The following is a 56,299-nucleotide window of genomic DNA, read 5'->3' on the forward strand; positions in this document are numbered from 1 at the left end:
GACCATAGCAAGTTGGTCCCACCCCTTCCCATCCCGAACAGGACCGTGAAACAACTTTGCGCCGATGATAGTGCTGCAACCAGTGTGAAAGTAGGTTATCGTCAGGCTTGTTATTCGAAAAAACCCCCATCGGTGATCCGGTGGGGGTTTTTTTACGTCCGCTGGTTTTAACTGCACCAGCGATTGCCGGATTTTTGAAAGGGATATCTTGTCTGCTGTGCATACACTGGAGCAATTACGCGCTGGCCAACTGGCCGGCCTGCGCCGCCTGAAGCTGTCCTGCGGCTTGACCGAATTCCCCCGAGAAATCTTCGACCTGGCCGACAGCCTGGAAATCCTCGACCTCTCGGGCAATGGACTTTCGTCCCTGCCCGATGATTTGCCGCGCCTGCACAAGCTGCGCATCATTTTTTGTTCGGATAACCTGTTTACTGCCTTGCCGGCCGTGCTCGGTTCCTGTCCTGCGCTGGAAATGATCGCTTTCAAGGCGAACCGGATCTGCCATGTACCGGCCGCCGCCTTGCCGCCCAGGCTGCGCTGGCTGACCCTGACCGACAATGCCATCGAGGCCTTGCCGGACGAATTGGGCAAGTGCAGTGCGTTGCAGAAGCTCATGCTGGCAGGAAATTGCCTCGACAGCTTGCCAGCTTCTCTGGCGAACTGCCACCGGCTGGAACTGGTGCGCATCGCCGCCAACCGTTTTACGGCGCTGCCTGACTGCCTGCTGTCCTTGCCACGCCTGAGCTGGCTCGCGTATGCGGGCAATCACTACACGCAAGCGCGGGAGCTGGCGGCCCTGGCTGCTACCGCTGCGGTGGGTGTGGCATGGCAGCGCCTGGTATTGGCGCAGCAGCTGGGCGAGGGCGCATCGGGCGTGATTTACCGTGCCCGCCTCGATGGCGTGGATGATGTCGCCGTCAAAGTGTTCAAGGGGGCGATGACCAGCGACGGCTTGCCGCGCAGCGAAATGGCTGCCTGCGTCAGCGCTGGCGCCCATCCGGGCCTGATTCCCATCCTCGGGACGCTCGATGCGCATCCGCAAGGGGCGCTGGGACTCGTCATGCCGCTCATCGACGTGGCCTTCCGCAACCTGGCGAGCCCGCCCAGCCTGGAATCGTGCACGCGCGACGTATATGCCGATGGCACGCGCTTTGACCCTCCGCAAGCGCTGGCCATTGCCCATGGCATCGCCTCGGCCGTATGCCAGTTGCATGCGCACGGCATCGTGCATGGCGACCTGTATGCGCACAATATCTTGCATGCGGACGCTGGCGCCTGCCTGCTGGGCGACTTTGGCGCCGCGTCGATGTTTGCACCCGGTTCGCCGCAAGGGCACTTGTTGCAGGGCATAGAGGCGCGCGCCTTTGGCGTGCTGCTGGGCGAGTTGATCGCGCATTGTGCGACGCCCTTGCCCAGCCTAAAGGGCCTGATGGATGCTTGCCTGCAGGAAGAGGTATTGCGGCGGCCGCAATTTGATGCCATGGAACTGGCATTGCGGCACATGCTCCCCGCATAAAAAAATGGCGCAGCCTACACAGGTTGCGCCATTTTCAGTTCAGGCTGAGAGAGTTCAGCCCTGGACTTCTTTTTCTGGCAGGGCGATCTGGTTGTCGACGCTGAACTGGTAGTCCTTGAAGACATGTTCAGCCGTCAGGATCTGGTATTCGCCGTTGTCGAGCTTATGCGTGGTGTCCTTCAGGCGATACGTGTAATGGCCGCAGGTCCAGCAGTTGAAGTTGCGCATGTGGGTGCACAGGCAAGTCTTGTCCATCACGACGACGGTTTTTTGTTCCGGATGGGCAGCTACTTCGCGGTTGTACGAGTTGATGTACGCGCAGTTGCCCGTCGCGTCGAGCAGGTAGCCATACGATTCGCAGCCTGGACGGATGCCGGCGCCGATGGCGGGCGTGTTCTTCAGCATGCGCATCGGGTAGCCCGTCGGCGAGACGCCATTGACGATGATGTCTTCTTCCGAGGCCTTGTAGTATTCCTGCTTGACCTTGTTTGGCAAGCCGCATTCCTCGGTGACGGTAAAGCGCGTCGCCACTTGCACGCCAGCCGCGCCCGCTTCCAGGAAGGAAACGGCGTCGCTGCCCGTGAAGATGCCGCCAGCGGCGATCAGCGGGATGTCCAACTGTTCGGTTTTCAGGTAAGCCAGCAGTTCCGCCGTGATCGTATGCAGGTCGTAATTGGCCCAGTCCATGCCGAAACCCAGGTGGCCTCCGGCCAATGGGCCCTCGACGATGATGAAGTCGGGCAAACGGTCCAGCTTGGCGTTCTTGCGCAGGAAGATCTGCAGGGCGCGCACGGACGAGACGATGATGCCCAGCTTGGCATCACGGAAACGCGGATGGTCGGCCATCAAGGCGAACGAGCCGAAGTGCAAACCGGCCGACAGGGTGATGCCGTCGATGCCGGCGTCCAGCGCCGCATTCAGGCGCACGCGCAAGGTTTCGCGCGGGCCGTTCATGGTCAGCTTTTCCATGCAATTGACGAAGATCAAACCATCGCCTTTTTTCGCTTCCATGGTGCGACCGATATGCAGGCGCTGCGCTTCCGCCAGGCGGCCAAGGTCGAACTGCACCACGGCCTTGTCGCTGTTATTGATGTTGAATTTGTACAGTTTCGTCTTGTCTTTGACGAAGGTGGTGTCGAAACGGCGATCCGACACGTCTTCCACCATGGCATCGGAGATATGCCCGATACCGTTCAGCCGGGCCGCTTCCAGGGCCAGCTCCGACGTGGAAATATCCACACCCATTCCGCCTATCATGATGGGCACATATTCTTTTTTGCCAAATCGCAGGCGGAAATCATCAACACGTTTCATTGCTATCCTTAGACTACCGTGGTTATCACTGAGCCAGATGTACGGTCAAGCCCGCCGCCGGTCAGGCGCGCGGGCGCATGTAGCTGTGCGCAGCTTCAATTCTACCCCAAGCGGGCAGGCGCCCCGAGGCAGCTTGCCGCCATGCCGGTGCAAGCGCAGGCCGGAGCGTGCGCATCATCGACATTAATCGCGGAAATTGTTAAATTCCAGCGGCATATCGGGCACGTCCTTGCGCAGCATGGCCATGGCCGCCTGCAGGTCGTCGCGCTTGGCGCCCGTGACGCGCACGGCTTCGCCCTGAATGCTCGCTTGCACCTTCATCTTGCTGTCCTTGATGACGCGCACGATTTTCTTCGCATCATCTGATTCGATGCCATTCTTGATCTTGATGATCTGCTTGACCTTGTCGCCGCCGATCTTCTTGATGTCGCCTTCGTCGAGGAAGCGCACATCGACCTTGCGTTTGGTCAATTTGTTGGTCAGCACGTCGCGTACCTGGCTGAGCTGGAATTCCGAGTCCGCAAACGCGGTCAATTCGTTTTCCTTGTGCTCGACGCGAGCGTCGCTGCCCTTGAAGTCGAAACGGGTCGTGATTTCCTTGTTGGATTGCTCGACTGCATTCTTGACTTCGATCATATCGGCTTCGGAGACTACATCAAATGACGGCATGGTCTGTTCCTTTCGTGTTAGAGCGAGCGCGCTGGTAGCGCGCCGGGCGCGCGCATTCTTTGCAAAATGGCACAGCCCCGTTAAAGATGCGACATTTTAACGGACAACGGACGGCCTGCCCTTGTCTTGCGCTGGTTTTTTGTCGGTTTCACTCTATAATCGAGCAAAATAATCGCTATCCCATGTCTGCAGAGCTCACCATCGAACACAATTACTCCCTCCAGCGCCTGAATACCTTCGGCATCACGGCCAACGCGGCCGCCTACGTACGCATCACTTCGCAGGCCGAATTGCATGCCGCGTTGCAAGATCCGGCCTTGTCTGCCATGCCGCGTTTGATACTGGGCGGCGGCAGCAACATCGTGCTCACAGGCGACTTTCCCGGCGCCGTGCTGCACATGGCCACGCGCGGCATGCGCCTGGCGCAGGCGGATTTCGAGACGATACTCGTCACGGCCGCGGCCGGCGAAAACTGGCACGACTTCGTGCAATGGACCCTGGCGCAAGGCGTGGGCGGGCTGGAAAACCTGTCCCTGATCCCAGGCACGGTGGGCGCGGCGCCTATCCAGAATATTGGCGCGTATGGTGTCGAAATCAAGGACTATCTGCATAGCGTGAGCGTCATGCACAGCGCCAGCGGCATCGTCTTCGACATGGACCGCGACGCTTGCCGCTTCGCCTACCGCGACAGCATCTTCAAGCAGGCGGATGGACGCGAACTGATCGTGCTGGAAGTGACGTTTGCCTTGCCCGCCGAGTGGCAGCCGAACTTGCGCTATGCGGAACTGGCGCAGGCCGTGGCCGAGCGCAATCTTGCCGAACCGACGCCGCAACAGGTGGCCGAGACGGTGATGGCGATCCGCCGGAGAAAATTGCCGGACCCTGCCGTGATCGGCAATGCGGGCAGCTTCTTCAAGAATCCGGTGGTGTCACGAGAGCAATGTCTTGCCTTGCTGGAACGTTTTCCTACCTTGGTGCACCATGCGCAGCCTGATGGCACGGAAAAGCTGGCAGCCGGCTGGCTGATCGATCAGTGTGGCTGGAAGGGGAAAAACCTGGGGCCCGCGGGAGTGTATCCCAAGCAGGCGCTGGTTCTGGTGAACAATGGCGGCGCTCGTGGCGCGGACATTACCCGGCTGGCGACAGCGATACAGGACGATGTCGAGGCGAAATATGGCGTGCGCCTGTCGCCCGAGCCTGTGTTTGTTTAATTAGCCGAAGTGGCAGACATAATCCAGTGTCTCGATGGTTTCAATGTCAAAATAGCTATTCCCCGGCACCTTGAATTGCGTCCCCGCAGCATAGCTGTTCCATTCTGTCGCGTCGGCCAGGCGTACCTTGCACAGGCCACTGACGATTTCCATCGTTTCCGGCGCGCCCGTGTTGAAGCGCAGGGATGACGGGAAAATCACGCCCACGCTTTTCTTCGTGCCATCGGCCAGGATGACGTTGTGCGAGACGCATTTGCCGTCAAAGTAAATATTCGATTTCTTGACGACGCTGACATTGTCCAGTTGTGTGCTCATGCTTCACTTTCCTTGCTGTTAAAAATCAGTCCTGGACGTCTTCGGCGCTCAGCACGCTGTTGCGTCCGCCTCGCTTGGCCGCGTACAGGGCCTGGTCGGCGTGGTTGATCAGTTGCTCAACCGTCGAGTCTGGCGACGGTACGATGGTGGCCACGCCGATCGAGATGGTGACGATGCCCGTGCTTGCCGCCGGGTTCTCGATCTGCAAGCCTTCCAGATGGCGCCGGCACGCTTCGGCGATCAGCAGTGCGCCGGCCGGGTTCGTTTCTGGCAGGATCAGGGCGAATTCTTCGCCGCCGTAGCGGGCGGCCAGGTCGGCCGGGCGTTTCAAATGTTCCGTCAGCACGGCGGCGACTTTTTTCAGGCACAGGTCGCCTGCCAAGTGGCCAAAGTGATCGTTATAGCTTTTGAAATGGTCGATATCGCAGAACAGCAAGCTCAGCGGTGTTTTGTCGCGCTGGCCCCGCTGCCACTCGAATTGCAGGGTTTCATCGAAGCGGCGGCGGTTGGCGATGCCCGTCAAGCCATCGAGGGCGGCCAGTTTCTGTAATTCGATATTCGCGTCGGCCAGGTTCTTTTGACTTTCTCGCAGGAAATGAAAAGCCTGGTCGCGCTGCAAGCGGCTGATGTGGGCCGCCGAGTGATAGCGTATGCGCGCCAGCAGCTCCAGGCGGTCCGGCAGTTTCACCACGTAATCGTTGGCGCCGACGGCAAAGCTGTGCGCCTTCAGCTTCGGGTCATCCTTGGCCGACATGACGATCACCGGCACATGCGCCAGCGCCGCGTTTTCGCGGTACAGCTGGATCAAGGCGAAGCCGTCGATGCCCGGCATTACCAGGTCTTGCAGGATGACGGTCGGTTGCAAACGCAGCGCCGTGTCCAGCGCCTGCGTGGCGTCGGTCACGTAATGAAATTCGATATCCTGCTGGTCGCTCAGCATGCGCCGCACGGCCTCGGCAATGATCAGCTGGTCGTCCACCAGCAGCACGCTGACCTTGAATTCCGTCAATGCGGGTTCTTGCTGGATGAGGCTGGAGGAAAATTCTGGCATTGCATTCTTTTCAGATGTTAGGGGAGGGCTCCCACCCATTGTTGAGTTTGGCACCCAGGCGGCTGCGCAGGCTGGCGCCTATTCTATCCAATGGCAAGATGTGCTGCGCCGCATCGAGTTCGGCCGCCGCGCGCGGCATGCCATACACGGCGCTGCTGGCCTGGTCTTGCGCGATGGTCGTCTTGCCGGCGCGGCGCATGGCCAGCAAGCCCTCGCCGCCGTCGCGCCCCATGCCTGTGAGCAACACGCCGATAGCGTCACCGCGCCAGTGCTGCGCCACGCAGTTGAAGAAGACATCGACGGACGGGCGGTAAACATACTCGCGCGGTGCTGCATCGTAACCCAAACGATAATTTTGATCTAGCAGCAGGTGATCATTGGTCTTGGCGATCAGTACCGTGCCAGGTACCAGTTCGTCGCCTTCGGCAATCACGCGCACGGGCATGCTGAGCTGGTCATCGAGCCATTTGGCGAAGTGCGAGGCGAAGGTTTCATCGATATGCTGCACTACCACGATGGCGCAGCCGGGCGGCGCCGTCCAGCCGGACAGCACCTTGGCCACCGCTGACGGTCCGCCTGTCGAGGCGCCGATGGCCACCAGGGTGCTGACCTGGCCGTCGCCCCGTTCGCCGCTGGCTTGTATCTGGCGCGGCGGCGATGGTTCGGTGCTGTGGCGTATCAGCTTGCCAATGGTCTTGATCTTGGCCAGCAATTCGCTGTCGCCACCCACTTCCCCTTGAAGCACGGGCGTGGCAGTGACGTCGAGCGCGCCGGCACCCAGCGCGCGGAAGACCTGGTTGACATTGTCTTGCGGGCGCCCCGTGACCACCAGGATGGCGCACGGGCTCTGCTCCATGATCAGGCGCGTCGCCTCCACGCCATCCATCTCCGGCATGTTCAGGTCCATCAGGATCAGGTCGGGACGGTTGCCCTCGCACATGCGCACCGCTTCGAGCCCGGTGCGGGCGATCCATAGCACCTGGTGTTCCTGCGTGCTGGCCACCACGCGGCGCAGGGCCTCGGCGGCCATGGCGACATCGTTGGCAATGGCAATTTTCATGAATGACAACTCATAAGCGGGCATCTCCTATCAGGTCGGCCACCGCGTCGAGCAAGGTCTCGTCGTGGAAGCTGCCTTTGGTCAGGTAATAGTCGGCGCCGGCGGACAGGCCGCGCGCGCGGTCTTCCGGGCGGTCCTTGTACGAGACGATCATCACCGGCAGCTTGTGCAGGTGCAGATCCTTCTTGATCAGTGCAACCAGTTCGATGCCATCCATGCGCGGCATGTCCACGTCGGTGATCACCAGGTCGTATTCGCCGCTGCGCACGACGTTCCAGCCGTCGATGCCGTCGATGGCCACATCGACTTCGAAGCCGCGCGCCAGCAGCAGCTTGCGCTCCATTTCGCGCACCGTCAGCGAATCGTCAACGACGAGGATGCGCTTGGCGCGGCGCTGCTGCGTGTGGCCAGCCTGCGCCAGCTGGTGCAGGCCACCCTCGTGCAGCAGCTTGTCGATCGACAGTAGCAGGTCGGGCACGTCGAGGATCAGCACCGGCTCGCCATCGTCCAGCAGGGCGGCGGCGGAAATGTCGCGCATCTTGCCGAAAATCGGATCGATGGCCTGCACCGCCAGGCTTTGCTCGCCGCGGATGGCGTCGACCACCAGCGCATAGCTTTGCTTGCCGCGCCCGATCACCACCACCGGCAAGTCCTCGGCATGGTTGGCCGCTTCGCCCAGCTCCAGCACCTGCGCCGCCGACACCAGGCCCAGATGCTCGCCCTTGAGTTCGAAGAACTGCTTGTTTTCCAGTGTATGGATGTCTGCTTGCGGCACGCGCACCACGCTTTCCACCTTGACGATGGGGATGGCGTAGGCTTCGCCATGCACGTCGATCACCAGCGCGCGCACGATCGATTGCGTCAGCGGCAGGGTGATCAGGGCGCGAAAGCCCCGGCCCGGCTCCGATTCCAGGCGCACCGTGCCGTTTTGCTGGCGTATCGTTTCGTGCACGATATCGAGGCCCACGCCGCGTCCGGACAATTGATTGGGCGTGGCTTTCAGGCTGAAGGCGGGCAGGAACAAGAACTCCAGCAGCTCGCCCGGCGACAGCGCGGCGGCCATGGCGGGGCTGGCCATCTTGCGCTCGATGACGGACTGGCGAATTTTTTCCAGGTCGACGCCGCGCCCGTCGTCGCTGATCTCGATGCTCAGCATGCCGGCGCGGTGGCGCGCTTCCATGCGTATCGTGCCCAGCGCCTCCTTGCCGGCGTCGATGCGCTCGTACGCGCCTTCCATGCCATGGTCGATGGCGTTCCTCAGCATGTGGTTCAGCGGGCTTTCGATCTTCGCCAGGATGTCGCGGTCGACCAGGGTGTCTTCGCCTTCGATCTCCAGCTGTACTTCCTTGCCCAGGCTGCGCGCCAGGTCGCGCACCATGCGGGGAAACGCGTGGATGCCGTCGCGGAAGGGGCGCATGCGCAGGGCCAGCACTTCGTCGACCATGCCTTGCGAGACGGCCAGCAAGCGCCGTTCATAGGTTTCGATGTCGGCGATGTGCTCGAGCATGAACTGCTTCAGGGGCTGCGTCTTTTGCAGCGCCAGCAGGGATTTTTCCATCAGGCCTGCGTCGCCCGAACGGGCGATGGCGACGTGCAGGTGCTCGATGGCGGAAAACAGGCTGCTCTGGTTGCGCTTGAAGCGCTGCAGCGCGCCGATGAATGGGTGCATCTGGTGCGCATTGATGCGCGATTCGCTGGCCAGCGACAGCAGTTTGTCGAAATTTTGCGCCTGGGCCTTGGCGGGTGCCCCGGCACGTGGCGCGGGCGCGGCTGCCGACTCCAGCTCCTCGTCCGCTGCCGGCGTTGGCAAGGGCACGGGCGCAGGCGCTGATGGGAGGGCGGGCAATTCGGGCAGCTCGGCGATGCCAGCGATGGCGTTCAGGGTCTGCTCGATCTGCGCCGCATTCGCGGCCAGCCACGCTTCGGCGCCCGCGTCGTCCAGGCGCGACAGCTGCACGATCAGGTCTACGCCCGACAGCAGCACGTCGACCCGCTCGGGCGTGAGTTTCAAGCGGCCGTGCTGGGCGGCGACAAAGCTGTCTTCCATGCCGTGCGCAAGCTGCACCACCACTTGCAGGCCGACGATGGCGGCGGCGCCCTTGATCGAGTGCGCCGCGCGCATCATCGCTTCGACGGCAGCCGCGTCGCCCGCATGGCGCTCCATGGCCAGCAAGCCATCGGTGAGAATCTGGGTCTGACTGTCCGCCTCCATGCGGAACAGGTCCAGCATGGAAAAGGCACTCAGATCGCCGTGCTGGTCCTGGCTCATCGTAATAGTCTCGCAAGTTGAAAGCCGATCAGCGCCGTGTCGAGGCAGCCGATGCGCATGTCGCCCTCGGTGATCACGCCCGACAGAAAGCGCGACAGGCCCTTGTTGATGGTGGCCGCCGGCGTTTGCACGGCGCCCGCCGCATAGCGCACGATGCCGTGCAGGTCGGCCACAGGCAGGGCGTAGGCCTGCTCTTCCCAGCGCATCAGCAGCAGGCGCGCGAACGTGTGGCGGCCCTTGGCCGGCGGCGCGCCCTGTTCGTCGATGCCCAGCAAACTGGCCAGCGACATGCACGGATACAGCTTGCCGCCGATATTGACGATGCCAGCCAGGCCGCGCCCGCTGCGATGCGGCAGCACGTGTGGCTTGGCCTGCGGCGCCACGGAGTCGAACACGCGCGTGGGCAGCGCCAGCCATTCGCGGCCGATGCGAAACACCAGCACCGAGCTGTCGCGCACTTCGCCGCCCGCATCGATCTGGCGGAAGTGGCTGGCCCAGTCGCGCTGGTAGTGTTCATCCACGGGCCGCTGCAGGTTGCGCTGGGCGGCGCCCGCATACACGTCGCAATTGCGGCAATGCACGTTGGCAGGCAGCTTGGGGCAGCTCTGGTCGCCGATCACGCCGATATGGTTCCAGCAGTCGTCGATGCTGGAGGGGGACTCGGTGGCGATGAGGTTTGTCATGCTTGCCCCTTAGTTGGACGCCTGGCGGCGCTGGTAAATGCGCGCCGCGCGCGCCTTCAGCGTGGCGGCGGCCGTGTGGTTGCCATTGCGTTCGGCCAGCAGGGACAGGTGGCACAGCGCTTCGTAATGGTCCGGCTGCAGGTAGATGCAGCGGCGCCAGTAATCGTCGGCCAGGTCCATCTTGCCGGCCAGTTCATTGATGATGCCGAGTATGAAATATGCTTCCGCCGCCTCGGGTACTCTGGCCAGGTGGGCGTGGCATTTGTCGCCGGCTTCGCGCAGCTGGCCACGGTCGGCCAGCAGACGCGCCTCGGCCAGCAAATCGGCTTGCGCGGCTTGGGCGGCCGGTGCCGGCGGCGACGATGGTACGGACACGGGGCGCGTGCGCAAGGCCGCCGGCGCGACGGAAGCTGCGGAAGAGGTGGCTGCCACAGCAGCGCGCCTTGGCGCGGGCGGCACGCTGCGCAAGGTGCGCAAGGCCGGCAGCGGCGCCACCTGCACTGGGGTGACTGGCGCCGCCGTTGCTTTTTTCAGGGCGAAGGCCTGGCGGAACTGCAGCGTCGTAAAGCCGTTCTGGCAGAACGATGGCACTTCCGCATAGCCGGCCAGCAGCATGCCGTCGTCGGCCAGCAGTGCCGACAGATTCTGGATGGCCGTGCGCGTGGTCGGCTTGTCAAAATAGATCAGCAGGTTGCGGCAAAAGATGACGTCGTAATGGCGGCTGTAGGTGGCCGTATCGAACTGCAGCAGATTGCCCTGCCTGAAGGTCACCTGTTCGCGCAAGGCGTCGATGATGCGGTAGGCGTCGTTGGCCACATGCGTGAAATAGCGCTCGCGGAAGGCCACGTCCTGCGCGCGGAAGGCATTGCGGCCATACACGCCGGCCTGCGCCCGCTCGATGCAGCCGGGACTCAGGTCATACGCGTCGATGCTGAACGCCTGTTTCGGCACGCCGCCATCGCGCAGCGCCATGGCCATCGAATACGGTTCCTCGCCGCCCGCGCACGGGATCGACAGGATGCGCGTGGCGCGCCCCCGTGCCCAGCGTTCCTGTACCAGTTCGACGGTGGCGTAGAACGCCTGCGGGTCGCGGAACAACCACGATTCGGGCACCACTACCAGTTCGATCAACTGCGTCATTTCGGCCGGCGTGAGCGCCTGCAGATAGGCTGCACTATCGCTAAAGCCCGTTTGCTCCATGCGCTGGCCGACGGCCCGTTCGGCCACGGATTTGGAGACGGACAAGCCGGTCGCGCGGCGCAACAGGGTTTGGGCCGTCATGCCGCGCCCGCATCTTGAAACAGCAGCGCGCGCACGTCTGGCGGCAGCAGCTGCTCCAGTTCGACCAGTTGCACGATGCCGTCGGCGTCGCTGGCCACCTGGCCCAGGAAGGGCGCCGTCGCCACGCCACTATCCTCGAGCTTGTGCGGATCGATGTCGGCGATGCCGCGCACCTGCGAGGCCAGCAAGCCCAGCGCATGCGTGGCGCCGCCGGGTGCGCGGTAGTCGACGATGACGATGCGCGTGTCGAACTGCGCGGCGGCGGCCGGCAGCCCGGCCAGGCGCGACAGGTCGATCACGGGCACGGACGCGCCGTGCAAGTCCATCAGCCCGGCCACATAGTCTGGCGTGAGCGGCAACTGTTTCAGCTCCAGCAGCGGCAAGACGCGCACGATGCCGGCCAGGGGCAGGCCATAGCGGTCGCGTCCGATGTGAAAGAGCAGCACTTTCATGGGATCAGATGGTGACGGCGAAGGTCGACACGCTCGACTGCAGGTCGCCTGCCGCATATTGCAGCTGGTGCACCGCCTCGCTGGTGGCTTTCAGCGACTCCACCGTCTGCTGCGTAGCATCGTTGAGCTGCATCATGGTGTCCGAAATCTGTGACGCGCCGATAGCCTGCGACTGCATGCCTTGCAGCACGGCATCGAATTGCGGCGTAAGTTTCTGTACCTGGTCCATCACGGACGACAGCTGCTCGGCCACTTGCCGCACTTCGCCCACGCTGCGGCGAATTTCCTCAGAGAATTTATCCATGCCCATCACGCTGGCGGACACGGCCGATTGCATTTCCTTGAGCATTTGCTCGATATCCCAGGTGGAAACAGACGTCTGGTCGGCCAGGCGGCGGATTTCCGTCGCCACCACGGAGAAGCCGCGGCCCGCCTCGCCCGCTTTTTCCGCCTCGATGGCGGCGTTCAGCGAGAGGATGTTGGTCTGGTCGGCTACCTTGGTGATAGTGATCAGCACGCTATTGATATTGCTGGCTTTTTCCGACAGGGCCGCCAGCTTGGCGTTGATGGAGTCGGTGGCCGAGACCATGTGCTGCATGGTCGAATCCATGCGCTTGAGGTTATTTTGCGCTTCGGCCGTGGCATTCGTCGTGTAGTCGGCCACGGCGGTGGCGTCTTCCATGGTTTTCAGCAACTGGCTCGTATTGGCCGAGATTTCCTTGGTGGTGCTGAGAATTTCCACGCTGGTTTGCGCCTGCTCGATGCCCGTGGCTTCCTGCTGGCGTGCCGAGGCGGCGATTTCCGTGGCGGACGTCGTCACCTGAATGCCGGCCTTTTGCACATTGTTGAGCAGGCTGCGCAGGTTTTCGAACATCTTCGCCAGGCCGTTGCCCAGCTGGCCGATGGCGTCGCTGCCCGTGATGCCGACCTTGCCCGTCAGGTCGCCCGAAGCCGCCTTCGACACCACTTCCAGCAGCGAATCGACCTTGGCGCGCAAGCTATTCGTGGCGGCCAGCTCGGTGGCCTGGTTGTCCTGGATAGTTTGCGCCATGCGGTTGAACTCTTCTGCCACCTTGCCCAGCTCGTCGCGCGAGAGAATGGCGGCGCGCGCGTGTTGCTCGCCGCCGGCGATGCGCCCGACGGCGTCCGTCAGGCTGTTCAGCGGACCGAGGATGGAACGGGCCAGCAGGTAGGAAATGGCCAGCGCCAGCACCACGCACAGCAAGCCGCCCAGCGCCAGGGTCAGCAGCATGGCTTCCTGCAATTTCGCCGTGGTAGCCGTGCGTTCGGCCAGCAAGCGGGTTTCGTCGGCTGCGACTTCTTCAAGCAGCTTTTTCGCTTGCTTGACGGCCGGGTAGCCGGTCGCCGGCATGCTGCGCGCCACCTCTTCTGTGGCGCCTGGCGCATTGCCCAGCGTGCGGCGCTTCTCGATCAGCGGGGCGATCCAGTCCTTGACCCAGACGCTGGTCAGTTGGTCGATCTTGCGGAAGCGTTCCGACTGTGCTTTGTTATCGGACGTCATGCTGATGGCTTTTTGTAGGTGCTGGCTCAACACTTCCGGTTCATCTGTTTCTGGCGTCAGCGAGGCTTCGTTGCCGGTGAGAACGAAACCGCGCACTTCCACCTGGATTTGCAGGATGGAATTGTGGATTCTGTCGATCTCGATTAGCACTTCCATCGTGTGCCGGTCCCAGGCATTGGCTTGCGACAGGCGCGCAAAGCTGTTATAGGCCATGCCCAGCAGAATCAGGATGATGGCCACGATGGAGCCGAAGCCCAGGTACAGTTTATTCTTGATACTCAGGTCTTTGAACATGGGAGGGCTCCGGAAGCGGGAAGGTCAGCACAATTGCACTGTAGCATTTTGCCACGTGCACGGCAAAATGGGGGCGATCTGCGCGCGCAGGGCCGCAAATCGCGGCCGAGTGCGTTTCAAACGTCAAAAAGCCGCCCGTGGGCGGCTTGGTCTGGCGCGGGAGGCAGTGCCTCCCGGCGACTCATTACTTCTGGCCGCGCTTTTCGCGGGCGATGGCGGCGATGCGCATGCGCAAGGCGTTCAGCTTGATGAAGCCGCCGGCATCGGCCTGGTTGTACGCGCCGCCATCTTCGTCGAAGGTGGCGATGTTCATGTCGAACAGCGAGTCCGTCTTCGAGTCGCGCGAAACGACGATGACATTGCCCTTGTACAGCTTGATGCGTACCCAGCCGTTCACGGTTTCCTGCGTATGATCGATCAGGGTTTGCAGGGCAACGCGCTCGGGCGCCCACCAGTAGCCGTTGTAGATCATCGACGCGTAGCGCGGCATCAGATCATCTTTCAGGTGGGCCACTTCGCGGTCCAGGGTGATCGATTCGATGGCGCGGTGGGCTTTCAGCATGATGGTGCCGCCCGGGGTTTCATAGCAGCCGCGCGATTTCATGCCGACGTAGCGGTTTTCCACCAGATCCAGGCGTCCCACGCCATGCTTGCCGCCAACCTTGTTCAGTTCGGCCAGCACGGTGGCGGGCGACATGCGCACGCCGTTGATGGCGACGATGTCGCCTTTTTCGTATTCGATGTCCAGGTACTCGGCTTCGTCCGGCGCCTTTTCAGGGCTGACGGTCCAGCGCCACATGGTCTCTTCCGCTTCGGCGCTCGGGTTTTCCAGGTGGCGGCCTTCAAAGCTGATGTGCAGCAAGTTGGCGTCCATCGAGTACGGCGCGCCGCCGTTCTTGTGCTTCATGTCGATGTCGATGCCGGCGTCTTCCGCGTACTTCAGCAGTTTTTCGCGCGACAGCAGATCCCACTCGCGCCATGGCGCGATGATTTTCACGCCTGGCTTCAGGGCGTAGGCGCCCAGTTCGAAACGCACCTGGTCGTTGCCCTTGCCGGTCGCGCCGTGCGAGATGGCGTCGGCGCCGGTGGCGTTGGCGATTTCGATCAGGCGCTTGGCGATCAAAGGACGGGCGATCGAGGTGCCCAGCAGGTATTCGCCTTCATACACGGTGTTGGCGCGGAACATCGGGAAGACGAAATCGCGCACGAATTCTTCGCGTACGTCTTCGATGTGAATGTTTTCCGGCTTGATGCCGAACTTGATGGCCTTGGCGCGCGCCGGTTCCAGTTCTTCGCCCTGGCCCAGGTCGGCCGTGAAGGTGACGATTTCGCACTGGTAGTTATCTTGCAGCCACTTCAGGATGACGGAGGTGTCGAGTCCGCCTGAATAGGCCAGGACTACTTTTTTAATGTCGCTCATATTGCTTCCAGTTGTCGTTGTCGATGTATGTGTTGCGATGCTGCCGGGAGTTCTGCAGTTCCAGGCGAATTATTGGATTTTACCCAGTAACAGGTATTCAATCAGCGCTTTTTGCACGTGCAGACGGTTTTCCGCTTCGTCCCACACCACCGATTGCGGGCCGTCGATCACTTCGGCTGCCACTTCTTCGCCGCGGTGGGCGGGCAGGCAGTGCATGAACAGGGCGTCTGGCGCGGCGCGGGCCATCTTCGCGCCATCGACGATCCAGCCGTCGAAGGCGGCAATACGGGCCGCGTTTTCCGCTTCGTAGCCCATGCTGGTCCACACGTCCGTATTGACCAGGTGCGCGCCTGCACAGGCGTCCGATGGATTAGCGAAGAAGGTGTAGCGCTCGGTCTTGACTTGCGACAGGTCGATGTCGTAGCCCTTGGGCGTCGACACGTTGACGTGGAAGCCGAACACTTCGGCCGCCTGCAGCCACGAGTACAGCATGTTGTTGGCGTCGCCGATCCAGGCGACGACCTTGCCGGCGATCGAGCCACGGTGTTCGATGTAGGTGAAGATGTCGGCAAAGACCTGGCACGGGTGGTGTTCATTGGTCAGTCCATTGATCACCGGCACGCGCGAATTGGCGGCGAAACGCTCGATGATTTCCTGGCCGAAGGTACGCACCATGATGATGTCGCACATGCGCGACATGACCTGGCCCGCGTCTTCCACCGGTTCGCCGCGGCCCAGCTGGGAGTCGCGCGTGTTCAGGTAGATGGCGGCGCCGCCCAGCTGGTGCATGCCGGCTTCGAACGACAATCGCGTGCGGGTCGAGTTCTTTTCAAAGACCATCACCAGGGTGCGGTCGATCAGGGGATGGTAGATTTCGTAGTTCTTGAACTTGCGCTTGATCAGATGGGCGCGTTCGATCACATATTCGTACTCTTCCAACGTGAAATCGGAGAACTGGAGGTAGTGCTTGATCGTTTTTTTTGTCGACATAATGACCACTTGAAGATGCGCAGGCCGCCGGCGGCGTGCCTTTCCCGCCGGGTTGCATCAGCGTACAACATCTCGTCTGATGACTGCCTCGCCCGGCGCGCTGCTGTGTTGATCGGTGCCAGCGCGACGCTTGTCGCGCGGGTCGATGCGGTTGCCAAGTTAAAAATAATGCAATGGCAAGTACTTCAGCGAGTCAATTATAAGGGTTTTGCTTTTAGATTGGAAAGACTGGCCGGGCGCGTACTTGTCCAGGCAAGCCTGCGCCCGGGCAACTGGGCGGTGGATTAATAGATGCTGACGGGCGCAGCGCCGTCCAGCTGAGGCGCCACCAGGGGCAAGTCCAGGGTAAAGCGCGTGCCGGCGGGGCTGCTGACCACCTGGATGGTGCCGCCCAGCAGGGCCGTGACGATGTTGTAGCTGATCGACAATCCCAGGCCGCTGCCGCCCTGGCCCAGCTTGGTGGTAAAGAAGGGGTCGAAGATGCGCGACAGATGCTGTTCGGCGATGCCGCCGCCATTGTCCTCGAAGACGATCTGCACGCGCGCCGCCTCCATCGTGGCGGACAGGCGCATGCAGCCTGTGCCGGTGCCGCCATCGTTGGGCACGGGGGCGAAGGCGTGCAGCAGGGCATTGTTGATCAAATTGGTGATCACCTGACCGAACGGGCCGGGATAGCTGTCCATGGCGATGCCGAAGGCTATCTCCACTTCGATGCGGTGGCCCGAGCTGCGGATGCGGTTCATGACGGTGGCGATGATTTCATTGCCCACTTGTTGCAAGTCAAACTGGCGCCGCTGCTCGGTGGTGCGGTCGACGGCCACCTGCTTGAAGCTGTTGACCAGGTCGGCCGCGCTGCGCAGGCCGCGCATCACCAGCGCCGACGCCTTGCCCGCATCGTCGATGAAGGCGGCCAGGTCCGAGCGGCGCAGGCCGGGGCCGTTCATCAGGCGTTCCAGGTCTTCCGTCTTTTGTTGCATGGTGCTGGCGATTAATAAACTGTTGCCGATCGGGGTATTCAGTTCATGCGCCACGCCAGCCATCAAGGAACCTAGGGCGGCCAGTTTTTCCTGCGATACCAGTTGCGCCTGGGCATCTTGCAGTTGCCGGTAGGCGTTGGCGTTGTCGAGCGCGATGGCGCCATATGCGCACAGGGTGCGGAAGATCAGCCGCTCGCGTTCGCCATACGCGTTGGCATGGCAAGCTTGCACCGTCATCACGCCCAGCACGCGTTCGCCGACCATCAGCGGCACGTACAGCACGCTCTGGTTATGCAGGGTGCCGGGTACCGTGTAGGCGTGGCGCTGCGGCGGTACCTGGGCGATATACACTTCGCGCCGGCCCAGCAGGCAGCGCACGGAGTAGGCGCGTGGATTGCTCAGTGGAATGGCGTTATCGGACAGGGGCCGGCCCGCTTCCATGCCGTGCGCGCGGCGCAGCGCCGTGCCCGCCGCGTCGAGCATGTAGACGGCGAAGGTGTTGACTGGCAGCAAGGCATGTACGTGGCGGTCGAGCACCTGGAACACGGCGCTGGCGTCGAGATGGGTGGTGATTTCCTGGCCGATGGCCGACAGCCGTTCCAGGGTGTCGCTGGTCTGTTGCAGCACTTCGGCGCGGCGCGCTTCGGAGGCGGCCAGTTCGCGGTGGTGATAGCCTTCCGAGCGTGCATGCTCCGTCTGGTGGTAGACCTGCATGGCGGTGGCGCGGTTGCTGGCCTGCTGGGTGTGGCTTTTTTCGCGCGCTATGCCCGCATCGAGGGCGATATCGTAGGCGCGCGCATAGTCGCCCGCATGCGCGTATTCGCGCGCCAGCGCATCGAATAGCTCGCCGGGCGGCGAATAGCCTTCGATGGAGGCGGCCACCTGCAGCGCCTGGTGCAGGAAATGCAGGGCGGGATTGCGTTCCAGCATGCCGGCGGGCGGCGGCAGCTCATGGCGCGCATGCAGCATGGCCAAGACGCGCAGCGCCGCCGCCTGGTGCATGGCGTCGCCTTGCGCGGTGGCCAGCTGGCAGGCCCGTTCGGCCGCCTGCAGCGCTTCATCGGGGCGATCCAGGTAGGACAGCGCGTGCGCGCTGCCGCGCTGGGCCATGCTGCGAAAATCGGCCTGGCCCAGCGCTTCGGCGCGCTGCGCCAGCCGGCTGAAGGCGTCGAGCGCCGTGTCGTAGTCGCCCTTGTCCAGGCTCAGTTCGCCCAGGTGGAACAGGGCGTTGGCATAGGTGCGCGCGCCTGCCATGGGCGCCAGGATGAGCAGCGCCTGGCGCAGCAAGTCTTCGGCCGCGGCCAGACGGCCCAGCTTGCGCATGGTTTCCGCCGTATGCGTCTGGCAGGCGCCGATGCTGCGTGGCCAGCCGGTGGGGCGCGCCAGATCCAGCGCGCACTGCATCCATTCGAGGGCCGATTCGTTGTCGTTGAGGCTGGAAAAACAATCGCCGATATTGATGGCGGCCGTGATCGCGCCGCGCAGCTGGCCGCTATCCAGCGCCGCCTCGTAGCTTTGCATGTAGTGTCCGGCGGCCGTGCCCAGGTCGCGCGAGGTGTGTGCCAGCAAGCCGCGGAAGTCATGCACCCAGGCAGCCAGCGGCGCGGGCAGCTTGCCGCTGGCGCTGTCGGCCTGGAAACGGCTGCCCCAGCGCGTCTGCGCGGCCGCCGCATCGCGCAATACGGCCCAGCGCGCCGTGGCCGCGTCGGCCAGGCTGGCGCGCATCGCATCGCCGGCGCTGCGCGCTTGTTCGGCAGCGGCCAGCAGTTCGGCATCGCAGCGGGCATGGTCGCCCCGGTCGACGGCAATCGAGGACAGCAGCCAGTGGGCATCGGCGCAGCCGGCGCCGTCGCCGTGTGCGCACAGGATGGCGTGCGCCGCCATGGCCAGACTTTCAGCCGCATCGAGCGCACCTTGCAGCCAGGCCACTTCCGCCTGCACCAGTTGCAAACGCGCCTGCGCCTGCGCCAGTGCTGCCGCTTCCAGGCCGGCCAGTGGCAGCAGCATCTGTGCCTCCTCGCTCAGCTGAATTGCTCTAATGCAATCACGCTGGCGCAAATGCCAGGACAGCAACAGCAGCATCGGTACGCGCCCGGCGCCGCGCAACGGCAGTAATGCGCTTTCCCACTGCGCTACGTCATGTTCGAGCGCGAACATTTCCATTCAAGCATTCTCCCTGCAAACAGTGGCGCCAGCCTGCGACCGCACAGGCCATGTGTCCTCGCATTGTAAGCTGCATTCAGGGGAATTGTTCAGTGCGCCGGTCAGAATTATTCATCCGGCATGGCGCCACCGGCGGGGGCGATTGCCCCCGGTGTTCGGTGCTGGGTCCGGCCCTTAGCGCGACACGAGGCGGATGCTGCCGCTGCCAGCCGCGGTGCTGGCGCTGCGCATGTCGGCGGGCATGCGCAAGCCGGGCAGGAACTGGGCGTCGTCGATCACCACATGCTCGCCTGCATTGCTGAAGACGAAGGTCGAGCCCTGCCTGGTGATGAATTGGCCAGGGCCGGTAGGGTAGATTTCCACGCTGGGCTGTGCCTGCCATTCGCGGTCATCGATCAGGCGGCCAAAGAAGTGCTGGTTCTGCTGGTGGACTTCCAGGCGTTGTCCATTCGACAGGCGGTATTGCTGTTCGAGGTCGAAGGCTTCCTGGGCCGTGACGTGATAGTAGGTGCCAGAGATGACGCGCACGCTGTCCGTGGTTTGCGTTGCAATGGCCGTTTGCGCATGGGCGGTGCCGCCCGCAAGGGCGAAGATAGCGGCGAGGAGGGGGAGTAAGCGTTTGGTATGCATGGCATTCACCTTCGATCAGGATGACAGGATGGGTTAGCGTTAGATCGTGTGGTCGCTGGCGGGTTTCCGGCAGGGACTGGTGTCAAGTTAGCAAAGGCGCCTGGCCGTCGCCACTGGCAGGCGATGGAATGTACGTTTTAGGCGATGAAGTGCATAAAACGGCAGATGAATGGTTTTGGGATTAAAGTCGGATGGCGGGCTCGGCGGCGAAATTAAATTTCGCCTGCCGGGTGTTTTTCAGGGCTATATTTGAATGAGAGAGATATTGTTTAATACAGCGTTTGCGCCGATTCGTGCAGCAACTGGCCGTACAGGGTATGGCGCATCCTGGCAATCTTGCCTTCAGACAAGGCTTGCAGGATGGCGCACTGCGGCTCGATCAGGTGGCGGCAGTTATAGAACTTGCAGCCGCCCAGGTAGGGCTGGAATTCGCGGAAGGCCCGCTCCAGCATGCCCTCGGACAGGTGGTACAGGCCGAATTCCTGGAAGCCGGGCGAATCGATGATGGAGCTGTTCGCGCCCAGTTCGTCGAGCTTGTACAGACGCGTAAAGGTCGTCGTGTGCTTGCCCGTGTCGAGCGCGGCCGAGATTTCGCGCACGGCGATGTCCGCATCCGGCACCAGCAGGTTGATCAGGGACGATTTGCCCATGCCCGACTGGCCGATCAGGATAGACGACTGGCCCGCCAGCAGCGGCGCCAGGGTGGCCACCGCGTGCTCCGGTTCGGCGCGCGCCGACACTTCATCGACGGGATAGCCCATCGAGGAATACGGCAGCAGGCGTTCGCGGGCGCGCTCCAGCGAAGCGGTCACGTCCGTCTTGTTGAGGATGATGCGCGCCTCGATGCCGGCCGCGTCGGCCGCCACCAGCGAGCGCGAGATCAGGTCGTCGGCAAAGCCCGGTTCCGTCGCCACGACGATGAACAGCTGCGTCAGGTTGGCGGCCAGCAATTTCGATTTGTACTGGTCCGAGCGGTACAGCAGGGTCTTGCGTTCCTCGATGCGGTCGATGACGGCCTGGTCGTTGGACGTGCGCGTCAGGTGCACGATGTCGCCCACGGCCACATTGGTTTTCTTGCCGCGCGTTACGCATTGCAGCTTGGCACCGTCCACGTCGGCCAGGTAATGGCGGCCGTGGGCGGCGATGATGACGCCCGTCAACTTGCCTTCGCTCATGGGGTCACCTGGCTGCTCTGGTAGATGAGGTCTGCTTTGGCGGCGCAGATGAAGTCGTTTTCGGACAGGCCGCCGGCGCCCTGGTTGACCGAGTGCGTGTCGTAGCGCACGGCGCAGGTTTTGTAAGTAATGATGAGCTCCGGATGGTGGTCTTGCGTATGGGTCATATAGGCCAGGGCGTTTACGAACGCCAGGGTCTGGTAGTAATTCTTGAAGCCGAAGTCGCGGCACAGCTTGCCATTTTGCAGCTTCCATTGGGGCAGCAGAGCATGCAGGGCGGCGATGTCCGTATCGCCCAGCGCTTGCTGGCGCGGCGTGCAGGACAGTTGGGCAAGTTCTTGCGAAGTCGATGGCGTATTCATGTGGCAGCCCCTTTCAGGTGGCGGATGCGCACGCTGGCCGGCGGGTGCGAGTCGTAGAAGGCCGAGTGCAGCGGGTCGGGCGTCAGGGTCGACGCATTGTCTTCATACATTTTCACCAGCGCCGAGACCAGGTCGTCCGCTTGCGTGTGCGTGGCGGCAAAGGCATCGGCCTCGAATTCGTGCTTGCGCGAGCTGAGCGAGGTCAACGGTCCCAGCAGGAAAGTGAAGACCGGCAACGCCAGCATGAACAGCAGCAGGGCCAGCGCGTCCGTCGGCTGGCCCGTCAGGGCCAGGGCGACAGGGTCGACGCCCAGGCCTGCGTAAAACCACGGCTGCGTCTTCAGGAAGCCCAGCAGTGCCAGAAAGCCCAGCGAGATGACGAACATCATGGCGATGCGCTTGACGATGTGCTTGAGCTTGAAATGGCCCAGTTCATGCGCCAGCACGGCTTCGATTTCCTGCGGCGCCAGGCGCGACAGCAGGGTGTCGAAGAAAACGATGCGCTTGTTGGCGCCAAAGCCAGAGAAATACGCATTGCCGTGGGCGCTGCGCTTCGAGCCATCCATGACGAACAAGCCTTTCGAGGCGAAACCGACGCGCTGCATCAAGCCTTCGATGCGGCTTTTCAGCGCTTCGTCGGCCAGCGGCGTGAATTTGTTGAACAGCGGGGCAATGACGGTGGGAAACAGCACCATCATCAGCAACTGGAAGCCGCTCCAGACGAACCACGCGTACAGCCACCACAGGTCGCCCGACTTGGCCATCAGGGTCAGCACGACCCAGATCAACGGCAGGCCGATGGCCGCGCCCAGACCCACGCCCTTGAGCATGTCCGTGAAGAACAGCTTGCGCGCCATGGTGTTGAAACCGAAGCGCTGCTCCAGCACGAACTGGCGGTAATAGTCGAAGGGCAGGTCGATCAGGCCGGAAATGGCGGCAAAGGCGGCGATCAGGCCGATCTGATACAGCATGGGCGAGCCCGGCCCCATCCATTCATTCAGATGCAGCGCCAGCCATTGCAGGCCGCCCAGCAAAGTGAAACCGATCAGCACGGCATAGTTGATCAGCAGGGTCAGCAAGCCGAACTTGGTCTTCGCCACCGTGTAGTCGGCCGCCTTCTGGTGCGCGGCCAGCGGGATTTTTTCCGCAAATTCGGGCGGGACAGTGGCGCGGTGGGCCAGCACGTGGCGAATCTGCCGCGAAGCGAGCCAGAAGCGCACGGCCAGGGTCAAAACGAGGACGGATACAAACAAAATCGAAAACGCGAGTGAATACATTCTGTGCCTGTGAGAAAATGGCTGATTATTTAGTTTGATTAGGCCAAGAGAGAATTATGTCACAAGCGACCGACTTAACTGCAGCCACCTCTGCATCCACCCCAGCACCTGCGGTGCCGGCACGTCCAAATGAGATGAACCTGGTCTGGGTCGACATGGAAATGACGGGCCTGGAGCCCGACACCGACCGCATCATCGAGGTGGCGGTAGTGGTGACGGACATGCACTTGAACCTGCTGGCCGAAGGCCCCGTGTTCGTGATTCACCAGTCGGATGAAACCCTGAACAAGATGGATGCCTGGAACAAGGGCACGCACGGCCGCTCCGGCCTGATCGACAAGGTCAAGGCGTCGACCGTGACGGAAGCCCAGGCGGAAGCGGAACTGATCGCGTTCCTGAAGAAATATGTGCCTGCCGGCAAGTCGCCCATGTGCGGCAACACCATCGGCCAGGATCGCCGCTTCATGGTGCGCGGCATGCCGAAGCTGGAAGCGTTCTTCCACTACCGCAATGTTGACGTATCGACATTGAAAGAGCTGTGCAAGCGCTGGAAGCCGGAAATCGCTACCGGTTTCAAGAAACACCAGAAGCACACGGCGCTGGCCGATATCCTGGAGTCGATCGAAGAACTGAAATATTACCGCGAGCACTTTATTAAACTGTAATGGTGTTGTCGGCTTACGGGTGTTGTCGGCTTACGCGCTGCGCGCTAAGCCGACCTACGAGCCATTCAGCGCCGCTGGCGTAGGTCGGGTTAGCGCCCTGGCGCGTAACCCGACACATCCGCCGCCTCAAAGACAAGGCTGTGCCAATCGCCATCCTCATCCTGCCACTCCAGCGCAAACGGTCCCGTTTGCCGTAAATCCGTGATCCAGCGCACGTCGCCTGGCTGGCGGTAGTATTCCACGCATTGCCCGAACGGCTGTTCCAGCCGACACAGCACCAATCCCTCGCCTGCCACGGCGCACCATCGCTCATTGATATCGATCAAGGCCGCGGCCGGATCGCCATAGAATTCGCCCAGGCTGGCTTGCCGGCCATCGGCCGCCGTCACCTTGGCATGTTCATACTCATGCTGGACAATGTATGCGGCGCTGCGCGCCAGTTCGCGGCGACTCATGCTGTCTCCACGCCGGGCCAGACGGTTTCCTGGTCGGCGCGCGCCTCGGCGATCAGCCATTCGCAGAACGCGTGCACGAGGGGCCGCGTTTCCGCCTGGGGCGAGCGCAGCAGATAATAGCAGTGGGGCCCGCGCACGGCGTGTTCGAAGACGCGCACCAGGCGGCCCGAGCGCAGATCGTCGCCGATCAGGGGGCTGGCGGCAATGGCCACGCCCTGGCCGCTGGCGGCCGCATCCAGGCATAAATACGTATGCGAAAAGCGCGCGCCGCTGTTGCCGCTATTGCCGCTGTAATGCACACCGCAGCTGTGCAGCCAGCGCGTCCAGTCGATTTCGCCGGGCAGGTGCACTTCCGGTTCATCGTGCAGCAGCGGATAGCGCAGCAGGTCGGCGGGCTGGCGCAGGCTGGCCGCGTTGGCGCGAAAGCCGGGGCTGCAGACGGCGGAAAACCATTCTTCCATCAATAAATCGACTTTCAGGCCCGGATAGCGGCCCGGCCCCAGGCGAATGGCCACATCGATGCCATCGCGCGCCAGGTCGACCGGGTGCATCGAGGCCAGCACGCGCAGTTCGATTTGCGGATAGCGGTCGCGCAGGCGTCCCAGGCGCGGCATCAGCCAGCGCGAGACGAGCGAACTGGTGGCCGTCACCGTCACCACCTTGTCATCGCCCTGGCGCCGCGCCTGCTCGGACACATCGGCCAGCTGGTTGAGGATGGGGCCCAGCGAGGCCGCATAGCGCTGGCCGGCGCTGGTGAGCACCACGCCGCGCGGCAGGCGCTGGAACAGCACGATGCCCAGCCACGCTTCCAGTTGTTTCACGTGGTGGCCGATGGCGCCGGCCGAGACGTGCAATTCTTCGCCCGCGCGCTGGAAACCTTCATGGCGGGCGGCCGCTTCGAAGGCGTGCAGGGCGGCGAGTGGGGGCAAGGGACGTGACATGGCACTCTTCAAGAGAATTGAGCCTCAGTATTATTTGGCCTATCCGTGAAGAATATTGGTTTGTTTCATTTTGCGCAAGCGAATATGATGCCGTCACTGCGTGAAGTGACCCGCAATATGATTCACGCATGAATTATCCCAGCCTTGCTTGGCATTTATAGTTACAACGCCTGGGAAAACACTGCGCAACGCGCAGCAGGTTTGCCCAGGTGTATTCAAAGAGGTTTAGTCATGTATGATCGCCGCGCTGTTGCGCTGGTGTTGCTGTCGGCCGCCGGTTTCGGCAGTTCCGCAGTGTTTGCCAAGGCGGCCTATGCGTCCGGGGTCAACCCGTCGACCATGCTGGCCTTGCGTTTCGTCATCGCCGCCATGCTGTTGCTGCCGCTCGTGTGGCTGGGCGGCTGGCGCTTGCCGCGCGGCCGCCTGCTGGCTGGCTACATGCTGATGGGCCTGATGTACACGGCCCAGTCGCAAGGCTATTTCAATGCCCTCATGTATGCCAGCAGCGGTCTGTGCGGCATGCTGCTGTACGTGTATCCCGTGCTGGTCACCATCCTCGCGCTGGCGCTGGGCTGGGAAAAGCTGGATCGGCGCATGCTGGTGCTGATGGCGCTGGCGATTGCCGGCATGGCCATCACCCTGGGCGGCAAGCTGCAGGGCCAGCCCATCGGTATCGCGCTGGCCTTGATGGCCGCCGGCGTGTACGCCGTGTACATCCTGTTTGGCAACAGCCTGTCGAAAAGCCGCGAGAATATTCACCCATTAGCCGCTTGCGTGGTGATCCTGGGCACGGCCGGCCTGTCGAATAGCGCGATTGCCTTGTGGCAAGGCGTGTCCTTGCCGGGCACGGCGACGGGCTGGCTGGCCGTCAGCGCGATCGCCCTGTTCTCCACGGCCATCGCGATTGCCGCCTTCTTTGCCGGCGTGGCGCAAATCGGTGCGGCCAAGGCGTCCATCATTTCCACGTTCGAGCCCGTCATCACGATGGCGTTCGGCGTGACCTTGCTGAAAGAATCCGTCAGCGGCACACAATTGCTGGGCGGCGCCATGGTGCTGGCCGCCGTGGTCTTGCTGGCGCAGCGGCCCACTGCCAAACCGGTGGCCATGCCGGCCGTGCAGGCCAGCGCCTGAACTTGTTTTCCTGAACTGATCGGCAATACTGATCGGTCTCCTTTGCGCCGCGACGGGTTTCCTGTCGCGGCGCTTTTTTTGGCCGTGCACAAATAAGTCTTGATTGCGAATGATTCTCATTTATAATTGATTTCAAGATTCCCCACCACCAGCCAGCCCATGCCAGCCAGTGTTCGCCTTGAAAGGAGACACCGTGACGAGCATGCCCCCTATTTGCAATACCGAGCTGGTCGCTGGCGAATTTGCCCGCCTGCGCCGCGAAAAAAAAGCCCGCCATCGCGACATCGCCGAGGAACTGGGCATTGCCGAAGGCGAGCTGATCGCCGCGCATGCCGGCCTGTCGCTGGCCGATGGCGCCTTGCTGGGCGCCGAACGCCTGCAAGCCGACTGGCCCGCCATCATTGCCGCCCTGGAACCGCTGGGCGAAGTCATGGCGCTGACGCGCAACGCTTCGTGCGTGCATGAAAAGACGGGCGTCTATCGAAAAGCCAGCCACAACAACCACGTGGGCCTGGTGCTGGGCGGCGACATCGACCTGCGCGTGTTTTACCGCCAGTGGGCGCATGGCTTTGCCGTCCGCGAGATGGGCGAGCACGAAGTGCAGCGCAGCCTGCAATTTTTCGATGCCGCCGGCCACGCCGTGCACAAGATTTTCCTCAAGCCGCAAAGCGACCTTGCCGCCTACGACGCGCTGGTGGCGCATTTTGCCGACGCTAACCAGGCGGCCGGCATCGCCGTGACGGCGCCGCCGGCGCCGCCGGCGGAACTGCCCGACGCGCAGATCGACGTGGCCGGTTTTCGCGCCGCCTGGGCCGACTTGCGCGACACGCATGAATTTTTCACCGTGCTGAAAAAATATTCGGTCTCGCGCCTGCAAGGCCTGCGCCTGGCCGAAGCGCGCTTCGTGCAGCAGCTCGACAAATCCTGCGTGCTCGACCTGCTCAATAGCGCCGCCCTGGAAAAAGTGTCCATCATGGCCTTCGTCGGCAATGCCGGTATGATCCAGATCCATTCCGGGCCCGTGCACAAGATCGCCGTGATGGGGCCATGGATCAATGTCCTCGACACGCGCTTCAACCTGCATTTGCGCGAAGACCATATCGCCAGCGCCTGGGTGGTGAAAAAGCCGACCGTCGATGGGCTGGTGACATCCGTGGAACTGTTCGACGCCAAGGGCGACACCATCGTCATGTTCTTCGGCGAACGCAAGCCGGGCGTGCATGAATTGTGCGAATGGCGCAATGTCGTCGAGCGTGTGCTGCAGGAGGGCGAACTATGCGCCGCATGATCGCCGCCAGTGTGGCGCGCCGCATCGCGTTGAAAAAAATGGGGGCTGGCGCGCTGGCGCTGGCCGCGCCGATGCAGGTGCTGGCCGCCGTCAGCGACGCGGCCAAGCCGCGGGTCAAGGCGCGGCGCATCGTCAGCGTGGGCGGCGCCCTGACGGAAATCGTCTATGCGCTCGAAGCGCAGGGCGAGCTGGTAGGCGTCGATACCACCTCGCTGTATCCGGCCGTGGCGCAACAGCTGCCGCAGGTGGGTTACGCGCGCACCTTGTCGGCCGAGGGCGTGCTGTCGCTGGCGCCCACGCAGCTGATCGCCACCGAGGAAGCGGGGCCGCAAACGGTGCTGCGCCAGGTGCGCGACGCGGGCGTGCCGGTGGCGGTGCTGAACGCGAATAACAAATTCGAAGGCTTGCTCGAACGGGTGAGACAGGTGGGCCAGATCACGGGTCGTGCCGACCCCGCCGCGCGCCTGGCGCAAGCCTTGCAACAGCAGTGGGACGGCGCCCTGGGCAAGGTGCGCCAGCGCAGCCAATCACCGGTACAATCGACCGTGCGCGTGCTGTTCATCCTCGCCCATGCGCCCAACCAGGTGATGGTGGGCGGACGCGAGACGGGCGCCGACGCCATGCTGGCGTATGCGGGCGCCGTCAACGTGATGGGCGGGCAGGGCGGCCAGGGTGGATTCGCCGGCTACAAGCCGCTCACGCCGGAAGCCGTGATCGCCGCGCGGCCCGACATCGTGCTCGTCACGGACCAGGGCTTGAAGGCTTCGGGCGGCGTGGACGGCATCCTCAAATTGCCAGGCCTGGCGCAGACGCCGGCCGGGCGCAAGCACCGCATCGTCTCGCTGGAAGCCATGCTGCTGCTGGGCTTTGGCCCGCGCATGCCGCAGGCGCTGGCCGAACTCGACGCCGCCTTCGCCAAAGCCATGGCCGCATGAACGTGGCCTCCCTGGTATCCGTCGCGCCCTGGCGCTGGCCACGCTGGAGCGCTGGCGGGCTGCTGGCCGCCGCGCTGGCTTGCGGCTTGATCATCGCCGTGCAGGCGGGCGCCGTGCCGGTGGCCCAGGCCGACTGGCTGGCGCCGTTTCAATCTGGCGACGCGGCGTTGTCCGGCGGCGCGTATGTGCTGTGGCATATCCGATTGCCGCGCGCCCTGTTCGCCATCCTGATCGGCGCCGCGCTGGCGCTGGCTGGCGGCCTGACGCAAGGGCTGTTTCGCAATCCGCTGGCCGACCCCGGGCTGCTGGGCGTGAGCAGCGGCGCTGCCTGCGCGGGGGCGGCCACCATCGTCTTCGCGGCCAGCCTGCACGTGGCGCCCGAGTTGCGCGTGTGGCTATTGCCGGGGGCCGCGTTTGCCGGCGCCATGCTCATTTGCGTGCTGCTCGACAGGGTCGCCCGCTGGGCCACGCCCGGTTCCATCGTCGGCCTGCTGCTGACGGGTGTGGCGCTGAACGCCATCACGGTGGCTGTCATGGGCCTGTGCATCTACCTGGCCAACGACGACCAGTTGCGCACCCTGACTTTCTGGACCCTCGGCTCGCTGTCGGCCGGCAGCTGGCGCCAGGTGGCGGCTTTGCTGCTGGTGCTGGCCGGCGCGCTGTGGGCCACGCGTTTCCTGATGCGCTCACTGAACGCGCTGGCGCTGGGCGAGGCGCAGGCGCTGCACGTGGGCATCGACGTGGGCCGGCTGCGCACGCAGGTGATCGTGCTGGTGGCCGTGCTGACGGGCTTTGCCGTCGCCTGGTGCGGCGGCATCGGCTTCATCGGTCTGATCGCGCCGCACCTGGTGCGCACCTGGCTGGGAGCCGACCAGCGCCGCGTGCTGCCGCTGGGGATGCTGATGGGCGGTTTGCTGCTGCTGTTGGCCGACACGCTGGCGCGCACCGTCGCGATTCCCGCGGAAGTCCCCGTCGGTATTTTCACGGCCTTGCTGGGCGGGCCCTTTTTCCTGATGCTGTTGCGGCGTTTCCGCCACAGCACCGCCTAGAGGTGAACATGACGCCCCTGCTGGAACTCTCCTTCGTCACCACGCAACTGGGCCAGCAATACTTTGGCCCCTTCAATGTACGGGTCGCGCCCGGCGAGCGCATCGCCATCCTCGGCCCCAGCGGCGCGGGCAAGTCGACGCTGCTCAAACTGATGGCGCGCGAATTGCACCCGCAGGCGGGCCAGGTGGCGTTCGCCGGCCGGCCGCTGGCGCAGTGGCCGCTGGCCGACCTGGCCCTGCGCCGCGCCGTGCTGCCGCAAGGGTCGAACGTGGCCTTCGGACTGCCGTGCGCGCTGGTGGTCGGCCTGGGACGGGTGGCGCGCCTGGTCGACCCGCAGCTGGAGCGGATCGTGCAGGAGGCGGCCGCCCTGGCGCATGCCGCGCATTTGCTGGGCCGTCGTTTGGATACCCTGTCTGGCGGCGAACAGGCCAGGGTGCAGCTGGCGCGCATCTTCGCGCAGATGTGGGATGTGCAGGATGGCTTGATACTGGTCGACGAACCGCTGGCGGCGCTCGATCCCGGCCTGCAGTTCGATCTGCTCGACAGCCTGCAGCAGTTTTGCGCCGCGCGCGGCCACGCCGTCGTCGCCATCCTGCACGACATCAATCACGCCTTGCTGGGCTTCGAGCGGCTGCTGCTGGTGCGCTCGGGCCAGCTGGTCGCCGATATCGCCAGCGATGCCGGCGCCGTGCCCGCCCTGGCCGCGCTGTACGGCATCGCCCTGACGACGGCGACCAGCAGCGATGGTGACGTGTGCGTCATCCCTGCCAGAAGCACGGTACGCAGGGCCGCCTGACTCACTCACTCACTCACTTACTCACTCCCTCGCTCACCAGACGTCCGCCGTGCGCGGCCGCGTCATCTGGCCACTGCCCAGCAGCCATACCATCAGGGCCTCGGCCTGTTCGCGCGTGGCGGCGACTTCCTGCACGATGCCGAAGGCTTTCATGGCGCCAGCCGCCATCGCCTGCAAGCGCGCGCGCTGTTCCGCGTCCGCCTCGACCGACACCAGGCCCCGGCAAATGGCGGCCAGCGCTACCTTGTTATGCTTGAGCCACAGGCCGCGCCGCTTGCGATCGATGTGGGCTTCGTCGCTGCGTTCCTCTTCGAACAGCATGACGAACGGTACGCCATGGCGCAGCAGGGCGTCCATGTCGTTTTCCCACAGCGGGGCATAGCCGGTGACGGCCGTTTCAGGGCGAAAGCGCACGATGGGAAAGTCGCTGACGTCGTGGATGGAGAAATGTGCGGGATTCGGTTTCATGGCGTGCTTCCTTGCGAGGTGGTTGAAAATGCTTGCCAGCCGCCGCCCAGCGCCTTGTAGACCTGGACCAGCGACAGCGAAGCGGTGGCGCGGCTGTCGACCAGCGCCGCTTCGTTGTTCAAGAGCGTGTTTTGCACATGCAGCACGTTGATCAGGTCCGTGCCGCCCTGGCGGTACTGCAGTTCCGCGCTGCCCAGCGCCCGCCGTCCCTGTTTGACGGCTTCATCGAGGCTGGCCTGGCGGCGGGCGTTGGCCTGGTAGCCCGAGAGCGCGTCTTCCACCTCGTGCCAGGCGGCCAGCACCGTCTGGCGGTAGGCGATGGCCGCTTCCTGCTGCTGCGCCTCGCGCAATTGCAGATTGCCCCGCAGGCGGCCGCCGTCGAACAGGGGCACGCTGAAGCCGGGGCCGAAGGCGAAGCGCTTGGCGTCCCAGCCGATGTCGGACAGCTGCATCGCTTGCAGGCCGACGCTGCCCGAGAGCGTGATGCGTGGATAAAAATCGCCTTGTGCCACGCCGATGGCGGCCGTGGCCGCGTGCAGCTGCGCTTCGGCGCGGCGGATGTCGGGCCGCCGTTCGGCCAGGCTGCTCGGCACGCCCAGTTGCACCTGCATGGTCATGGCCGGAATGTCCTTGCCGGCCGCCAGTTCCGCCCGCAAGCCTTGCGGCGGCAGCGCCAGCAAGAGGGCGAGGGCATTGCCCAGGCGTGCTTCGCGCTGTTGCAGCGGCGGCAGGCGCGCTTCGATGGTGGCCACGTGGGCCGCCGCCTCGGCCTCGTCGAGCTGCGTCGCCGCGCCTTCGCGCAGGCGGATGCGGGTCAGGTCCAGGGTGTGGCGGGCGATATCGAGCAGCTGCTGCGTGATGGCCAGCGTCTGCTGCGCGCCGCGCAACTCGATGTAGTCGCGCGCCGTCTCGGCCAGCACGGCCAGCAGCACGCCGCGCTGCGTTTCCAGGGCCACCTCGACCCGCGCGTCAAACGCTTCCACTTCGCGCCGCACGCGGCCCCACAGGTCCAGCTCCCAGGCCGCATCGAGATTGCTTTGCCACAGGCTGTAGGCGGATTGGCCGTTGTTGCGCGACGGATCGCTCAAGCCTTGTTCGCTGTTGCGCGCGCGGCTGTAGTCGCCATTCGCACCCAGCGACGGGCCTTGCGCGGCGCCTGCTACGCCGCGCGCAGCGCGGCTTTGTTGCAGCCGGCTGCTTGCCGCCTGCACGTCGAGGTTGGCGCCGGCGGCGCGCTGCAGCAGGGACGAGAGGGTGGTATCGCCAAAGCTGTCCCACCAGCGCTGCTCGATGGCGCCATCCTGGCTTGCGGCGAAACGGGCATCTTGCGCCTGGCGCCATTGCTGTCCCAGATCGTTGGGCGGGCGCTGGAAATCGCTGCCGACGCTGCCGCAGCCGGCCAGGCCCAGGGCCGTGATGAAGATCAGTGCTTTCATCGCGCGCTCACCTGTTGCAGATGTTGACGGCGGCTGCTCGTATCGATGCGCACTTCGGCCGACATGCCCACGCGCAGGCGAGTGCCCCGGTCTCGGTCGCCATCCTGGCCCGGATCGAACGCGATCCTGACGGGGATGCGCTGCACCACCTTGGTGAAGTTGCCGGTGGCGTTTTCCGGCGCGATGGCGGCAAACGTCACGCCCGTGGCCGGCGCGATGCTGTGCACCGTGCCGTGCAGGAGCACGCCCGGATAGGCGTCGACGGCGATGCTGGCGCGCTGGCCCTGGCGCACGTGGGTCAGCTGGGTTTCCTGCAGGTTGGCGACGACGAAGCTGCGGTTCAAGGGCACCACGGCCATCAGGCTGGCGCCGGGCGCCACCAGGGCGCCGACGCGCACGATGCGGCGCCCCACGATGCCGTCGATGGGGGCGCGCAGCTGTGTATGCGACAGATCCAGTTCGGCCCGTTGCAGGCTGGCGCTGGCGCGCAGCAAGGCCGCTTCGGCCGCGCCTTGCTGCGCTTGCAAAATTTCCGTCTGCTTGCGGGTGGCGACGAGGGCGGCGCGGTTTTGCGCCAGGCGCGCGCGGCTCACGTCGAAGCGTGATTGTGCCTGCTGCGCGTTTTGCACGCTGCCCGCGCCCTGGCCGGCCAGGTGCTGCGAACGGGCCAGTTCCTGCTGCGCCAGTTTGTCTTCCGCCTGGTTGGCGTCGACCAGGGTGCTGGCTTGCTCGATCACCGATTGCTGGCGCTGCAAGGTGCCGCGGGCATAGTCCCGCTGCGCCTCGGCGCCGGCGACTTCGGCGCGGGCCGAGGCGGCGGCGGCCTGGTAGTCGCGGTCGTCGATGCGCGCCAGCAGCTGACCCGCCTTGACAGTCTGGTTGTCTTCCACCAGCACTTCCCGCACGATGCCGCCCACCTTGGGGGAGAGCACGGTGTAGTCGGCGCTGACAAAGGCGTCATCGGTGCTCTGTTCTTCGCCACGGGCGAACAGCAGTTGCCAGGCGCAAAAGGCGAGGGCACAGGCCAGCAGGGCCAGGCCGAGGATAAAAGCGCGCGAGCGCAGGATGGGGACATTCATGGTGAGGCTCTTTCGTAAAAATGAAAACTCAAGCGGCGCGCGGCGGATAGACGCGCGTCGGCAGGATGGGAATGATCAGGATCATGGCCAGCGCGATGCCGGCCAGGGTGAGGTACAGGTCGGACGAGGTCAGAGTGACGACTTGCGCATGCATGCGCTGCGCCAAACCCGGCACGTCCACGGCGGTCGGCAAATTGCCCAGACGCTCGCTGAGCACCGTCGAATGGAAATGGTTGCGGCGCGTGATCAGCGCATCGAGCACGCCGGTGGCGACGACGGCCGACATGCCCTTGATGGTGTTGAACCAGGCCGAGGCGAACGGGCCATCCTGCGGCGCCAGGCCCGTGGTGGCCAGCAGCAGCAAGGGAATCACGGCCATCGGTTGCGCAAAGATTTGCACCGCTTGCAGCAGGTAGAAATGCGTGCGTATCCAGTCCGGCGACATGCGCGCTCCGAGCACGCAGGACAGGGCCAGCAGGGCCAGGCCGATGGCCAGCACCCAGCGGCAGTCGACCGCGCGGAGATTGCACAGGGCGGCCACCAGCGGCAGGGCGATCAACTGCGGCAGCGCCACCATCAGCATCACGGGCGCCGTCTGCAGCGGGCGATAGGCGTGCACCTGCGCCAGGTAGGAAGAGGGAATCAGGATCACGGCCAGCAGCACGAACAGCACGCCGCCCAGGGTCAGCAGGGCGTGGCTGAGGTTGCGCCGCGACAGCAGCTGCAGTTTGAAGAACGGCAGCGGGTGCGACCACTCGTTGATGAAGAACAGCACCAGCAGCAGCAGGCCGGCGCCCAGCAGCACGCAGATCAGCGGCGAGGCGAACCACGCCAGGCGCTCGCCCTGCAGCAGGCCGACCACCAGCATGCTGATGGCGGGCAGGCCAAGCAGCAAGCCGCGCCAGTCGAACTGGCGCAAGCGCTCCAGGCGCAGCGGGTCTTGCGGCAAGCCCCAGGACACCATCAGCAGGGCGACGATGCTGCCCGGGACGACTTGCCAGAAGGCCCATTGCCAGCCCAGGTACTCGGTCCAGAAGGCCGCCAGCGGCGTGCCGAGGCTGGGGCCAAAGGTGGCGCTCAGCGCATAGCCGCCCAGGCCATACAGCTTGATATTCGGCGGCAGAAAGCGCAGCGCCACCGTCATCAGCATCGGTGGCAGTGCGCCACCGGCCGCGCCCTGCACCACGCGCAGGAACATCAGCACGGTCAGGTTCGGCGCGAGCGGGCAAAGCACGCCGGCGGCCATGCAGACGATGATGGCGCTGGCCGTCAGCCGGCGCAGCGAGAAGGTGACGGAGCACCACGGCGCGAACGCCATGGCCGACACCGAGGCGGCCGCATACAGGGTCACGAGCCAGCTGGCGTCGTCGCGCGCGATGCCCATGGCGCCGCGGATGTCCGCCAGTGCGACCTTGGTGATGTTTTCATTCAGGCCGGACACCAGCACGGCCAGCAGCACGCCGGCCAGGCCCGTGGCCAGGCGCAGGCCGAAGATGGGAGGTGCGGGCGGCGCGGCCGCGGGGACGGCGCCAGGAAGGGGGACAGCGGACACAGGGAACTCCGTGGATGAGAATCAGTCCACGCAGTATAGGTAGCGCTAAATATGATGAAAATTGATCATTAATGAAGTCTGAATTGCGTCTGGCGCAATGATTGTGGGCTCAGACCCTAAGCGTCTGGCGGCGTGCTGCCGCACAGCTCCTTGATCATGCGGCGCAGCCAGCGGTGCGCATGGTCGTGGTCGAGGCGCGGGTGCCAGGCCTGGAGTACCTCCACGCTGTCGACGGGGATGGGCAGCTGGAAGGTGCGCAGCTTTAAGCCCAGGCGTTCGACGATGGCCAGCAGCGGCGTGGGCATCAGCGGCAGCAGCAGGCCCGAATCGGCCACGGCGAAGATGGCGGACTGAAAATTAGGGCTGATCAGCGACACCCGGCGCGTGTAGCCCCGCTCGGCCAGGGCCGTATCGAAAGGACCGCGCGCCAGGCCGCGCCGCGAGACGCTGATATGTTCGTATTCGGTAAAGCTGTCGAGGTTGATGGGGCCGTCGAAGATCGGGTGGTCGCTGCGGGCGATGCCGACAAAGGAGCTGCTAAACAGCTGCTGCAGTTTGATGTCGGGCGCAAAGGCGCGCCGCGCGCTGATGTACAGGTCGATGCGGCCCGCGTACAGGGCGTCATTTTCCGTGGCACCATCGCCTTCTGGCACGAAGCGCAGCACCGTGTGCGGCGCATGGCGGGCCAGCAGGTCGCGCAGCTTGCCGCCGTAGGCGCCGACAAATACATCGTTGGCGCACAGGCTGAAAGTGCGTTCCAGGGTGCGCAAGTCCACTTCGCGGCCCGAGGTAAAGATGGCGTGCGCCTGCTCCACCACGCCGCGCACCTGCTCGCGCAATTCCAGCGCGCGCGGGGTGGGCGCCAGGCCGCGCCCGGAGCGCACGAAGACGGGGTCGCCGATGGCGTCGCGGATGCGCGCCAGGGTGCGGCTCATGGCCGGCGCGCTCAAATTCATGCGCCGCGCCGCAGCCACAGCGCTGCCTTCCTCGAGCAGAATGTCGAGGGCGACGAGCAGGTTCAGGTCGGGGAGTTTCATGCGGCGATTATAGCCCGTGGGCCAATGCCAGCGCTGCGCCGGCAGGACGCCGGCGCAGAGGGTGAGGCTACTGCGGGATTACTCGGCTGCCGGCTCGGCGCCGCAGCATTTCTTGAACTTCTTGCCGCTGCCGCAAGGACAGTCGTCGTTGCGGCCCACTTTCGGCTCTTCGCGCTTCATGGTTTGCACCGGTGCCTTGCGGCGCGGGACCCAGAAACGGTGGATGGCCGGCAGGTTCGCTTCCAGTTCCTGCGCCAGCTTGTGCGCCTTGACCGGATCTTCCACCAGTTTCAGTTCTTCTTCCTTGATTTCGTCAGCGCCCAGCAAATAGATCGGCTGCATCAGCTCGGCCACTTCGGAATCCCAGATTTCGTTCCACGAGCCTGGACGCAGCTCCATGCCGTCCCAGAAGCCCCAGCACCATGCTTCGGCGTCGATCAGGGTCTGGCCTTCGTAGTCATGTTCGACGAACAGCGCTTCGAACTCCTTCGGCGCCACTTCAAACGTCACCAGCACTTCGTTCATGAAGCGCATGATCAGGTTGACGATGCGCTCTTCTTCCTTGCTGTTCTTGAATTTTGGCGCATCTTCGGCATCTTCGCCCCACACGCGCGGCAACCACTCGGCCGGCATGATCGGTTCCGGGCCGATGGCGACGGCCGTCAGATAGCCGTGCAGCATATCCATGGTCATCGCGTCTTCGGAGCAGCGCTCCGACAACAGGAATTGGTCTAATTCGTCGAATTCTTTTTCTGATAATGGCTGTTCGAGTTGCATGGCTTGCTCTTTGTATTGAATGTAAGCCGCCAGTATACGCTTTGCTGGGCTGCGCCGCCGAAGTGTTTGCACCGGCGGCCCGCGCGCGCCTTACAATGTCGCTTATGCACAATGAAAACCAGCCGCACGAGGACGACCGGCCCGTCCATCCCTTTTCCGCCCTGAGCCCCGATTGCGTGCTCGACGCCCTCGACAGCGTGGGCTTGCGCGGCGATGGCCGCCTGCTGGCCCTGAACAGCTATGAAAACCGCGTCTACCAGGTGGGTATCGAAGACAGCGCGCCCCTGGTGGCCAAGTTTTACCGCCCCGCGCGCTGGAGCGATACGGCCATCCTGGAAGAGCACGCGTTCGTCTCCGAACTGGTCGAACGCGAAATCCAGGTGGTGCCGGCGCTGGAAATCAATGGCAGTACCCTGCACCAGTACCAGGGCTTCCGCTTTGCCGTCTTCCCCCGCCACGGCGGCCGCGCGCCCGAGCTGGATGACCCGGCCACCCTGGAATGGATAGGGCGCTTCATCGGCCGCATCCACGCCGTCGGCGCGCTGTCCACCTACCAGGAACGGCCGGCGCTCGATCACCAGACGTTCGGCGTCGAGCCGCGTGAGTTCTTGCTGGAGGGTAATTTCCTGCCGCCCGAACTGTTGGCCGCCTATTCCAGTGTGGCGCAGCAGGCACTCGATGGCGTCAAGCGCTGCTATGACCGCGCGGGCGACGTGGCCGTGCTGCGCACGCATGGCGATTGCCATGGCGGCAACGTGCTGTGGACGGATGCCGGCCCCCATTTCGTCGATTTCGACGATAGCCGCATGGGCCCTGCCATCCAGGACCTGTGGATGATGCTGTCGGGCGAGCGGGGCGACATGGTGCGCCAGATGAGCGACATCCTGGCCGGCTATGAAGACTTTTGCGGTTTCGACCCGCGCCAGTTGTACCTGGTCGAAGCGCTGCGCACCCTGCGCCTGATCCATTATTCGGCCTGGCTGGCGCGCCGCTGGGACGATCCCGCCTTCCCCGTCGCCTTCCCGTGGTTTAACACGCAGCGCTACTGGCAAGACCGCATCCTTGAACTCAGGGAGCAAGTTGCCTTGATGGATGAGGCGCCATTGTGGCCTGTTTGACCTAAACGCCCGAAAAGCGTGGTAAAAGTCGCTCTTCTTGCAGTGCTGATTTGCCTGTGCTTACTCGATAATGGTGTTAATAAATTCCTATAAGCAATGGAATTCACCCGAATAAGCGAGAAATCATGCAAGCACAGCAAAATGAGCGCCAGGCCGCCTCCCTCACCGTCGCGTACTCCGCCGACGACGAGTTCGACCAGGACAGCATGGTCTCGCTGCATGATTTCAAGGACCTGGAGCGCAAGGCGGAGGCACCAGCGCCGCTTCCTGCCACTCTTGCCGCTCCTGCCACCGCGATGCCCGAGCCGCAAGCCGAGCCGGCAGCCGAGGCCGACAGCAAGGCGCCGGCCGCCGAACGCCAGAAAATGGAATTGAAAGCCATCCACGAGGCGATAGCCCGCGTGGAAGCGGAAGCGAAGGCCACCTGCGCTGCCGAAAGCCGCGCCCTGGCCGAGGCGCGCGTGCGCTCGCTGGCCGAGGACCGCGCCGCCATCGACGCGGCCGCCGCCGCCGCCGCACAGCAAAATGCGCAGGCAGCCGAAGAAGCGATTGCTGCCAACCGCGAACGTCTCGATACCATGCGCGCCGCCGCGCAAGCCAGCGTGGCCCGTCTCGAAGCGGTCAAGCAGGAGACGGCCGAACTGCGCGCCCGCGTGGAGTCCGATAATGCCATCCGCATGGCCGCCGAACAGCGTTCGCGCGCCGAACAGGAAAGCCGCTTGCGCGCCAGCGAGCAGGTGGCCGTGCAGTCGGAACTGGCCGAACAGGCAGCCCGCGCCGCCGAAGAATTGCAAGTGCAGACGGAGCAGGCGCGCCTGCAAGCCGTCGAGCGCGTCGCCGCCGTGCAGGCGGCCAAGGAAGAAATGGTGGGCATCGCCTCGGCCGACGCGCGCGTCGCCGTGCTGGCGCGCGAACGCGAGCGCCATGCGCACGGTGCGCGCCAGACGGCGCAGATGCTCGCCGAAGCGGAAAGCGAAGCGCTGGACTTGACGGTGCAGCGCGAGCGCGCGGACCAGATCGCGCTGGAATCGGCCTTCAACCGCGCCGCCGCCGAAGTGCGCGCCCTGGAAGAAGCGCGCGCGCTGGCGCACCTGGAACAGGAACGCGAAGCCATCGCCCTGGCGCAGGCGGAATCGGAACGCCATGCGGCGCAGTCCCTGCGTTTGCGCCTGCAGACGGAAAAGGAATTGCGCGACGCGGCCATTCACCGCGAGCGCCTGGAAATGGTCGCCGTGGCCAGCGCGCAGGCGCGCCGCGATGCCGACGTGCGCATCCTTGCCGCCACCGAAGCGCGCATCGAGGTGGACCGCCAGCTGCGCGCCGTGGCGCTGGCCCGCGTGGCCGCCGAACAGGATGCGGAAATCGCCGGCCACGCCAAGCTGGAAGCGGAAACGGCCGCGCTGGAACAGACCAAGGCGCGCGAAGCGGCCGAGCAGGCCGCCGCCGTGGCAGCGGCCCGCGAACTGGAAGAGCAGCAGCGCGCCGCCAGCCTGGAGCGCGAACGCGCCGAACTGGCGCACCAGGCGGCGGAACTGGCGGCCAGTCAGAACGCTGCCGAGCAGGCCGAGATCGATGCCGGCACGGCTGCATTGGCCGCGCAGGCGCAAGCGTCGCAACTGGCGCAGGAAAAAGCCCTGCAGGCCGAGCGCGTACTGCAGGCGGAGCAGGAGCGCCTGGCCGCCGAACAAGCCGCCATCGCCGCCTTGAAAGAAAAACTGGAAGCGGAAGCGCTGGCGTTCAACGCGGCACAGGAACGCATCGCCGCCGAAGGCGCGCAAGCGGAACTGCTGCGCGGCCAGCACGCTGCCGAACAGGCCTTGCGGGAAGCGGCGCAAAAAGAAGCCGACGCCATCCGTATTTTGATGGACCAGGCCCTGGTCGAAGGCGAACAGAAAGCCGCTGCCGCGCAAGCCGTGCAGGCGCAGGCGCGCCTGGCCGTGGAACTGGGACAAGTGCATAGCGAGCGCGCCCGCGTGGAAGAAGACAAGGCGCAAGCGGCAGATGCGCTGCTGGCGTCCGAGCGCGATTTCGTCGCCGCCGAGCGCGAGTCGCTGGCCCTGATCGCACAAAAACTGGTGCAGCAGCGCCAGACCAGCAGTGCCGAAGAGCGCGCTTCGCAAGCCATCGCCGGCCGTCTGGAAGCGGAAAAGCAGGCGACAGCGGCCGCCGAAGCGCGCGCCGCCATGGAACAGCAGGCGCTCGACGCCATGCGCCAGCGCGAGCAGCTGGAACTGGCCGCGCAGCAGGCCGCCAGCGAGAAGCTCGCTGCACAGCAAGCCTTGCTGGCCAGTGCCCAGGCCCACGCCGCCCTGCAGCGCAAGGCGGCCGACACCACGCGCGCGATGGCGGCTGCCAAGCAGCAATTGCTGGACCTGGATACGGCGCGCGCGCAGCAGCAAGAGCGCGAACTGGCCGCCCTGCGCGCCAGCCTGGAGCAGCCGCAAACCGTCTTTTCCAGCTCCTTGAGCGCCGCCCGCGCGCAAGCCGAACAAGTCAGCTCGGCCAGTTTGACGCGCGAAGTGATCGAGCGCTTGACGCAGCCGAATGACGCTGGTGCCGTCTGGCGTTCGCGCTGAATTGACGTGAAACCCGATAACGCCCGGGGTCGGATCCTCGCGGTCCGACCCCAGTCCTAGGTTTGGGTTACGTCTGCATCTCCCTCAAAACTTCCTGCCCACCCCCACCAAAATCACATCCGCATCGCGGTGATAATCGGTGATGACCCGGTTCCACGCCACTTGCGCCACCCAGCGGCGGTTGAGGTGGTAGCGGGCCACGGCTGACAGCAAGCCTGTCAGGCGCGTGCTGTGGCCTTGCGCGTCGCGTCCATCCCAGGCCACGTACGGGCCGGCGCCCATGCCGAATTCTACTTTTTCATTCAGCGAACGGATCAGCCACAGCTGGGCGGCCGCGCCGCGCCGGTGCGCCAGGTCGGTATCGCCTTCATCGAGGGCGGTGACGCTCCAGTCCACGTATTTTCCCGCCGCGCGCCGGTATTCCACGGTGAACGGGCGCGAGGATTCGGAGCGCAAGCTGTTGACGATGGTGTGGCCTGTCGATAAGGTCAAGGTGTCGTCGTGGGCCCAGTTCTGCAAGTGCAGCTTGGCGCCCGGCACGCCGTCATAGCGGTAGCCGGCGCCCACCAGCAGGTGCGTGGTGGCATCCTTGCCGCTGGGGTGGATGCGGTTGACCTGGGCCAAGGCATGCCAGCGGTTGTCGAATTGCCAGCGCGCCTGCAGGCTGGCGATGGAACCCCAGCCGTGGTCATTGTCGAAATTGTGCGGTGCTTCATCCGTCTTGGCCGTGTCGAAGAAAAAATAGCGGCCCACGCCGGCGCCCAGCATCAGGCCCCGGTCCACATTTTTCGTGCGCAGCCAGACCTGGCCCGCCATGCCGTCGCGGTGATGGTCTTCCGGGTGCCCCTCGTTGATGTACGTCAGGCTCACCGCATTGTAATTGCCTACCGGCTGCGTGTAGCTGATGGCGCCGACAAAGGTGCGTTCATTGGTCGAGTTGACTTTCAGGGAACCTGCCATGCCGGACAAGTCCTGTGCCTGGGCGGACGGGGGGAGCGAGGCGGCCAGCAGGGCCAGGACGGTGAAGGGTATGCGCATGAGGTTTCCAGTGACGGGTGAATATACCCTAACGAAAGGCTGGCGCAGTGTCATGCGATTGCGCAAGAATCTTGTAGATTGACTACATTTGTAGACAGTTTTAGCCAGGACTCGTCACAAGTGTATAAGAAAGCGGGAATGTGTGATGCGCGCCAATGATGAGGCGGGAGGGGAGGCGCCGGCCTGGAAGGGCTGGCCGGCGCGATGTTGCTGGAGTTGTTGGAATGGCGGTATTACTGGCTCAAGACGACTTTATCGGCAAAATATTCCGTCTCGCCGAAGCATTGCGTGGGCACGCCCTTGTGCTGGCTGTAGGTGACGAGGATGCGCTTGCCGGCCGCGGCCGTCAACTGCTTCGCCACGTCTTCATCGCGCACGCTGAACTGGAATTTTTCCGGGATGGTGCCCGGCAGCGCGGTGAGCAGCAATTCACCTTCCCATGTCTTGCAGATCCAGCCCCGTTTGGAGAACTTCTGCAGGTAGCCCGCCCGTTCGCCTTCCGAGTACGAGAAGCTGAGGGCCATCCAGGTGTAGGCGGCCAGCAGCAGGAAGCCGGCCACGAGGAAGATGGCGAAGGCGAAGGTGACTTTTTTGGTCGTAGGGGTCATGGTTGCGGGTGAATTGTTTAGTTGGAGAAAGAATTAGTCTTTCCGTCCGGCTTTCCAGTTCAGGCCAAAGTTATATCTTTCGTCCATGGCCTGGTGCGCCGTGATTTTACCTTGGCCGCCGAAGTATTCCACCAATTTTGTCACCTGCAGGTTGCCGCCGTGGTTTTCCAGCATGGCGATGGCGCACATGGCGTGCGAGCTGTCTGTATCGAGGCGCACTTCCACGGTAGGCTGGCCGGGAATCTCGATCGTCACGACGCCATCCGTGGCGGCCCAGTTCGGCACGCCTTCGTAGATGAAGGCGTACACGAGCACGCGCTTGATCTGGTCGAAATGCGTGCCGTTGATGAAGATGTTTTCGCCGCTGCTGATGCTGCCCGTGCGGTCGTCGCCTTCCAGGTGGATGTAGGGCGGCCGGTCGTAGGCGCCCCAGCTGTTGCCCAGCGCCTGCACGGCGCTCTTGGCGCCGCTGCTCATTTCGAACAGGCAGCCGATATCGAGGTCGATGCCGCCCGAGCGGCCGGTCGGCTTGTTGAACAGCTTGCCGAGGAAGCCCGTGTCCAGCTTCGAGGCGGGCGCCTGGCCTTGCGCGGCGTTCTGGTTCCAGTTCAGGTTGACACGGATGCGGCCATAGCCGCCGCTGTCGCGCTTGTCGAGCGAAATCTTGTCGCCGCGCTTTTCCAGGCGGATCTTCGACAGCGAGATTTTATTCGCCGGCGGCGGTGGCGCTGCTGGCGTGGACACGGGAGCAGGGGACGAAGAAGCTGCCTCGCTGCCGCCAAAGTGTTTCAGCAGCGCCGCCAGGCCGCCGGCAAAGCCCTGGCCCACGGCGCCGAAGCGCCAGCTGCCGTCGCGGCGATACAGTTCGCCGATGATGACGGCTTTCTCGTCCTGGAAGTCATTGCCCGTGAAGGCAAACGTGGCCGCCTGGCCCAGCGCCATGCTGGAGTTGCCCAGTGCGCGCATGCTGCCCTGTTCCGTCGCCGCCGTGAAAACCAGCTTGTCGATCGAGGCGGGCAGGCGGGAAAGGTCCACCTGGAAGGTGGAGCGGGGGCCGTTCAAGTCCACCGTGATGGCGTTGTCCGGCGCGCTTTTCTGGTTGAAGAACACCATGTAGCGGTCGTCCGACAGCTTGCCGGCCGCATCGACGCCGAAGCAGCTGACGTCCACTTCCATCGAACCCGAAACGATATCGAGCGTGACGGCAAACGGGCCATTCAAGCCCAGGTCAGCCAGTTTGCCTTTTTGTCCGCGTGTGAAATTGGTCATGGTCGTGCAATCCCTTCGTCGCTTGAGAGTTGAGTCAATGAGGTATTCGATAGGTGTACCGGCGCCGCGTCAGCCGCATGCCGGATGCCGAACAGGCGCGCCTGCTCGATGATGCGTAGCGCCCAGCTGCTGTGCGTGGCCACCTCGCACATCGATTCCTGCATGCGGAACACGGCCGGGCTGTCCGGGTCGATGATGCGCAGCGCCAGTTCGATGTCCGACTGCGCCACCTGGTAGTGGCGCTCGATCTGCGGCACCTGGTCCGGGTGGATGGCCGTCTTGGCGATCATGCCGTGCGCCATGTCCTGCGCCACTTCGGCGTCCAGCCAGCTGCCCTGCGACAGGTGCTCGAAGACGGGCGCCGTCAGCTGGAAGCCGTGCGGCTTGAAAATCGTCACCAGGCGGCCGATGACCTGGCCCAGCGGTGTTTGATAGATGGTGCCGCTGGTGGGGCGGCGCAGTCCCAGCAGGGCCAACAAGTCGTTGCCGCCGATGCGTAGCGCCAGGATGCGACGCCGCACTTCCGGCGCCGACAGGATGATGCGGAACTGCTTCATTTCCTCGTCGTCGAACACTTCCGCCGTTTCCAGGGTCGGCATCAGCAAGTGATGCGTGTGGCGCACCAGCTCGAAGTAGGCGGCGAAGTTGTGGCGCGTGGATTTCGGCAGCACGAAGCCGCTCAATTTTTCGGCGCCCGGCATGGTCAGCACGCGCGCCAGCACGTCGAGATTGCGCACGCGCACGAAGCGCAAGGTATCCGATTCGTCGCACATGTTTTGCAGTGTCATCGACAGGTTGAACAGCGCGTAACTGAGGTCGCGTTCCGCGATGGCGTCTTCGGTGCAAAGTATGACCGAACGCAAATGGCTGAATTTGTCGCCATTGGCGATCGCCAGCAAGTCCTTGTGCGTGGTCGGCACATACATGGAGGCGCCCAGCGCCGCTTTATGCTCACTTTGTGGGTGTAGGGAGTTGTTATCCATCGACTGCGCTCCTGATAAGGGCGACCGCCTGGTAAGGCAGCGCCGGTTCTACGATGACGGGTATGGCTTTTTCCTGCGCCAGAAGCAGCAAATGTGCCACGTCCGGCGCATTCGTGTCGCGCACGATCAGGCGCTCGGGCACGCGGCGCAGCAGCACGCGCGTCGCTTCGCCGATGCCTGGTTTGATCAGGTTGATGTCGCTGATGCCGTATTGCTGCTGCGCCGCGGCCATGTAGGCTTGCGAGCGGGCCGCCATGGCTGGCGCATCGCTCGCTTCGGCCAGCGGGACGCCGCTGCTGGCGGCAATGGCCATGGCGTCGGCCACCAGGCCGTCGGCGAAATCGCGCGACTGGTCGTGCGCTTCGAACTGCGCGTAGTACACGCAGCCATGGAAGTCATCCGGGCCGATGGCTTCATTGAGCACGGAGCGGCTGACCAGGCCCGAGACGGTGGCATTCAGAATGCTCGACGGGATCAGGTAGTCGCTGGCCGAGGCGGCGCAGGCGGCGGTGCCGGCCAGGTCGGACAGCACGAACAGGCCGCCATCGATAGCCGTGCCATGCGCGGCGTTGAAGTCGTTCACCGTCTGGCGCAGTTCGCGCGAAATCACGCCTTTGCCCGTCCACCCATCGATGAAGACGATGGATTCGGCCGCATGGCCGTGCGCCAGGATGCGCTGCAGGGCGTTCGCATCGATGCCGCGGTCGCGGATGATGGAGACGGAATAGTGGCTGCACTCGCGCTGGAATACCTGGCGCAGCAAGTGCCCCAGGATGACGCCCACGGGCGTGCCGGCACGCGCCAGCGACACCAGGGTGATGGGCCCCGTGCGGCGCGCCGCGATCAGGGCTGCCAGGCGCAGGCAGTCGCGCGCCATCTGCAGGCGGTTGGCCGCAAACGCGCTCTGGAACAGGGCCAGGTAGGCGGGCGAGGGCAGGGATTCGGGCGACAGCATTTCGCTGTAGTGGCGCTGGCCCGACTGGATCAAGCGCTCTTTTTCGGCCAGATCGAGGATCGGTTCGAGCGCCATCGGCGTGAGCAGAAACTCCACGTCTTCCTGGCGGTAGCTGCCGCTGAAATGCTGCGTGCCGTCGCTCATAGCGCCGCCACCGTGAGTGCCGCCAGCTGGGTGCCGTTGGGGATGATGGCGTAGTCGCAGGCAGCCATGAAGCGGGCGTCCGAACGGCTGTCGCCCATGCCGAAGCTGACGATGGGGCCATGCTCGGCTTCCAGCTCCGCGCGCAGGTAAGCCACGGCGCGCGCCTTGTTCAGGGTCTTCGGCAGCACGGCCAGGTTGTTGCCGTTGCGGTGGATGAAGTAGTCGGCGCCTTCGGTGGCGATCCATTGCTGCAGCACCTGCTCTTCGATGTCGGCCAGGCGCTCGCCGCGCGCTTCATGGTCCTTGACGACGATGTAGAACGGCGTGTTGTAGTCCTCGATCAGGCGCGCGCGCGAGGGCATGCCCGTCTTGACCTGGAAATCGTCGATGATGCGCATGGCATCACGCAGGCCGGGCAAGGCCGTCTGCATGTCGTTTTGCATCAGGGCCAGCCAGCCCGCGTCGAGCGCGCCGCCCGGCTGCAGCACGATGCCGCCGTAATCGAGCACGCTGTAGCTGGTAAACGGCAGGTCGACCCGACGGAAGGCGTCGCCATTTCTCGCCGTGGCGGGGATCAGGGTCATGCCGCTTTGCGCGAAGTCAAAGAAGGCGCGCTGGCGCGCCGTCGTAAACGAGCAGGCGTCGCCATTTTTTAAATAGGCGGCTGGCTGCAGGTCGCTCTCGCCGGGGCATTTTTTCGGGGTCTGGAACAGTGTGTCGTCCAGATCAACAAACAGGAATTTCTTCAATTTTGGTCTCTGACTGAAAGTGGAACAGGCGGCCAGTCAACTGGCCGGCGAGTTGCATGAGGGCCGGGCTGGCCGGGGTTTCATGGCAGATAAAAACGTGCTGGTACTGGCCAGGCGCCACGTTGTACAGGTAGTTGGCGATGCCTTCGCCGTAGTTGTCGTCGCAGTTGACGATATGCCCGACGGCGCCCCACGATAAAATCGGCGAGCGCGTAGTCGATTGCACCACCACGTTTTTGCCCAGCGCTTCGAGCTCGCGCGCCAGCAAGAATGACGGGTGCATGAATTCGCCCGTGCCCAGCACCAGCACGGAGTCGCCGGTGCCGATTTCCTGCGCCAGCTGCATCGCCAGGCCTTGCGGCGGCGCCAGGGCGCGCCCCACGCCGATGCGTCCGAACGCGGGGCTGGCGCCCCGTTCCGCATTCGCCTCGAAGCGCTGCGCGCTGGCCGCCACGGGAGCCGGCGCATCGCCGGCCTGGAAGGCATACTGGCCGGACAAGGCTGCGCCGATGCTGGTGGGCAGGCCGAAACGCTCACTCAAGCCCGCGTTGGCAGCCTGGCCCATGAAATTGGTGATCACGCCCAGGTGCAGTTTTTCCAGTTGCGGATAGCGCGCGCGGCACACTTGCACCAGGTTGGCGAAGGTGTTGCCGGTCGACGCTTCATCGTCGATCAGCACCAGGCTGCGGGCCGTGGAAAACAGCGCGCTGGCCGCGTCCGACAAATGCAAAAACTGGCGCGGCGCGTGGCTGTGCGATTCCTCGAACTCGAAGAAGGGCACCGTGCCTACGCGATAGCGCGAGCTGTGCAAAAACAGGGCCTTGCCATGCGGATTGGCGCGCAGCCATGCTTCGAACACGCCCTGGCCCAGGCCGACGGCCGTTTCCGCCATGGCGATGAAGACCACGGGACCGGGCAGGCTGGGGGGGATTTGCGCGGCCAGGTCGTCGTGGATGGTTTGCATGGCGCGCGGCGTGACGGGCCAGTGCTTGCCCAGTACCTTGGACAGGAACAGGAAGCCCCGTTTGGCGTTGGCGCGCGCGGCAAAGCCGATCAGCCAGTCCAGCGGAAAGCGCGCCTCGTCCACTTTCAAGGTCAGCTCGCCCGTGGGCATCTGCTGCTTGACGATGTTCATGGCAGCTCCACAGCGTAGGCCGCTTCGCCCACGCGCATGCCTACACGGATGGCGGGCACGGTGAGTTTGTCAAAGCCCTGGTCGAAACCGGCCAGCGCCAGGTAGGGCAGGTTGGGGCCGGCCGCGCACGCCATGCCGATGCCACCCGACATGCGCGGGTTGACTTCCAGCAGCGCCAGGCCATTCGCGCCTACACGGAACTGGATGTTGAAGACGCCATTCAGGCGGTAGTCGCGCGCCAGTTTGTCGCAGGCTGCCAGCAAGTCGGCGCGCAGCTCGATCAGCTGGCCGCTGCCGCCCCCATGCAGCTTCTTGCGCGGCACGGCGCAAACGAGCTTGCCCTGGTCGGCGACGCAGTCGGCGCTGTATTCGTGGCCATCGAGGTATTCCATCAGCAGCAGGGTCTTGAACGATGCCATCTGCGCCAGGCCATTGCGCAGCTCTTGCGCATTGATCTGATAGGCGGCGCCGGCCAGCAACAGCTGGGCGCTGCTGCGCTCTTCATCGAGAATGGCAAAGCCCAGGGCATACACGGATTCGGACGGCTTGATGCACAGTTTAGGGTAGCGAGGGCGTAGTTCGGCGTAGGCGGCGTCGTATTCCTCGATGGTCGTCACGGCGCGGTAGTCGGCCGGGCGCGCCATGGGCAGATCGAGGCCGTCGCAGAAGCGTGCCTTGTCGTGCATCAGGGTCAGCGTCTCTTCGCTGGCCACGCTGAGCACGCGCGTGCCGATGGCGGCAAAGCGTGCGCTGGCGCTGCCGATCAGGCCCGCTTCCTTGCCGGGCCAGAAAATCGTGATGTCCCGGTCGCGGCAAAATTCCAGACACCACTCGACATAATTGAGGCCCGTCAGTCCTGACGGTTCGACCGCGTATTCGTGGGCCGACAAGAAGGCGGCCGCGTGCTCGTTCGTATTGCTGCACACGATGTGATAGCGGGGCGCACCGCCTGTGGCGGCCATATCGGCCTCGCGGATCAGGCGCATGGCCGTGCCGACCGAGGAAAATGTTTTGTTGAACCAGACTCTTTGCATGTACGGGGACCGGGTGAAAATAGGGGAAGCCGCGCGCAGGTGCGCGCGCGTGAATTCTAAACGGCCAGACTTAACCTGGCCTTAGATTTTTTTGAACCACAACGTTGAGCAGCAAACTAACAGCGCCTGACAAAACCGTAGCGAGCGGAAGGAAGAGGTGGCCGAGAAGCGCAACCGTACTCAAGTACGGTGAGCATCGCAGGCCGCCTATGCCGACGCGCAGTAGGTTTGGTCAGGTGCCTCTAACTAGCTTTGCCGCTGGCCGTCCATTTCAAAAATGCATCACGGTTGCGCGAGCAGATGAAGACCTTGCCCGAGCCGGAAAAGCGCAGCACGATGCCTTCGCCGCTGGTGACGCTGTTGACGATATTGCCGAGGAAGCCGCCGATGCCGCCGCCGCTTGCGCCGCCGCCCGTGGTCACGGAAATCTCGTATTTCAGGCTGTTGTCCCAGCACACGACGTGGGAATTGTCGATCACGACATCTTTGCCCGGCTCGACGTCGAGCTGGAACATGGAGCCGAAGCCCGACACCACCACTTGTCCCGTGCCGGCCGTCTCCATGACGAAGAAGCCGCCCGACTGGGCGAACAAGGCATTGCCGATGCTTTGCGTGCGCACCTTCATTTCCGTGCCCGAGGTGGCGGCGACAAAGGCGCCGTCGTTGAGCAGGTACTGGCGCGCGCCCACGTCGATCACTTCGATGGCGCCCGGCAGGGTGGGCGAGAGCAGGCAATCGCCGCTGCCGCGCACCGCTTCGATATGCTGCTGGAAGAACGATTCGCCATTCGCGAAGCGGCGCATGATGGCGCTGCCTAGGCCGCCCGTCATCTTGCCTTTCAAATCCAGCGCCGTTTCCATCATCACCATCGCATCAGATTCGCAATAGATGGTTTCGCCCTGCTTCATGCTGACGTGCAAGAATGGATCGACGTCGCCGGTGACACTAAATACTGGCATGATAAATCTCCAAAAAAAAGCCGCCTGATGATATTCAGGCGGCTGCGTTTAGCTCATGAAAAAAATCAAGCGTTGACGCCGAACGAACGGGCCAGAGGGCCCAGGCCGCCGTTGAAGCCCTGGCCGATCGCCTTGAACTTCCATTCGCCGTTGTAGCGGTAGATTTCGCCAAAGATCATCGCCGTTTCCGTCGAGCTGTCTTCGGACAGGTCGTAGCGGGCGATTTCTTTTTCGCCTTCCGCGTTCAGGCAGCGGATGAAGGCTTTCGAGACCATGCCGAAGTTCTGGCGGCGCGCGTCGGCGTCATGAATGGTGACGGTGACGCTGATGCGGTCGATGTCGGCCGGCACGCGGGTCAGGTCGATTTCGATGCGTTCATCGTCGCCGTCGCCTTCGCCCGTGGTGTTGTCGCCCGTGTGGACGACGGAGCCGTCGGTCGACTTCAGGTTGTTGTAGAAGATGAAGTCAGAGTCGCCACGGACTTTGCCGTCGCTTTTCAGGAGGAAAGCGCTACCGTCAAGGTCGAAGGTGGCGCCGTCCGTCGAACGAGGATCCCAGCCGAGGCCGACGATGATCTTCTTCAGGTTCGGTGCTTCCTTGCTCAGGTTGACGTTGCCGCCTTTTTGCAAACTGATTGCCATGTAGTGCTCCTTTAGTAATTAAACTTAATCATGCCTTCATGGGATGAGCGCAAAGCGCTCGTGCCATTACTCTCTCAATTGGGGGCGGAAGCCCCGATTTCAAGCTTGTGCCGCGTGCCGTTTGCGATAGCGCAAGGATGACCACAGCGAAACGAGAATGAAGGCCACGCCCGACAGGCCCGTGAACCATTCCGGAATATGGTATTTGACGGAGGCCAGCATGATCAGGGCCAGGATGCCGATCGCATAATGGGCGCCGTGCTCGAGGTAGACGAATTCGTCCAGCGTGCCCTTGTGCACCAGGAAGACGGTCATCGAGCGCACGAACATGGCGCCGATGGCCAGGCCCAGCATGATGATGACGACGTCGTTGGTGATGGCGAATGCGCCGATCACGCCGTCAAAGCTGAACGAGGCGTCCAGCACTTCCAGGTACAGGAAGCCGCCGATGCTGCCGCGCGCCACCGTTTTTACTAGATCGCCATTGCCGTTTTTGGCTGGTGCGGCGCCTTCTTCTGCGTCATCCTGCAAGTCCGGTTCGCCTTCTTCCAGCAAGCCGCTGATCCAGTTCACGCCGATGTAGACGGCGATGCCGACGATGCCCGAAGCGAGCACGCTGTATTTTTCGTCCACGGGACCCATCGCCACGCAGGCCGCCACGGCGCCCATGGTGATCAGCACGGCCAGGCTTTCGGTGCCCAGCGCGTTGACTTTTTCCTCGGCCCAGCCCAGCCAGTGCAATTCCTTCTCATCGTCGAACATGAAGTTCAGGAACACCAGCAGCAGGAAGGCGCCGCCGAAGGCTGCCACTTGCGCATGGTTGTCCGTCAGGTGCTTGGCATACACTTCCGGCGTAGTGGTGGCCATGGTCCAGACATCGACCAGGCCCAGGCCCGTGGCGACAGAAACGATAACCAGCGGGAACAGCAGCCGCATGCCGAAGACGGCCACGAGGATACCAACCGTCAAGAACAGTTTTTGCCAGAATTCATTCCAGTGACGCAAGACCGAGGCATTCACCACCGCATTGTCGAACGACAGCGACACTTCCATGATGCCCAGCACGCCCGTGATCCACAGCGCCTGGATCATGCCTGACACGCCGCCATGGCTGTAACCCCACCAGCCCGACACCGCCATCAGGATAAAAGTGACTAAAAAGGAAATTCTGAAATGTCGCATGAGGACCCCGTTGCAAGTGTTAAGACGTTTGATTATCCGCGCCGCTGTGCGCGCCGCACTCAGTGTTGATATACGTCAATTGTTGTATATGCCATGATTTTATAGTAGTTGCCGCCGGGGGCGGCGTTTTATAGGCTGACGACAGACCGTTCTGCTGGCGCGGATGATCTGCGATAATTGCGGCGCGCCCATCCGGCTGCCGCAGTCTCTTGCACACTCTCTACATATATATAAGAAGGAATACCCCGTGGATATCGCTTACCTCGTCACGCCCCTGATCACCTGGATCCTGGTCGGACCGATCAAATTCCTGATCAACAGTGTCCGCACGCGGCAATGGGCGTTCGGCCTGGTCGGCAATGGCGGCTTTCCCAGCAACCATAGCGCCGTCGTCTCCAGCATGGCCACCCTGATCGCCTTGCGCGAAGGCATAGCCCATCCCGCCTTCGGCGTGGCGGTGACGTTGGCCTTCATCGTCATCATCGACGCCAACAGCCTGCGCCAGCACGTGGGCAAGCAGGCGGCGGCCATCAACCGCCTGGCCAGGGAAGCGGGCAGCGCCGCGCACAAGACCTTGCGCGAGCGCATGGGCCATACCCTGGTGGAAATCGCCGGCGGCCTGTGCACTGGCGTGGCCATCGGTTTCCTGATCAACACCGTTTTTGCCCGCTAAGTTCGCCTCCCCTGAAACGCAAAACCCCGCCGGATGGCGGGGTTTTGCGTTTCAGGGCGTCAAAACTACGTTTCATCCATTGATTAAAGCATTACAGGAAACCGCCGATTGACATGTCCAGATGTGCTCATGGATACTTTGGCGCTTGTGGTTTTAATAAAAATAAACGCCTGCCTATCGCTTGCCTGCCCTATCCGGGCCGACGGGACGGTAGCGGTGCCATCTATCCGGAGAATTACCCATGTTGCGCAAAACCCTGTTTGTTCTGGCAATCGCTTCTGCCCTGGCCGCTTGCGGCAAAGAGTCCAAAGATCCCGGCAAGGGCGGCAAGAATGCCAAGGAACAGGCGGGCGCTGCCGTCAATCTGCTGGTTTCCCCGGAAGATCTGCTGACCATCCAGAGCAATGCATTGGCGTCGGGGCCTGTCATCACCGGTTCCGTGCAGCCTGAGCGCAACGCGGACTTGCGCGCCGAAGTATCGGCCGTGGTGATCCAGGTCATGAAGGAAAACGGTGAAGCCGTCAAACGGGGCGACGTGCTGGTGCGCCTGGACGAAACGTCCATCCGCGACAGCCTCAATTCGGCCGAGGAAGCCAGCCGCGCCGCCAGCCAGGTGCTGGAGCAGTCCGAACGCATGTTTCAGCGCATGAAAACCCTGCGCGCCTCGGGCATGACGTCGACGCAGGCGCTGGAAGACGCGGAAATCCGCCGCAACAATGCGCAAAGCGATTTGTCCGCCGCGAAAAGCCGCGCTGCCCAGGCTCGTCAGCAACTGCAGCGCACCCTCGTGCGCGCGCCGTTCGACGGCATCGTGAGCGAGCGCAAGGTATCGAATGGCGATACGGCGCAAATCGGCAAGGAATTGATCAAGGTCATCGATCCGACCAGCATGCGCCTGGAAGGCCTGGTGTCGGCCGACAAGATCGGCGTCGTCAAGGTGGGCCAGCCCGTGCTGTTCCGCATCAATGGTTATCCAGGCCAGGATTTCGCGGGCAAGGTGCGCCGCGTCGATCCTGCCGCCAACACTGTCACGCGCCAGGTGGCCGTGCTGGTCGATTTCAACGACAAGGAACAACCGCGCGTGGCCGGCCTGTATGCGGAAGGGCGCATCGAGACGGAAACCGTCAGCGCGCTGATGATACCCGACTCGGCTCTGGTGAAGGCGGGCGACGTGACGTACACGTGGAAGGTCAAGGACAAGGCTTTGCATAAAGTCAACTTGCGCATCGGCGCGCGCGACGTGCGCACGGGCCAGTGGGAAGTGCAAAGTGGCCTGGCCAGCGGCGACACCGTGTTGCGCACGCCGGGCTCGACCTTCAAGGATGGGCAGAAAGTGGAATTGACGGCCGGCAAGGTCGTGCCCGCCGCCGCCGTGGCCAGCAGCAGTGCCGCCGTTGCCGGTAAAGGAAACTAAGCCATGTTCCTTTCCGATTTCAGTATCAAGCGGCCCACCGCCACCATCGTCCTGATCCTAGCCATGATGTGTGTCGGTTTGCTGGCGCTCAAGAAACTGCGTGTCAACCAGAATCCGGACGTCGAAGTGCCCTTCATCGTCGTCAGCATCCCTTACCCTGGCGCATCGCCCGACACGGTCGAGCGCGAAGTGGTGAACCGCCTGGAAAAATCCTTGCAAAGTATTTCCGGCGTGACCGAAGTCAATAGCGATTCGAATGAAGGTTCGGCCACTATCTTCCTGCAGTTTTCCTTCAATACCAATTTGATCGAGGCGTCCGACAATATCCGCAATGCCATTGCCGCCGTGCGCTACAAGTTGCCGACGGAAATGCGCGAGCCGATCTTGCAGCGCATCGACCCGGCTGCCGAACCGATCATGCAGCTGGCCCTGTCGTCGAATACGCAAAGCCATGCGGAAATTTCGCGCCTGGCCGAAGACGTGCTGTCGGACCGCTTCCGCACCGTCGATGGCGTGGCGCTGGTCAACGTGGGCGGTTCGCTGAAACGCGAGCTGTCCGTGCTGTTGCGGGCGGAAAAGTTGCGTGAATACAATGTTTCCGTCAGCGATGTCGTCACCGCCTTGCGCAACCAGAACACGAATGCGCCCGTGGGCAAGGTGCGCGGCATCCTGGATGAGAAAAGCATCCGCCTGGTGGGCCGCATCGAGTCGCCAAGCGACTTCGAGCAAGTGGTGATCAAGCGCCGCGGCGAGGAAATCGTGCGCCTGGCGCAAGTGGCCACCATCGAAGATGGCTTTGCCGAAGTCAACAGCCTGAGCATGCGCAGCGGCAAGCCCAACGTGGGCATCTCCATCACCCGCGTGCGCGACGCCTCCACCGTCAGCGTGGCCAACAAGATCCGCGACATGGTGGCGGAAATCAACAAGACCTTGCCGAAAGGCACGATCCTGCAAGTGACGCGCGACGGCGGCGAGAACGCCCAGCATAGCCTGAACAATGTGATTGAATCGCTGGTGTTGGGCGCCGTGCTGACGATCTTCGTCGTCTACGCCTTCCTGAACTCGTGGCGTTCGACCCTGATCACGGCGCTGAGCCTGCCTACTTCCGTGATTGCCGCCTTCATTGCCGTGTGGCTGTGCGGCTTTACCCTGAACTTCATGACCTTGCTGGGCCTGTCGCTGGCCATCGGCGTGCTGATCGATGACGCCATCGTGGTGCGTGAAAACATCGTGCGACACATGCAGATGGGCAAGGACCGCCGCACGGCCGCGCTGGAAGGCACGGCCGAGATCGGCATGGCCGTGGCCGCCACGACCTTCTCCATCATAGCCGTATTCATTCCCGTGGCCTTCATGCCTGGTATCTCAGGCGAATGGTTCCGTCCATTCGCCTTGACGGTGACGTGCTCGGTGCTTGTCAGCCTGGGCATCTCGTTTACGCTCGACCCGATGCTGTCGGCCTACTGGGGCGACCCGGTCGAGGAACACTCGGTGCCGAAAAAGGGTGTCGGCCGCATGCTGGAAAAATTCAACCACTGGTTCGACCACCAGGCTGACCGTTACGGCCGCGTGATCGCCTGGGCCCTGCATCACCGCCGCTGGATGGCCGTCATCGCCTTCAGCAGCCTGGTGGGCGCCATCGTCCTGCACTACACGCATGGCGGTACGAGTTTCTTGCCAGCATCCGATTCGGGCAATCTGATGATCAATGTGCGCACGCCATCGTCGAGCAGCATCGAGTATTCGCGTTTGAAACTGGAAGCGGCGGCCGTGCTGGCGCGTACCTTGCCTGAAACCAAGGATACCAACAGCTCCATCAATGCCGGTGGCGGACGGGTCTATGTCGATATCGGCAAGCGCAACACCCGCAAGCGTTCGGCCAAGGAAATCGCCGTCGAGCTGCGCGAGAAGATGTCGCGCCTGGTGGGCGCCGAATACGTGGTGCAGGATGACTTGAGCAACGGTTCGCAAAAACCGATCCAGGTGGAATTCACGGGTCCGGATTCGCGTAAACTCATGGAAATTACCAACGCCTATATGGACAAGCTGCGCGCCATTCCTGGCGCCGTCGACGTGGGCCTGTCCGAGCAAGACCCGAAAAACGAGCTGCAGATCGAGCTCAACCGCGGCCTGGCCAACTCGATGGGTATTTCCGTCAATGATGCGGCGCAATCGTTGCGCGTGGCGTTTGCCGGCGTGGAAGTGGGCGACTGGGTCGATCCGACGGGCGAGACGCGCGATGTGGCCGTGCGCCTGCATCCCGATGACCGCGTGGCGTCCGAGAACATCGAACGCCTGCCGATCAGCGTGACGGGTACCTCGCAAATGGTGCCGCTCGACCAGATCGCCACCATCACCATGGGCAAGGGCCCGTCCGGCATCGAGCACAAGAATGGCAAGCGCACGATTACCGTGTCGGCCAATGCGCAAGGCCGCTCAAACGGCGAAGTGACGAGCGACGCCATGAAACTGGCCAACTCCATCGACTTCCCGCCCGGCTACGGTCTGGCGCTGGGCGGCGCCGGCCAGGATCAGCAAGAGCTGTTCACGGAAATGCTGATCGCGCTGGTGATGGGTATCGGCCTGATGTATTTGATCCTGGTCATGCAGTTTGGTTCATTTACGGCACCGGTGGCCGTGATGATGTCCTTGCCGCTGAGCCTGATCGGCGTGGTGGTGGCGCTGGTGATCACCAACAACACCCTCAACCTGATGAGCTTTATCGGCATCATCATGCTGATGGGCCTGGTCGCCAAGAACGCCATCTTGCTGCTCGACGCGGCGCGCAAGCGCGAGGAAGAGGGCCATGGCCGCGAAGACGCACTGATGTATGCAGGCCGCATGCGTCTGCGCCCCATCCTGATGACGACGTTTGCGCTGATCGCCGGCATGTTCCCCGTGGCGCTGGGCCTGGGCGAGGGCGGCGAGTTCTACCGTCCATTGGCGATCGCCATCATCGGCGGCACCATCACCTCGACGATTCTGACCCTGCTGGTCGTGCCGACCTTCTATGACAGCATCGAAATCGCCCGCGATGGCGCCGTGGCCAAGTTCCACCGCCGCGCCGCGCGCATGCCCGTGGCCGTGGCCATGATACTGACCCTGCTCGAATGCGTGCTGACCCTGCTGCTGGTACGCTTCGTCTACCGCATGCTGATAAAGGCCTTGCTGTTCCTGATGGGACGCCGCACGCCGAAGTCGACGTCAGTCAGTCTGCAAAAGTAATACTGGGCCAAGGCCAGCTTGCGCTGCGCCGTGGTATTTCAAGAGCCTTCTTCGGAAGGCTCTTTTTTTTACCTGGACTTGCTCGTACCAGGGCGTCCTGGCCGTGAAGGAACAGCTTATTTTGTAGCAGGGGCCTTGCTCACTTCTACCTCCCAATCCACGCCTGATTGAATATGATGCTTGGCAGCAAAGTCACCCTGGCTGATGGCGACAGCCACGTCGAGCAGGCTGTTCAGGTAGACCAGCGGCTTGCCCTTGGCGACGCCGCCAAAGGTGTGTTCGAACGGCGCCGTGACCTTGGCCACTTGCTTGCCCTTGTGCAAAATGCGCACGTGCAGCGGGTCGTGCAGTTTTA

General features: G+C 63.5%; 50 protein-coding genes and 1 rRNA gene (1 of these 51 cut by a window edge). 14 read left to right on the top strand and 37 right to left on the bottom strand.

The features are described from left to right. Both rrf and ACQ4WS_RS14210 read left to right on the top strand, forming a co-directional pair. A 5S ribosomal RNA gene (gene rrf / locus ACQ4WS_RS14205) occupies positions 1-107 on the top strand; the annotation flags it as partial. A gap of 110 nt (positions 108-217) precedes the next feature. Further along, positions 218-1,516, top strand: a complete 1,299-nt coding sequence (locus ACQ4WS_RS14210; RefSeq protein WP_436477373.1) for a leucine-rich repeat-containing protein kinase family protein — start codon at positions 218-220, stop codon at positions 1,514-1,516. A 54-nt stretch (positions 1,517-1,570) separates the two neighbouring features. Here ACQ4WS_RS14210 and ACQ4WS_RS14215 read toward each other — a convergent pair whose 3' ends face one another. Together ACQ4WS_RS14215 and ACQ4WS_RS14220 are read right to left on the bottom strand one after the other, a co-directional pair. After that, positions 1,571-2,830, bottom strand: coding sequence for a nitronate monooxygenase (locus ACQ4WS_RS14215; protein ID WP_101480233.1), 1,260 nt, complete (start codon positions 2,828-2,830; stop codon positions 1,571-1,573). A 183-nt stretch (positions 2,831-3,013) separates the two neighbouring features. Next, positions 3,014-3,499: a YajQ family cyclic di-GMP-binding protein gene (locus ACQ4WS_RS14220; protein ID WP_034759416.1), complete on the bottom strand. Its 486-nt coding sequence runs from the start codon at positions 3,497-3,499 to the stop codon at positions 3,014-3,016. 182 nt (positions 3,500-3,681) lie between these two features. Here ACQ4WS_RS14220 and murB point away from each other — a divergent pair, with 182 nt between their 5' ends. Beyond that, positions 3,682-4,710: a UDP-N-acetylmuramate dehydrogenase gene (murB, locus tag ACQ4WS_RS14225; protein ID WP_436477215.1), complete on the top strand. Its 1,029-nt coding sequence runs from the start codon at positions 3,682-3,684 to the stop codon at positions 4,708-4,710. Here murB and ppnP read toward each other — a convergent pair whose 3' ends face one another. The 15 genes from ppnP to ACQ4WS_RS14300 all read right to left on the bottom strand — a co-directional run bounded on the left by ppnP (position 4,711) and on the right by ACQ4WS_RS14300 (position 22,631). Next, a complete protein-coding gene (ppnP, locus tag ACQ4WS_RS14230) occupies positions 4,711-5,025 on the bottom strand; it encodes a pyrimidine/purine nucleoside phosphorylase (protein WP_436477217.1) in 315 nt (104 codons plus the stop codon). A 25-nt stretch (positions 5,026-5,050) separates the two neighbouring features. Further along, positions 5,051-6,076 carry a GGDEF domain-containing response regulator gene (locus ACQ4WS_RS14235; protein WP_436477219.1) on the bottom strand — a complete coding sequence of 342 codons (1,026 nt, stop codon included), beginning with the start codon at positions 6,074-6,076 and terminating at the stop codon, positions 5,051-5,053. Between the two features lie 10 nt (positions 6,077-6,086). Then, on the bottom strand, positions 6,087-7,136 hold the full coding sequence (gene cheB / locus ACQ4WS_RS14240; protein ID WP_436477221.1) for a chemotaxis-specific protein-glutamate methyltransferase CheB: 1,050 nt from the start codon (positions 7,134-7,136) through the stop codon (positions 6,087-6,089). Positions 7,137-7,146: 10 nt separating this feature from the next. Beyond that, positions 7,147-9,405, bottom strand: a complete 2,259-nt coding sequence (locus ACQ4WS_RS14245; protein ID WP_436477223.1) for a hybrid sensor histidine kinase/response regulator — start codon at positions 9,403-9,405, stop codon at positions 7,147-7,149. Then, on the bottom strand, positions 9,402-10,088 hold the full coding sequence (locus ACQ4WS_RS14250; RefSeq protein WP_436477225.1) for a chemotaxis protein CheW: 687 nt from the start codon (positions 10,086-10,088) through the stop codon (positions 9,402-9,404). Before ACQ4WS_RS14250 ends, ACQ4WS_RS14245 begins: the two co-directional genes overlap by 4 nt. A gap of 9 nt (positions 10,089-10,097) precedes the next feature. Beyond that, positions 10,098-11,369 (bottom strand): CheR family methyltransferase, encoded by a 1,272-nt coding sequence (locus tag ACQ4WS_RS14255; protein WP_436477227.1) that lies wholly within the window; start codon positions 11,367-11,369, stop codon positions 10,098-10,100. Beyond that, positions 11,366-11,821, bottom strand: a complete 456-nt coding sequence (locus tag ACQ4WS_RS14260) for a chemotaxis protein CheW (protein ID WP_436477229.1) — start codon at positions 11,819-11,821, stop codon at positions 11,366-11,368. The genes ACQ4WS_RS14255 and ACQ4WS_RS14260 overlap by 4 nt, the downstream gene beginning before the upstream one ends. A gap of 4 nt (positions 11,822-11,825) precedes the next feature. Then, positions 11,826-13,637 carry a methyl-accepting chemotaxis protein gene (locus ACQ4WS_RS14265; protein WP_436477230.1) on the bottom strand — a complete coding sequence of 604 codons (1,812 nt, stop codon included), beginning with the start codon at positions 13,635-13,637 and terminating at the stop codon, positions 11,826-11,828. 184 nt (positions 13,638-13,821) lie between these two features. Then, entirely contained in the window at positions 13,822-15,057 is a 1,236-nt protein-coding gene (locus tag ACQ4WS_RS14270; RefSeq protein WP_100876093.1) for an argininosuccinate synthase, read from the bottom strand. Between the two features lie 69 nt (positions 15,058-15,126). Beyond that, positions 15,127-16,047, bottom strand: a complete 921-nt coding sequence (gene argF, locus ACQ4WS_RS14275; RefSeq protein ID WP_436477232.1) for an ornithine carbamoyltransferase — start codon at positions 16,045-16,047, stop codon at positions 15,127-15,129. 284 nt (positions 16,048-16,331) lie between these two features. Beyond that, on the bottom strand, positions 16,332-19,181 hold the full coding sequence (locus ACQ4WS_RS14280) for an ATP-binding protein (RefSeq protein ID WP_436477234.1): 2,850 nt from the start codon (positions 19,179-19,181) through the stop codon (positions 16,332-16,334). A gap of 180 nt (positions 19,182-19,361) precedes the next feature. Beyond that, complete coding sequence (locus ACQ4WS_RS14285; protein ID WP_436477236.1) at positions 19,362-19,817, bottom strand: hypothetical protein; 456 nt, start codon at positions 19,815-19,817, stop codon at positions 19,362-19,364. 269 nt (positions 19,818-20,086) lie between these two features. Beyond that, a complete protein-coding gene (rsgA, locus tag ACQ4WS_RS14290; RefSeq protein WP_436477238.1) occupies positions 20,087-20,992 on the bottom strand; it encodes a ribosome small subunit-dependent GTPase A in 906 nt (301 codons plus the stop codon). Then, the gene (locus tag ACQ4WS_RS14295; protein WP_436477240.1) at positions 20,989-21,354 is read right to left on the bottom strand and encodes a 4a-hydroxytetrahydrobiopterin dehydratase; all 366 of its coding nucleotides are present in this window, start codon (positions 21,352-21,354) and stop codon (positions 20,989-20,991) included. Before ACQ4WS_RS14295 ends, rsgA begins: the two co-directional genes overlap by 4 nt. Next, on the bottom strand, positions 21,351-22,631 hold the full coding sequence (locus tag ACQ4WS_RS14300) for a M48 family metallopeptidase (protein ID WP_436477242.1): 1,281 nt from the start codon (positions 22,629-22,631) through the stop codon (positions 21,351-21,353). The genes ACQ4WS_RS14295 and ACQ4WS_RS14300 overlap by 4 nt, the downstream gene beginning before the upstream one ends. Positions 22,632-22,687: 56 nt before the next feature. Between ACQ4WS_RS14300 and orn the strand changes: the two genes are divergently transcribed. Then, positions 22,688-23,296 carry an oligoribonuclease gene (gene orn, locus ACQ4WS_RS14305; RefSeq protein ID WP_436477243.1) on the top strand — a complete coding sequence of 203 codons (609 nt, stop codon included), beginning with the start codon at positions 22,688-22,690 and terminating at the stop codon, positions 23,294-23,296. Positions 23,297-23,385: 89 nt separating this feature from the next. On the opposite strand, the gene ACQ4WS_RS14310 is transcribed toward orn, so the two are convergent. Further along, the gene (locus ACQ4WS_RS14310; RefSeq protein ID WP_436477245.1) at positions 23,386-23,751 is read right to left on the bottom strand and encodes a hypothetical protein; all 366 of its coding nucleotides are present in this window, start codon (positions 23,749-23,751) and stop codon (positions 23,386-23,388) included. Next, positions 23,748-24,692 (bottom strand): transcriptional regulator GcvA, encoded by a 945-nt coding sequence (gcvA, locus tag ACQ4WS_RS14315; RefSeq protein ID WP_436477247.1) that lies wholly within the window; start codon positions 24,690-24,692, stop codon positions 23,748-23,750. Before gcvA ends, ACQ4WS_RS14310 begins: the two co-directional genes overlap by 4 nt. Before the next feature lie 231 nt (positions 24,693-24,923). On the opposite strand from gcvA, the gene ACQ4WS_RS14320 reads away from it, so the two are divergent. From ACQ4WS_RS14320 to ACQ4WS_RS14340, 5 genes are all read left to right on the top strand, one after another. Then, positions 24,924-25,823, top strand: coding sequence for a DMT family transporter (locus ACQ4WS_RS14320; protein ID WP_436477249.1), 900 nt, complete (start codon positions 24,924-24,926; stop codon positions 25,821-25,823). A 202-nt stretch (positions 25,824-26,025) separates the two neighbouring features. After that, complete coding sequence (locus tag ACQ4WS_RS14325; protein ID WP_436477375.1) at positions 26,026-27,111, top strand: hemin-degrading factor; 1,086 nt, start codon at positions 26,026-26,028, stop codon at positions 27,109-27,111. Beyond that, positions 27,099-28,046 carry a heme/hemin ABC transporter substrate-binding protein gene (locus ACQ4WS_RS14330; RefSeq protein WP_436477251.1) on the top strand — a complete coding sequence of 316 codons (948 nt, stop codon included), beginning with the start codon at positions 27,099-27,101 and terminating at the stop codon, positions 28,044-28,046. Before ACQ4WS_RS14325 ends, ACQ4WS_RS14330 begins: the two co-directional genes overlap by 13 nt. Further along, the gene (locus tag ACQ4WS_RS14335) at positions 28,043-29,095 is read left to right on the top strand and encodes a FecCD family ABC transporter permease (RefSeq protein WP_436477253.1); all 1,053 of its coding nucleotides are present in this window, start codon (positions 28,043-28,045) and stop codon (positions 29,093-29,095) included. The genes ACQ4WS_RS14330 and ACQ4WS_RS14335 overlap by 4 nt, the downstream gene beginning before the upstream one ends. Positions 29,096-29,103: 8 nt before the next feature. Continuing rightward, complete coding sequence (locus tag ACQ4WS_RS14340) at positions 29,104-29,892, top strand: ATP-binding cassette domain-containing protein (RefSeq protein WP_436477254.1); 789 nt, start codon at positions 29,104-29,106, stop codon at positions 29,890-29,892. A gap of 33 nt (positions 29,893-29,925) precedes the next feature. On the opposite strand, the gene ACQ4WS_RS14345 is transcribed toward ACQ4WS_RS14340, so the two are convergent. The 6 genes from ACQ4WS_RS14345 to ACQ4WS_RS14370 form a co-directional block, all read right to left on the bottom strand. Continuing rightward, the gene (locus ACQ4WS_RS14345; RefSeq protein ID WP_436477256.1) at positions 29,926-30,360 is read right to left on the bottom strand and encodes a hypothetical protein; all 435 of its coding nucleotides are present in this window, start codon (positions 30,358-30,360) and stop codon (positions 29,926-29,928) included. Then, positions 30,357-31,796, bottom strand: a complete 1,440-nt coding sequence (locus tag ACQ4WS_RS14350; protein ID WP_436477258.1) for an efflux transporter outer membrane subunit — start codon at positions 31,794-31,796, stop codon at positions 30,357-30,359. Before ACQ4WS_RS14350 ends, ACQ4WS_RS14345 begins: the two co-directional genes overlap by 4 nt. Further along, on the bottom strand, positions 31,793-32,875 hold the full coding sequence (locus ACQ4WS_RS14355) for an HlyD family secretion protein (RefSeq protein ID WP_436477260.1): 1,083 nt from the start codon (positions 32,873-32,875) through the stop codon (positions 31,793-31,795). Before ACQ4WS_RS14355 ends, ACQ4WS_RS14350 begins: the two co-directional genes overlap by 4 nt. 28 nt (positions 32,876-32,903) lie before the next feature. Beyond that, positions 32,904-34,427 carry an MFS transporter gene (locus tag ACQ4WS_RS14360; protein ID WP_436477261.1) on the bottom strand — a complete coding sequence of 508 codons (1,524 nt, stop codon included), beginning with the start codon at positions 34,425-34,427 and terminating at the stop codon, positions 32,904-32,906. Positions 34,428-34,543: 116 nt separating this feature from the next. Then, entirely contained in the window at positions 34,544-35,464 is a 921-nt protein-coding gene (locus ACQ4WS_RS14365; protein ID WP_436477263.1) for a LysR family transcriptional regulator, read from the bottom strand. 78 nt (positions 35,465-35,542) lie between these two features. Next, on the bottom strand, positions 35,543-36,241 hold the full coding sequence (locus ACQ4WS_RS14370) for a UPF0149 family protein (RefSeq protein WP_034785080.1): 699 nt from the start codon (positions 36,239-36,241) through the stop codon (positions 35,543-35,545). A gap of 104 nt (positions 36,242-36,345) precedes the next feature. On the opposite strand from ACQ4WS_RS14370, the gene ACQ4WS_RS14375 reads away from it, so the two are divergent. Both ACQ4WS_RS14375 and ACQ4WS_RS14380 read left to right on the top strand, forming a co-directional pair. Then, a complete protein-coding gene (locus tag ACQ4WS_RS14375; protein WP_436477265.1) occupies positions 36,346-37,359 on the top strand; it encodes a serine/threonine protein kinase in 1,014 nt (337 codons plus the stop codon). Positions 37,360-37,484: 125 nt separating this feature from the next. Then, positions 37,485-39,935, top strand: a complete 2,451-nt coding sequence (locus ACQ4WS_RS14380) for a coiled-coil domain-containing protein (RefSeq protein WP_436477267.1) — start codon at positions 37,485-37,487, stop codon at positions 39,933-39,935. Between the two features lie 84 nt (positions 39,936-40,019). Here ACQ4WS_RS14380 and ACQ4WS_RS14385 read toward each other — a convergent pair whose 3' ends face one another. The 11 genes from ACQ4WS_RS14385 to ACQ4WS_RS14435 all read right to left on the bottom strand — a co-directional run bounded on the left by ACQ4WS_RS14385 (position 40,020) and on the right by ACQ4WS_RS14435 (position 50,632). Next, positions 40,020-40,973 carry a hypothetical protein gene (locus ACQ4WS_RS14385; protein WP_436477269.1) on the bottom strand — a complete coding sequence of 318 codons (954 nt, stop codon included), beginning with the start codon at positions 40,971-40,973 and terminating at the stop codon, positions 40,020-40,022. A gap of 233 nt (positions 40,974-41,206) precedes the next feature. Next, positions 41,207-41,581 (bottom strand): DUF8785 domain-containing protein, encoded by a 375-nt coding sequence (locus ACQ4WS_RS14390; RefSeq protein ID WP_034759290.1) that lies wholly within the window; start codon positions 41,579-41,581, stop codon positions 41,207-41,209. 33 nt (positions 41,582-41,614) lie between these two features. Next, positions 41,615-42,850, bottom strand: a complete 1,236-nt coding sequence (locus ACQ4WS_RS14395) for a TerD family protein (RefSeq protein ID WP_436477271.1) — start codon at positions 42,848-42,850, stop codon at positions 41,615-41,617. Further along, on the bottom strand, positions 42,847-43,833 hold the full coding sequence (locus ACQ4WS_RS14400) for an HpcH/HpaI aldolase/citrate lyase family protein (protein ID WP_436477273.1): 987 nt from the start codon (positions 43,831-43,833) through the stop codon (positions 42,847-42,849). Before ACQ4WS_RS14400 ends, ACQ4WS_RS14395 begins: the two co-directional genes overlap by 4 nt. After that, a complete protein-coding gene (locus tag ACQ4WS_RS14405) occupies positions 43,826-44,932 on the bottom strand; it encodes a cysteine protease StiP family protein (RefSeq protein WP_436477275.1) in 1,107 nt (368 codons plus the stop codon). The genes ACQ4WS_RS14400 and ACQ4WS_RS14405 overlap by 8 nt, the downstream gene beginning before the upstream one ends. Further along, the gene (locus ACQ4WS_RS14410) at positions 44,929-45,681 is read right to left on the bottom strand and encodes an HAD family hydrolase (RefSeq protein WP_436477277.1); all 753 of its coding nucleotides are present in this window, start codon (positions 45,679-45,681) and stop codon (positions 44,929-44,931) included. Before ACQ4WS_RS14410 ends, ACQ4WS_RS14405 begins: the two co-directional genes overlap by 4 nt. After that, the gene (locus ACQ4WS_RS14415) at positions 45,659-46,816 is read right to left on the bottom strand and encodes a phosphoribosyltransferase domain-containing protein (protein ID WP_436477279.1); all 1,158 of its coding nucleotides are present in this window, start codon (positions 46,814-46,816) and stop codon (positions 45,659-45,661) included. The genes ACQ4WS_RS14410 and ACQ4WS_RS14415 overlap by 23 nt, the downstream gene beginning before the upstream one ends. Further along, complete coding sequence (locus ACQ4WS_RS14420) at positions 46,813-47,850, bottom strand: ATP-grasp domain-containing protein (protein WP_436477281.1); 1,038 nt, start codon at positions 47,848-47,850, stop codon at positions 46,813-46,815. The genes ACQ4WS_RS14415 and ACQ4WS_RS14420 overlap by 4 nt, the downstream gene beginning before the upstream one ends. Before the next feature lie 242 nt (positions 47,851-48,092). Further along, positions 48,093-48,809, bottom strand: coding sequence for a TIGR00266 family protein (locus ACQ4WS_RS14425; RefSeq protein WP_436477283.1), 717 nt, complete (start codon positions 48,807-48,809; stop codon positions 48,093-48,095). A gap of 65 nt (positions 48,810-48,874) precedes the next feature. Next, positions 48,875-49,450, bottom strand: coding sequence for a TerD family protein (locus ACQ4WS_RS14430; protein ID WP_436477285.1), 576 nt, complete (start codon positions 49,448-49,450; stop codon positions 48,875-48,877). A gap of 99 nt (positions 49,451-49,549) precedes the next feature. Next, entirely contained in the window at positions 49,550-50,632 is a 1,083-nt protein-coding gene (locus ACQ4WS_RS14435) for a DUF475 domain-containing protein (protein ID WP_436477287.1), read from the bottom strand. 247 nt (positions 50,633-50,879) lie between these two features. Here ACQ4WS_RS14435 and ACQ4WS_RS14440 point away from each other — a divergent pair, with 247 nt between their 5' ends. The 3 genes from ACQ4WS_RS14440 to ACQ4WS_RS14450 all read left to right on the top strand — a co-directional run bounded on the left by ACQ4WS_RS14440 (position 50,880) and on the right by ACQ4WS_RS14450 (position 55,944). Beyond that, positions 50,880-51,305 (top strand): divergent PAP2 family protein, encoded by a 426-nt coding sequence (locus ACQ4WS_RS14440; RefSeq protein ID WP_436477289.1) that lies wholly within the window; start codon positions 50,880-50,882, stop codon positions 51,303-51,305. A 241-nt stretch (positions 51,306-51,546) separates the two neighbouring features. After that, on the top strand, positions 51,547-52,719 hold the full coding sequence (locus ACQ4WS_RS14445; RefSeq protein WP_436477291.1) for an efflux RND transporter periplasmic adaptor subunit: 1,173 nt from the start codon (positions 51,547-51,549) through the stop codon (positions 52,717-52,719). A gap of 3 nt (positions 52,720-52,722) precedes the next feature. After that, positions 52,723-55,944, top strand: a complete 3,222-nt coding sequence (locus ACQ4WS_RS14450; protein WP_436477293.1) for an efflux RND transporter permease subunit — start codon at positions 52,723-52,725, stop codon at positions 55,942-55,944. A 116-nt stretch (positions 55,945-56,060) separates the two neighbouring features. Here ACQ4WS_RS14450 and ACQ4WS_RS14455 read toward each other — a convergent pair whose 3' ends face one another. Beyond that, on the bottom strand, positions 56,061-56,299 hold the 3' portion of the coding sequence (locus tag ACQ4WS_RS14455) for an SAM hydrolase/SAM-dependent halogenase family protein (protein WP_436477295.1). Its footprint extends 685 nt past the window's final position; only the last 239 of its 924 coding nucleotides appear in the window; the start codon falls outside the window, past its right edge; the stop codon is at positions 56,061-56,063.

The organism is Janthinobacterium leeuwenhoeki (assembly GCF_051380795.1).
Lineage (GTDB): Bacteria > Pseudomonadota > Gammaproteobacteria > Burkholderiales > Burkholderiaceae_D > Janthinobacterium.

What these genes read in the sequence shown, in the direction of transcription:
- ACQ4WS_RS14435 (WP_436477287.1), bottom strand. Translation starts at nt 50,632, where the DNA reads ATGCGACATTTCAGAATTTCCTTTTTAGTCACTTTTATCCTGATGGCG.
- murB (WP_436477215.1), top strand. Translation starts at nt 3,682, where the DNA reads ATGTCTGCAGAGCTCACCATCGAACACAATTACTCCCTCCAGCGCCTG.
- orn (WP_436477243.1), top strand. Translation starts at nt 22,688, where the DNA reads ATGTCACAAGCGACCGACTTAACTGCAGCCACCTCTGCATCCACCCCA.
- ACQ4WS_RS14395 (WP_436477271.1), bottom strand. Translation starts at nt 42,850, where the DNA reads ATGACCAATTTCACACGCGGACAAAAAGGCAAACTGGCTGACCTGGGC.
- ACQ4WS_RS14300 (WP_436477242.1), bottom strand. Translation starts at nt 22,631, where the DNA reads ATGTATTCACTCGCGTTTTCGATTTTGTTTGTATCCGTCCTCGTTTTG.
- ACQ4WS_RS14405 (WP_436477275.1), bottom strand. Translation starts at nt 44,932, where the DNA reads ATGAGCGACGGCACGCAGCATTTCAGCGGCAGCTACCGCCAGGAAGAC.
- argF (WP_436477232.1), bottom strand. Translation starts at nt 16,047, where the DNA reads ATGTCGACAAAAAAAACGATCAAGCACTACCTCCAGTTCTCCGATTTC.
- ACQ4WS_RS14235 (WP_436477219.1), bottom strand. Translation starts at nt 6,076, where the DNA reads ATGCCAGAATTTTCCTCCAGCCTCATCCAGCAAGAACCCGCATTGACG.
- ACQ4WS_RS14255 (WP_436477227.1), bottom strand. Translation starts at nt 11,369, where the DNA reads ATGACGGCCCAAACCCTGTTGCGCCGCGCGACCGGCTTGTCCGTCTCC.
- ACQ4WS_RS14215 (WP_101480233.1), bottom strand. Translation starts at nt 2,830, where the DNA reads ATGAAACGTGTTGATGATTTCCGCCTGCGATTTGGCAAAAAAGAATAT.
- ACQ4WS_RS14385 (WP_436477269.1), bottom strand. Translation starts at nt 40,973, where the DNA reads ATGCGCATACCCTTCACCGTCCTGGCCCTGCTGGCCGCCTCGCTCCCC.
- ACQ4WS_RS14280 (WP_436477234.1), bottom strand. Translation starts at nt 19,181, where the DNA reads ATGTTCGCGCTCGAACATGACGTAGCGCAGTGGGAAAGCGCATTACTG.
- ACQ4WS_RS14245 (WP_436477223.1), bottom strand. Translation starts at nt 9,405, where the DNA reads ATGAGCCAGGACCAGCACGGCGATCTGAGTGCCTTTTCCATGCTGGAC.
- ACQ4WS_RS14450 (WP_436477293.1), top strand. Translation starts at nt 52,723, where the DNA reads ATGTTCCTTTCCGATTTCAGTATCAAGCGGCCCACCGCCACCATCGTC.
- ACQ4WS_RS14265 (WP_436477230.1), bottom strand. Translation starts at nt 13,637, where the DNA reads ATGTTCAAAGACCTGAGTATCAAGAATAAACTGTACCTGGGCTTCGGC.
- ACQ4WS_RS14445 (WP_436477291.1), top strand. Translation starts at nt 51,547, where the DNA reads ATGTTGCGCAAAACCCTGTTTGTTCTGGCAATCGCTTCTGCCCTGGCC.
- ACQ4WS_RS14310 (WP_436477245.1), bottom strand. Translation starts at nt 23,751, where the DNA reads ATGAGTCGCCGCGAACTGGCGCGCAGCGCCGCATACATTGTCCAGCAT.
- ACQ4WS_RS14250 (WP_436477225.1), bottom strand. Translation starts at nt 10,088, where the DNA reads ATGACAAACCTCATCGCCACCGAGTCCCCCTCCAGCATCGACGACTGC.
- ACQ4WS_RS14415 (WP_436477279.1), bottom strand. Translation starts at nt 46,816, where the DNA reads ATGAACATCGTCAAGCAGCAGATGCCCACGGGCGAGCTGACCTTGAAA.
- ACQ4WS_RS14295 (WP_436477240.1), bottom strand. Translation starts at nt 21,354, where the DNA reads ATGAATACGCCATCGACTTCGCAAGAACTTGCCCAACTGTCCTGCACG.
- ACQ4WS_RS14430 (WP_436477285.1), bottom strand. Translation starts at nt 49,450, where the DNA reads ATGGCAATCAGTTTGCAAAAAGGCGGCAACGTCAACCTGAGCAAGGAA.
- ACQ4WS_RS14345 (WP_436477256.1), bottom strand. Translation starts at nt 30,360, where the DNA reads ATGAAACCGAATCCCGCACATTTCTCCATCCACGACGTCAGCGACTTT.
- ACQ4WS_RS14325 (WP_436477375.1), top strand. Translation starts at nt 26,026, where the DNA reads ATGCCCCCTATTTGCAATACCGAGCTGGTCGCTGGCGAATTTGCCCGC.
- ACQ4WS_RS14335 (WP_436477253.1), top strand. Translation starts at nt 28,043, where the DNA reads ATGAACGTGGCCTCCCTGGTATCCGTCGCGCCCTGGCGCTGGCCACGC.
- ACQ4WS_RS14285 (WP_436477236.1), bottom strand. Translation starts at nt 19,817, where the DNA reads ATGCATACCAAACGCTTACTCCCCCTCCTCGCCGCTATCTTCGCCCTT.
- ACQ4WS_RS14380 (WP_436477267.1), top strand. Translation starts at nt 37,485, where the DNA reads ATGCAAGCACAGCAAAATGAGCGCCAGGCCGCCTCCCTCACCGTCGCG.
- ACQ4WS_RS14270 (WP_100876093.1), bottom strand. Translation starts at nt 15,057, where the DNA reads ATGAGCGACATTAAAAAAGTAGTCCTGGCCTATTCAGGCGGACTCGAC.
- cheB (WP_436477221.1), bottom strand. Translation starts at nt 7,136, where the DNA reads ATGAAAATTGCCATTGCCAACGATGTCGCCATGGCCGCCGAGGCCCTG.
- ACQ4WS_RS14350 (WP_436477258.1), bottom strand. Translation starts at nt 31,796, where the DNA reads ATGAAAGCACTGATCTTCATCACGGCCCTGGGCCTGGCCGGCTGCGGC.
- ACQ4WS_RS14330 (WP_436477251.1), top strand. Translation starts at nt 27,099, where the DNA reads ATGCGCCGCATGATCGCCGCCAGTGTGGCGCGCCGCATCGCGTTGAAA.
- ACQ4WS_RS14425 (WP_436477283.1), bottom strand. Translation starts at nt 48,809, where the DNA reads ATGCCAGTATTTAGTGTCACCGGCGACGTCGATCCATTCTTGCACGTC.
- ACQ4WS_RS14340 (WP_436477254.1), top strand. Translation starts at nt 29,104, where the DNA reads ATGACGCCCCTGCTGGAACTCTCCTTCGTCACCACGCAACTGGGCCAG.
- ppnP (WP_436477217.1), bottom strand. Translation starts at nt 5,025, where the DNA reads ATGAGCACACAACTGGACAATGTCAGCGTCGTCAAGAAATCGAATATT.
- gcvA (WP_436477247.1), bottom strand. Translation starts at nt 24,692, where the DNA reads ATGTCACGTCCCTTGCCCCCACTCGCCGCCCTGCACGCCTTCGAAGCG.
- ACQ4WS_RS14420 (WP_436477281.1), bottom strand. Translation starts at nt 47,850, where the DNA reads ATGCAAAGAGTCTGGTTCAACAAAACATTTTCCTCGGTCGGCACGGCC.
- ACQ4WS_RS14355 (WP_436477260.1), bottom strand. Translation starts at nt 32,875, where the DNA reads ATGAATGTCCCCATCCTGCGCTCGCGCGCTTTTATCCTCGGCCTGGCC.
- ACQ4WS_RS14400 (WP_436477273.1), bottom strand. Translation starts at nt 43,833, where the DNA reads ATGGATAACAACTCCCTACACCCACAAAGTGAGCATAAAGCGGCGCTG.
- ACQ4WS_RS14260 (WP_436477229.1), bottom strand. Translation starts at nt 11,821, where the DNA reads ATGAAAGTGCTGCTCTTTCACATCGGACGCGACCGCTATGGCCTGCCC.
- ACQ4WS_RS14220 (WP_034759416.1), bottom strand. Translation starts at nt 3,499, where the DNA reads ATGCCGTCATTTGATGTAGTCTCCGAAGCCGATATGATCGAAGTCAAG.
- ACQ4WS_RS14390 (WP_034759290.1), bottom strand. Translation starts at nt 41,581, where the DNA reads ATGACCCCTACGACCAAAAAAGTCACCTTCGCCTTCGCCATCTTCCTC.
- ACQ4WS_RS14375 (WP_436477265.1), top strand. Translation starts at nt 36,346, where the DNA reads ATGCACAATGAAAACCAGCCGCACGAGGACGACCGGCCCGTCCATCCC.
- ACQ4WS_RS14320 (WP_436477249.1), top strand. Translation starts at nt 24,924, where the DNA reads ATGTATGATCGCCGCGCTGTTGCGCTGGTGTTGCTGTCGGCCGCCGGT.
- rsgA (WP_436477238.1), bottom strand. Translation starts at nt 20,992, where the DNA reads ATGAGCGAAGGCAAGTTGACGGGCGTCATCATCGCCGCCCACGGCCGC.
- ACQ4WS_RS14370 (WP_034785080.1), bottom strand. Translation starts at nt 36,241, where the DNA reads ATGCAACTCGAACAGCCATTATCAGAAAAAGAATTCGACGAATTAGAC.
- ACQ4WS_RS14365 (WP_436477263.1), bottom strand. Translation starts at nt 35,464, where the DNA reads ATGAAACTCCCCGACCTGAACCTGCTCGTCGCCCTCGACATTCTGCTC.